General features: G+C 64.6%; 52 protein-coding genes, 1 rRNA gene and 1 pseudogene (1 of these 54 running past the window's edge). 21 read left to right on the top strand and 33 right to left on the bottom strand.

What is annotated here, in order from left to right:
• Together ACFPQ5_RS03765 and ACFPQ5_RS03760 are read right to left on the bottom strand one after the other, a co-directional pair.
• Nucleotides 1-473, bottom strand: partial view of a N,N-dimethylformamidase beta subunit family domain-containing protein gene (locus ACFPQ5_RS03765; protein WP_379751925.1) — the beginning only. Its footprint begins 886 nt before the window's first position; only the first 473 of its 1359 coding nucleotides appear in the window; the start codon lies at nucleotides 471-473; the stop codon falls past the left edge of the window.
• Nucleotides 470-700, bottom strand: a complete 231-nt coding sequence (locus ACFPQ5_RS03760; RefSeq protein ID WP_379751924.1) for a hypothetical protein — start codon at nucleotides 698-700, stop codon at nucleotides 470-472. The genes ACFPQ5_RS03765 and ACFPQ5_RS03760 overlap by 4 nt, the downstream gene beginning before the upstream one ends.
• Nucleotides 701-782: 82 nt before the next feature.
• Between ACFPQ5_RS03760 and nudC the strand changes: the two genes are divergently transcribed.
• Nucleotides 783-1601 (top strand): NAD(+) diphosphatase, encoded by an 819-nt coding sequence (gene nudC / locus ACFPQ5_RS03755; protein WP_379751922.1) that lies wholly within the window; start codon nucleotides 783-785, stop codon nucleotides 1599-1601.
• On the opposite strand, the gene ACFPQ5_RS03750 is transcribed toward nudC, so the two are convergent.
• On the bottom strand, nucleotides 1598-2506 hold the full coding sequence (locus tag ACFPQ5_RS03750) for a hypothetical protein (RefSeq protein WP_379751921.1): 909 nt from the start codon (nucleotides 2504-2506) through the stop codon (nucleotides 1598-1600). The two genes, nudC and ACFPQ5_RS03750, sit on opposite strands and share 4 nt — an antisense overlap.
• A gap of 148 nt (nucleotides 2507-2654) precedes the next feature.
• Between ACFPQ5_RS03750 and folE the strand changes: the two genes are divergently transcribed.
• The 3 genes and pseudogenes from folE (at nucleotide 2655) to ACFPQ5_RS03735 (ending at nucleotide 4419) form a co-directional block, all read left to right on the top strand.
• Nucleotides 2655-3221 carry a GTP cyclohydrolase I FolE gene (gene folE, locus ACFPQ5_RS03745; RefSeq protein ID WP_379751920.1) on the top strand — a complete coding sequence of 189 codons (567 nt, stop codon included), beginning with the start codon at nucleotides 2655-2657 and terminating at the stop codon, nucleotides 3219-3221.
• A gap of 72 nt (nucleotides 3222-3293) precedes the next feature.
• Nucleotides 3294-3569 (top strand): annotated as a pseudogene (locus ACFPQ5_RS03740) (transposase); the annotation flags it as partial.
• 241 nt (nucleotides 3570-3810) lie between these two features.
• Complete coding sequence (locus ACFPQ5_RS03735) at nucleotides 3811-4419, top strand: phosphatase PAP2 family protein (RefSeq protein WP_379751919.1); 609 nt, start codon at nucleotides 3811-3813, stop codon at nucleotides 4417-4419.
• Here the strand turns inward: ACFPQ5_RS03735 and ACFPQ5_RS03730 are convergent.
• Complete coding sequence (locus ACFPQ5_RS03730; RefSeq protein ID WP_379751918.1) at nucleotides 4416-4826, bottom strand: hypothetical protein; 411 nt, start codon at nucleotides 4824-4826, stop codon at nucleotides 4416-4418. The genes ACFPQ5_RS03735 and ACFPQ5_RS03730 overlap by 4 nt on opposite strands.
• A gap of 172 nt (nucleotides 4827-4998) precedes the next feature.
• Here ACFPQ5_RS03730 and ACFPQ5_RS03725 point away from each other — a divergent pair, with 172 nt between their 5' ends.
• From ACFPQ5_RS03725 to ACFPQ5_RS03715, 3 genes are read left to right on the top strand one after another with little or no spacing between them, the layout of a single operon-like run.
• Complete coding sequence (locus tag ACFPQ5_RS03725) at nucleotides 4999-5556, top strand: (2Fe-2S)-binding protein (protein ID WP_379751916.1); 558 nt, start codon at nucleotides 4999-5001, stop codon at nucleotides 5554-5556.
• A 9-nt stretch (nucleotides 5557-5565) separates the two neighbouring features.
• Nucleotides 5566-6552 carry an FAD binding domain-containing protein gene (locus ACFPQ5_RS03720; protein ID WP_379751915.1) on the top strand — a complete coding sequence of 329 codons (987 nt, stop codon included), beginning with the start codon at nucleotides 5566-5568 and terminating at the stop codon, nucleotides 6550-6552.
• A complete protein-coding gene (locus ACFPQ5_RS03715) occupies nucleotides 6549-8759 on the top strand; it encodes a xanthine dehydrogenase family protein molybdopterin-binding subunit (protein ID WP_379751914.1) in 2211 nt (736 codons plus the stop codon). The genes ACFPQ5_RS03720 and ACFPQ5_RS03715 overlap by 4 nt, the downstream gene beginning before the upstream one ends.
• Before the next feature lie 97 nt (nucleotides 8760-8856).
• Here the strand turns inward: ACFPQ5_RS03715 and ACFPQ5_RS03710 are convergent, their stop codons facing one another.
• From ACFPQ5_RS03710 to ACFPQ5_RS03665, 10 genes are all read right to left on the bottom strand, one after another.
• Nucleotides 8857-10287: an efflux transporter outer membrane subunit gene (locus ACFPQ5_RS03710; protein ID WP_379752389.1), complete on the bottom strand. Its 1431-nt coding sequence runs from the start codon at nucleotides 10285-10287 to the stop codon at nucleotides 8857-8859.
• Between the two features lie 2 nt (nucleotides 10288-10289).
• Nucleotides 10290-11174 (bottom strand): efflux RND transporter periplasmic adaptor subunit, encoded by an 885-nt coding sequence (locus ACFPQ5_RS03705; protein ID WP_379751913.1) that lies wholly within the window; start codon nucleotides 11172-11174, stop codon nucleotides 10290-10292.
• A 10-nt stretch (nucleotides 11175-11184) separates the two neighbouring features.
• Nucleotides 11185-11391 (bottom strand): DUF1656 domain-containing protein, encoded by a 207-nt coding sequence (locus ACFPQ5_RS03700; protein WP_379751912.1) that lies wholly within the window; start codon nucleotides 11389-11391, stop codon nucleotides 11185-11187.
• Nucleotides 11388-13424, bottom strand: a complete 2037-nt coding sequence (locus tag ACFPQ5_RS03695; RefSeq protein WP_379751911.1) for an FUSC family protein — start codon at nucleotides 13422-13424, stop codon at nucleotides 11388-11390. Before ACFPQ5_RS03695 ends, ACFPQ5_RS03700 begins: the two co-directional genes overlap by 4 nt.
• Before the next feature lie 5 nt (nucleotides 13425-13429).
• On the bottom strand, nucleotides 13430-13894 hold the full coding sequence (locus tag ACFPQ5_RS03690) for a MarR family winged helix-turn-helix transcriptional regulator (protein ID WP_379751910.1): 465 nt from the start codon (nucleotides 13892-13894) through the stop codon (nucleotides 13430-13432).
• A 128-nt stretch (nucleotides 13895-14022) separates the two neighbouring features.
• Nucleotides 14023-14652, bottom strand: a complete 630-nt coding sequence (locus ACFPQ5_RS03685; protein WP_379751909.1) for an HAD hydrolase-like protein — start codon at nucleotides 14650-14652, stop codon at nucleotides 14023-14025.
• 42 nt (nucleotides 14653-14694) lie between these two features.
• A complete protein-coding gene (locus ACFPQ5_RS03680) occupies nucleotides 14695-16563 on the bottom strand; it encodes an AI-2E family transporter (protein ID WP_379751908.1) in 1869 nt (622 codons plus the stop codon).
• A 96-nt stretch (nucleotides 16564-16659) separates the two neighbouring features.
• Complete coding sequence (locus ACFPQ5_RS03675) at nucleotides 16660-18726, bottom strand: ATP-binding protein (RefSeq protein ID WP_379751907.1); 2067 nt, start codon at nucleotides 18724-18726, stop codon at nucleotides 16660-16662.
• A gap of 78 nt (nucleotides 18727-18804) precedes the next feature.
• Nucleotides 18805-19713: an NAD(P)/FAD-dependent oxidoreductase gene (locus ACFPQ5_RS03670; protein WP_379751906.1), complete on the bottom strand. Its 909-nt coding sequence runs from the start codon at nucleotides 19711-19713 to the stop codon at nucleotides 18805-18807.
• On the bottom strand, nucleotides 19694-20152 hold the full coding sequence (locus ACFPQ5_RS03665; RefSeq protein ID WP_379751905.1) for an Rrf2 family transcriptional regulator: 459 nt from the start codon (nucleotides 20150-20152) through the stop codon (nucleotides 19694-19696). The genes ACFPQ5_RS03670 and ACFPQ5_RS03665 overlap by 20 nt, the downstream gene beginning before the upstream one ends.
• A gap of 120 nt (nucleotides 20153-20272) precedes the next feature.
• On the opposite strand from ACFPQ5_RS03665, the gene ACFPQ5_RS03660 reads away from it, so the two are divergent.
• Both ACFPQ5_RS03660 and ACFPQ5_RS03655 read left to right on the top strand, forming a co-directional pair.
• Nucleotides 20273-21901 (top strand): ATP-binding domain-containing protein, encoded by a 1629-nt coding sequence (locus ACFPQ5_RS03660; protein WP_379751904.1) that lies wholly within the window; start codon nucleotides 20273-20275, stop codon nucleotides 21899-21901.
• A 2-nt stretch (nucleotides 21902-21903) separates the two neighbouring features.
• Complete coding sequence (locus ACFPQ5_RS03655; RefSeq protein WP_379751903.1) at nucleotides 21904-22467, top strand: flavin reductase family protein; 564 nt, start codon at nucleotides 21904-21906, stop codon at nucleotides 22465-22467.
• An 8-nt stretch (nucleotides 22468-22475) separates the two neighbouring features.
• On the opposite strand, the gene ACFPQ5_RS03650 is transcribed toward ACFPQ5_RS03655, so the two are convergent.
• Nucleotides 22476-24164, bottom strand: coding sequence for a diguanylate cyclase (locus ACFPQ5_RS03650; protein WP_379751902.1), 1689 nt, complete (start codon nucleotides 24162-24164; stop codon nucleotides 22476-22478).
• Nucleotides 24165-24368: 204 nt separating this feature from the next.
• Here ACFPQ5_RS03650 and ACFPQ5_RS03645 point away from each other — a divergent pair, with 204 nt between their 5' ends.
• Complete coding sequence (locus ACFPQ5_RS03645) at nucleotides 24369-25505, top strand: acyltransferase family protein (protein ID WP_379751901.1); 1137 nt, start codon at nucleotides 24369-24371, stop codon at nucleotides 25503-25505.
• Nucleotides 25506-25529: 24 nt separating this feature from the next.
• On the opposite strand, the gene ACFPQ5_RS03640 is transcribed toward ACFPQ5_RS03645, so the two are convergent.
• Together ACFPQ5_RS03640 and ACFPQ5_RS03635 are read right to left on the bottom strand one after the other, a co-directional pair.
• Nucleotides 25530-26519 (bottom strand): oxidoreductase, encoded by a 990-nt coding sequence (locus tag ACFPQ5_RS03640; protein ID WP_379751900.1) that lies wholly within the window; start codon nucleotides 26517-26519, stop codon nucleotides 25530-25532.
• 332 nt (nucleotides 26520-26851) lie between these two features.
• The gene (locus tag ACFPQ5_RS03635) at nucleotides 26852-27637 is read right to left on the bottom strand and encodes an HNH endonuclease (RefSeq protein WP_379751899.1); all 786 of its coding nucleotides are present in this window, start codon (nucleotides 27635-27637) and stop codon (nucleotides 26852-26854) included.
• Nucleotides 27638-27797: 160 nt separating this feature from the next.
• Here ACFPQ5_RS03635 and ACFPQ5_RS03630 point away from each other — a divergent pair, with 160 nt between their 5' ends.
• Nucleotides 27798-29066 (top strand): MFS transporter, encoded by a 1269-nt coding sequence (locus tag ACFPQ5_RS03630; RefSeq protein WP_379751898.1) that lies wholly within the window; start codon nucleotides 27798-27800, stop codon nucleotides 29064-29066.
• Nucleotides 29067-29121: 55 nt separating this feature from the next.
• Here the strand turns inward: ACFPQ5_RS03630 and gyrB are convergent, their stop codons facing one another.
• From gyrB to dnaA, 3 genes are all read right to left on the bottom strand, one after another.
• Entirely contained in the window at nucleotides 29122-31623 is a 2502-nt protein-coding gene (gyrB, locus tag ACFPQ5_RS03625) for a DNA topoisomerase (ATP-hydrolyzing) subunit B (RefSeq protein WP_379751897.1), read from the bottom strand.
• An 89-nt stretch (nucleotides 31624-31712) separates the two neighbouring features.
• Nucleotides 31713-32819, bottom strand: coding sequence for a DNA polymerase III subunit beta (gene dnaN / locus ACFPQ5_RS03620; RefSeq protein WP_136220547.1), 1107 nt, complete (start codon nucleotides 32817-32819; stop codon nucleotides 31713-31715).
• Nucleotides 32820-32913: 94 nt separating this feature from the next.
• The gene (gene dnaA, locus ACFPQ5_RS03615; RefSeq protein WP_136220548.1) at nucleotides 32914-34305 is read right to left on the bottom strand and encodes a chromosomal replication initiator protein DnaA; all 1392 of its coding nucleotides are present in this window, start codon (nucleotides 34303-34305) and stop codon (nucleotides 32914-32916) included.
• 345 nt (nucleotides 34306-34650) lie between these two features.
• On the opposite strand from dnaA, the gene rpmH reads away from it, so the two are divergent.
• From rpmH to ACFPQ5_RS03580, 7 genes are all read left to right on the top strand, one after another.
• Nucleotides 34651-34785: a 50S ribosomal protein L34 gene (gene rpmH, locus ACFPQ5_RS03610; protein WP_040378179.1), complete on the top strand. Its 135-nt coding sequence runs from the start codon at nucleotides 34651-34653 to the stop codon at nucleotides 34783-34785.
• Between the two features lie 30 nt (nucleotides 34786-34815).
• A complete protein-coding gene (gene rnpA, locus ACFPQ5_RS03605; RefSeq protein WP_379751896.1) occupies nucleotides 34816-35229 on the top strand; it encodes a ribonuclease P protein component in 414 nt (137 codons plus the stop codon).
• Nucleotides 35226-35486: a membrane protein insertion efficiency factor YidD gene (gene yidD / locus ACFPQ5_RS03600; protein ID WP_379751895.1), complete on the top strand. Its 261-nt coding sequence runs from the start codon at nucleotides 35226-35228 to the stop codon at nucleotides 35484-35486. Before rnpA ends, yidD begins: the two co-directional genes overlap by 4 nt.
• Nucleotides 35487-35497: 11 nt before the next feature.
• Nucleotides 35498-37171 (top strand): membrane protein insertase YidC, encoded by a 1674-nt coding sequence (gene yidC, locus ACFPQ5_RS03595; RefSeq protein ID WP_379751894.1) that lies wholly within the window; start codon nucleotides 35498-35500, stop codon nucleotides 37169-37171.
• 68 nt (nucleotides 37172-37239) lie between these two features.
• Nucleotides 37240-38619, top strand: a complete 1380-nt coding sequence (mnmE, locus tag ACFPQ5_RS03590) for a tRNA uridine-5-carboxymethylaminomethyl(34) synthesis GTPase MnmE (RefSeq protein ID WP_379751893.1) — start codon at nucleotides 37240-37242, stop codon at nucleotides 38617-38619.
• A gap of 183 nt (nucleotides 38620-38802) precedes the next feature.
• Nucleotides 38803-39381: a DUF1439 domain-containing protein gene (locus tag ACFPQ5_RS03585; RefSeq protein WP_379751892.1), complete on the top strand. Its 579-nt coding sequence runs from the start codon at nucleotides 38803-38805 to the stop codon at nucleotides 39379-39381.
• 362 nt (nucleotides 39382-39743) lie between these two features.
• A complete protein-coding gene (locus ACFPQ5_RS03580) occupies nucleotides 39744-39929 on the top strand; it encodes a hypothetical protein (protein WP_379751891.1) in 186 nt (61 codons plus the stop codon).
• Between the two features lie 32 nt (nucleotides 39930-39961).
• Here ACFPQ5_RS03580 and ACFPQ5_RS03575 read toward each other — a convergent pair whose 3' ends face one another.
• Nucleotides 39962-40585 (bottom strand): Hpt domain-containing protein, encoded by a 624-nt coding sequence (locus tag ACFPQ5_RS03575; RefSeq protein WP_379751890.1) that lies wholly within the window; start codon nucleotides 40583-40585, stop codon nucleotides 39962-39964.
• A 3-nt stretch (nucleotides 40586-40588) separates the two neighbouring features.
• Complete coding sequence (locus ACFPQ5_RS03570) at nucleotides 40589-41620, bottom strand: CAP domain-containing protein (protein ID WP_379751889.1); 1032 nt, start codon at nucleotides 41618-41620, stop codon at nucleotides 40589-40591.
• Nucleotides 41621-41755: 135 nt separating this feature from the next.
• Between ACFPQ5_RS03570 and pssA the strand changes: the two genes are divergently transcribed.
• Nucleotides 41756-42547, top strand: coding sequence for a CDP-diacylglycerol--serine O-phosphatidyltransferase (gene pssA / locus ACFPQ5_RS03565; protein WP_379751888.1), 792 nt, complete (start codon nucleotides 41756-41758; stop codon nucleotides 42545-42547).
• On the opposite strand, the gene ACFPQ5_RS03560 is transcribed toward pssA, so the two are convergent.
• The 11 genes from ACFPQ5_RS03560 to ACFPQ5_RS03510 all read right to left on the bottom strand — a co-directional run bounded on the left by ACFPQ5_RS03560 (nucleotide 42544) and on the right by ACFPQ5_RS03510 (nucleotide 52594).
• Nucleotides 42544-42852 carry a metal-sensitive transcriptional regulator gene (locus ACFPQ5_RS03560; protein WP_379751887.1) on the bottom strand — a complete coding sequence of 103 codons (309 nt, stop codon included), beginning with the start codon at nucleotides 42850-42852 and terminating at the stop codon, nucleotides 42544-42546. The genes pssA and ACFPQ5_RS03560 overlap by 4 nt on opposite strands.
• Before the next feature lie 2 nt (nucleotides 42853-42854).
• Nucleotides 42855-43769, bottom strand: a complete 915-nt coding sequence (locus tag ACFPQ5_RS03555) for an aldo/keto reductase (protein ID WP_379751886.1) — start codon at nucleotides 43767-43769, stop codon at nucleotides 42855-42857.
• A 230-nt stretch (nucleotides 43770-43999) separates the two neighbouring features.
• Entirely contained in the window at nucleotides 44000-45145 is a 1146-nt protein-coding gene (locus ACFPQ5_RS03550; protein WP_379751885.1) for a D-alanyl-D-alanine carboxypeptidase family protein, read from the bottom strand.
• 117 nt (nucleotides 45146-45262) lie between these two features.
• Nucleotides 45263-45898 carry an alpha/beta hydrolase gene (locus ACFPQ5_RS03545; RefSeq protein WP_379751884.1) on the bottom strand — a complete coding sequence of 212 codons (636 nt, stop codon included), beginning with the start codon at nucleotides 45896-45898 and terminating at the stop codon, nucleotides 45263-45265.
• 14 nt (nucleotides 45899-45912) lie between these two features.
• Entirely contained in the window at nucleotides 45913-46239 is a 327-nt protein-coding gene (locus ACFPQ5_RS03540; protein WP_379751882.1) for a (2Fe-2S) ferredoxin domain-containing protein, read from the bottom strand.
• A 47-nt stretch (nucleotides 46240-46286) separates the two neighbouring features.
• A complete protein-coding gene (locus ACFPQ5_RS03535; protein WP_379751881.1) occupies nucleotides 46287-47459 on the bottom strand; it encodes a VanZ family protein in 1173 nt (390 codons plus the stop codon).
• Nucleotides 47456-48067: an ABC-type transport auxiliary lipoprotein family protein gene (locus ACFPQ5_RS03530; protein ID WP_379751880.1), complete on the bottom strand. Its 612-nt coding sequence runs from the start codon at nucleotides 48065-48067 to the stop codon at nucleotides 47456-47458. Before ACFPQ5_RS03530 ends, ACFPQ5_RS03535 begins: the two co-directional genes overlap by 4 nt.
• A 14-nt stretch (nucleotides 48068-48081) precedes the next feature.
• Nucleotides 48082-49029 (bottom strand): MlaD family protein, encoded by a 948-nt coding sequence (locus ACFPQ5_RS03525; RefSeq protein ID WP_379751879.1) that lies wholly within the window; start codon nucleotides 49027-49029, stop codon nucleotides 48082-48084.
• Between the two features lies 1 nt (nucleotide 49030).
• The gene (locus ACFPQ5_RS03520) at nucleotides 49031-49915 is read right to left on the bottom strand and encodes an ABC transporter ATP-binding protein (protein WP_379751877.1); all 885 of its coding nucleotides are present in this window, start codon (nucleotides 49913-49915) and stop codon (nucleotides 49031-49033) included.
• Entirely contained in the window at nucleotides 49915-51048 is a 1134-nt protein-coding gene (locus ACFPQ5_RS03515) for an MlaE family ABC transporter permease (RefSeq protein WP_379751876.1), read from the bottom strand. The genes ACFPQ5_RS03520 and ACFPQ5_RS03515 overlap by 1 nt, the downstream gene beginning before the upstream one ends.
• 55 nt (nucleotides 51049-51103) lie before the next feature.
• Nucleotides 51104-52594 (bottom strand): B12-binding domain-containing radical SAM protein, encoded by a 1491-nt coding sequence (locus tag ACFPQ5_RS03510; protein ID WP_379751875.1) that lies wholly within the window; start codon nucleotides 52592-52594, stop codon nucleotides 51104-51106.
• Between the two features lie 146 nt (nucleotides 52595-52740).
• Here ACFPQ5_RS03510 and rrf point away from each other — a divergent pair.
• Together rrf and ACFPQ5_RS03500 are read left to right on the top strand one after the other, a co-directional pair.
• A 5S ribosomal RNA gene (gene rrf / locus ACFPQ5_RS03505) occupies nucleotides 52741-52853 on the top strand.
• A 208-nt stretch (nucleotides 52854-53061) separates the two neighbouring features.
• Nucleotides 53062-55479: a penicillin acylase family protein gene (locus ACFPQ5_RS03500; RefSeq protein ID WP_379751874.1), complete on the top strand. Its 2418-nt coding sequence runs from the start codon at nucleotides 53062-53064 to the stop codon at nucleotides 55477-55479.
• The last annotated feature ends 437 nt before the right edge of the window (nucleotides 55480-55916 follow it).

The raw sequence follows: 55916 nt of genomic DNA, 5'->3' as shown, positions 1-55916 counted from the left end.
ATGCCGCCGCCGGGCCGCTGCAGGGAGACGCGCGCACCCGGCGGATCGAGAGAGCGCGGCGGATTGGCGTAGTAGCAGCCGCCGCCGCTCAAGTTATAGGCGTGCCAGGTGGCCAGCGGCAGTTTATACAGCATGCCGCCGCGGCGCTGGCCGCGCACGACGAACAAGGCGGCGGCACTCTCGAGCGCGAGCGACAGCGGCAGTGTGCGCTTGGCTTCCTCGAAGTGGGCGATGTACACGGCGGAGGGCCAGTGCGCCGGCACCGGGAATTCGTAGGCGGGCCAGCCCCAGTCCTCGCCGGCGCCGCGTTCACGGGCGCGCTCGCCGGGCTGCCAGGGCGAAGTGGATACGGCCTCGAACCCGTCGCGCCAGCGGTAGAAGTGCACGCGAAAGCGCCGGCTGTCGGTGGCCACGTGCAGCACGAGGCGCTCGCCGGGCAGCACGCTGGGCCGCATGGGATAGGCGCGGATCATGCCGGCCGTTCCAGGGCGTGGCGGGTGCGCGTCGTATCGGGTGCATCGTTCATCGTCTTCTCCTGTTTTTGTTCTGGCGCCAGGACGATCCGGTCCATCTTTGAGCAGGATGAGCTGCCCGAAGTTCGGCCGTTTGCACGCGGCTGATGCAGCTTGGAGAAGGCGAAGAAAACGGAAACTTGAAGACGCGGATGCGGTCTGAGGAAGTGTGGCAAGGTCAGCAGCAAGCGCGGCCTGTACTGGATGCGGCGCCAGGCGCAAGGGAGCCAGCCGGAGTATGATGGTTCACTACATTCACCGTGACCGACGATGCTGAAAACGCCCGCTAGCTTCACGCCGCTGATGGCGCCGCAAGACCATCCTGATCCCCTGTCTTTCCTGTTCCACGGCGGGCGCCTGCTGGTGCGCGAGCACGACCTCGCCCTGCCCGACGCCGCTACGCTCGACCGGATCGGGCTCGATCCGGCGAACGTACAGCCGGTCGGCCTGCTGGGCGAGCGCTATTGCCAGGCCGGCTGGCTGGAACACGAGGAACTGCCGCAGGGCTACGCCTGGCGCAGCCTGCGTTCGCTGTTCGCCGACTTCGACGAGGAACTGCTGGGCCTGGCCGGACGGGCGGCACAGATCGCGGAATGGGCGCGCACCCACCGCTTCTGCGGCGCCTGCGCCCATCCGATGGCGCGCGTGGCGCACGAGCGCAGTTTCAAATGCGGCCATTGCGGCCACCTTGCCTACCCGCGCATTTCGCCGGCGATGATGGTCCTGATCCGCAAGGGGGATGCCGTGCTGCTGGCGATGCACGTCGCCTCGCCCGCAAAACGGTTTACGCCGCTGGCCGGCTTCCTGGAAGCTGGGGAGTCGATCGAGGAAGCGATCCACCGCGAGGTGTACGAGGAGGTCGGGCTGCAGGTGACGAACCTGCGCTACTTCGCCAGCCAGTCATGGCCCTTCCCGCATTCGCTGATGATCGCGTTTACGGCCGATTACGCGGGCGGCGAAATCCGCGTCGATCCGACGGAAATCGCCGAAGCGCGCTGGTTCGGCCCGAATGACGAATGGCCGGAGCGCGTGCCGCACATCTCGGTGTCGAGTGTACTGGTGGACGCGCACCGGCCGCCGGGGCCTTAAGCCTGGTTCGGAAGTGCCGGAGCGGTGCGCACCTCGATCGCTGCCGGGATCGCGCCGGAACTGGCCACCTGCACCTGCACGCTGTCGTCGGGGCGTGTCCCCGTGCTGCGCAGCTGCACCGCGCGCTGCAGCAGGTCGAACCAGAAGGGTGCGCCGAACAGGGTGGTGGAAGCCGTCACGATCCAGCCGGCGACCTGCAACGCGAACGCGGTATCGAGCAATGGCGGAAAACTCGACCAGCCGATCGGCAGCGCCCACAGCTGGCGCAGGGTCTCCGCATCGAGCGCGGCGGGAGCGGCCGTGATGTGGGCGGCCAGCTGCGGCTGCTGCCACAGGGTGCGGAACAGGGAGATGCTGTCGATGTTGAACAGGATCGCCAGCAGCAGCGAGATCAGGAAGGAAATCAAGAGCTGGCGCCGTTTATAGCTGCCCGACAGGCGCTGCATCGCATTGTCGAACCAGCCCGCCACCAGCAACTGAAAGCGCTCGAGGTCGCCCCCGGCGCGGGCATATAGTCCCTGCAGCGCGCGCCGCACCTGCGGATCGGAGACGGCGTCGATGTCGGCGCCCAGGCGCGCGAAATTGCCCGGCACGTGCTGGATGCTGTCGATCAGCGCGATCGCGAAATAGCCAGGTTCGATGTAGGATGGCCGCGCGGCCAGTTCGCGCTCGCCGACCGCCTTGCCGTTGCTGTGCGGATTGACCAGCGGATGCGCGTACACCATCTGCGCCAGCGCGGTAAAACGCGGGTCGTTGAGCATGCTTTTGATGCCGGCGAGCAGCGTGTTGGCACGCAGCCGGAAAGCCGCCGCCAGCGCTTCCTGCACGGTGGCCACGATCAATGCCACCGTTCCATAACAAAACGTCAAACCGATTGCCAGTTCCAGTACCGAGCTTCCGAACATAGGCCGCCTCCATCATAGATAAAGAGCTAAACCACGCTAGCGCATCCCTACAACAGATGAGTCTGGTTTGCTCAAGAAAACGGCAGCTCCCGGCCGTCTTCGCCCGTTTTCTATATACTGGCGGCAATCGAATTTTTAGGGTTCTCCCATGTCTTACAAAGAAGAATTTACCGAGAACGACTGGCGCCGCCTGCTGGCCAGCCTCGGTGAAGATCCGGACCGTCCCGGCCTGCATGAAACGCCTGCACGTGTAGCAAAAGCGTGGAAGCACTGGACCTCCGGTTACGACCAGAATCCAGTCGAAGTGCTGAAGGCCTTCGAGGATGGCGCCGAGCAGTACAACGAATTGATCGTGGTGCGCGGCATCCCCGTCTACAGCCACTGCGAACACCACCTGGCGCCCTTCTTCGGCAAGGCGACTGTCGGCTATCTGCCCAACGGCAAGATCGTCGGCCTGTCCAAGCTGACCCGCCTGGTCGACATTTTCAGCAAGCGCCTGCAGGTGCAGGAACGCATGACGATGCAGATCGCGAACGCGCTGATGGAAGTGCTGGAACCGAAGGCCGTCGGCGTCGTCGTGAAATGCCGCCACATGTGCATGGAAAGCCGCGGCATCCGCACCCAGGGCGAAGAGACGATCACGTCCTGCATGCTGGGCGAACTGCAGCCGAATCTCGCATTGCGCACTGAATTCCTGGCACTCGCGCGCGATTAACCAAGGGGCCTTCGGGCCTGCCGGGAACCTGTTCCGAAACTTTCCTCTCAAAGCTAATTTGGGGAGAACGACATGGCCAGGCCCGCATTCCCCAGCGATATTGGGCGCGAGCAGTTCGAGCTGGTACGCGACATGCTCGAGGCGGCGCGCCGCAAGACGCGCCCGCGCAAGCACGATCTCTACGACGTGTACTGCGCGGTGCTGTACTTCCTGCACACGGGCGCCGCCTGGCGCAGCCTGCCGCGCGATTTTCCGCCCTGGCGCACCGTCGACGAATATTTTACCCAGTGGACCATGCTGCGCGACGGCGAACGCACCCTGCTGGAACAGACGCTGGATAAACTGGGACGCGACACGGAGTTGACCCAGTTGCATCGCCTGCTGCAGCCGCGCTGAGGCAGCAGGCCTGTGGCGATGCGTTTGTACGACGCTTCCGCATGAAAGTTCCCTCACCGCCAGCGTAAAGACTGATCTTTATCAGGCCTGCGTTGTCTGCGCCGGCGTCTTGTCACAATCTGTTGCGATTTCGAATCGTGCGCTTCTGGCGGCTGAGCTAAGCTGGGTTCTTGTCTTTTCTTCAAGCCCGGCCATGTTCGACTACCTGAACCAATCCCTGTTCGCCATGTTCAACGCCGCGCCTGGCCTGTCGGGCTGGCGCCTGCATGGGGCCATCTTCGCCGCCGAATGGGTGGTCATGATCGTGCCGCTCGGCCTGGTGCTGATGTGGACCAATGGTGCGCCGGGCCAGCGCGAGGCGGCCGTGCGGGCCCTGCTGACGGCCATGGTGGCGCTGACGATGAGTAAACTCATCGGGCTGGTGTGGTTTCATCCGCGCCCCTTCATGGCCGGCATCGGGCAGAATTTCCTGATGCATGCGCCGGACAGTTCCTTCCCGAGCGACCACGGCACCGGCATGTTCTCGGTGGCCCTGGCTCTGATGCTGAGCCAGCTGCGCGAGGTGCGCCGTTTCGGCATGGCCTTGCTGGTGCTGGGTGTGGCGGTGGCATGGGCCCGGGTCTTCCTCGGCGTGCACTGGCCGCTGGATATGGTGGGTGCCTTCATCGTCGCGGCCTTCGCCGCGATCCTGGTCGATACCCGTATCGGCGAAGGCTTGGCCAGCACGCTGGAAACGCTGATGCAACATGTCTACCGGCGCGTGCTGGCAGCGCCCATTGCCCGCGGCTGGCTGCGGCCTTAAGTCTTCGGCGCTTCCGGCTCCGCCTTCTCGAAAATCAGCTTCTTGTTCTCGTCCAGGTGGAACAGGCCGATCGGCTCCCCGGTCACCTGTTCCGGCGCTTCCATCTCGCTGCAGCCTTCCAGTTCCACGCGCCAGGCTTGCTCGCCCGCGCGCAGCGTGTAGATGTTTTCGCCCGAGCCGAACAGCTCGATTTCCACGTCCGACATCGGCAGCTGGCCCAGCGGGATGCGGCGCTGGCAATCCGGCATGCGCGTGGCGATCAGGTCGAGCGTGACGTCCTTGTTCCAGAAATGTTCCTGAATCGCGCGCACGGTCAGCGCGTGCTGGCTGCCGTCGATGTAATAGGTGGCCGAGTCGTCGACGCAGCCGGCGAGCAGCAGGGGAGTCAGGAAGAGGAGTTGTCGCATGCATGGATTCCAGGTTGCGGCGCTGGGCGCGCCCTGGGCAGTATAGAGCGTGTCTTTCTTGCCATGCAACCACGCAGGCACGGCATCGTTTCCGCATGGCTCCCGAACACCCCGTTTTTGCGAATTCGGCGATGATGAAATTCCTGATCTCTTCCATCGAGACGAGCGCAAAATGCCAGACGACGACCAGACATCCATGGCGCACGCGATGGCGCCCCCCCACGTTCCCGCGCTGCCGCTGACGCTGCGCATCAACGGCAGCGACCACCAGTTGATGGTCGAGCCGCGCGTCAGCCTGCTCGACGCCCTGCGCGAGCGCCTGCACCTGACCGGTACCAAGAAGGGCTGCGACCGCGGCCAGTGCGGCGCCTGTACCGTGCTGGTCGACGGCCAGCGCATCAACTCCTGCCTGACCCTGGCCGTCATGCACGACGGCCGCGAAATCACGACGGTCGAGGGAATCGGCCAGGAAGGCGCACCGCACCCGGTGCAGACGGCCTTCATGGACCACGACGGTTTTCAGTGCGGCTATTGCACACCGGGCCAGATCTGTTCGACGGTCGCCCTGCTGCGCGAACTGGCCGAGGGCCAGGCCAGCAGCGTGACGCAGGGCGAACGGCCGGTAGCCTTCAGCGAGGACGAGATCCGCGAGCGCATGAGCGGCAACCTGTGCCGCTGCGGCGCTTACCAGAACATCGTGGCGGCGATCCGCACCGCTGTGGGCGCATAAGGAGGCGGCGTGCATTCGATTTCCTACGAAAGGGCGCGCGACGTCGCCCATGCCATCGAGCTGGGCAGTACGCCGGGCAGCAAGTTCATCGGCGGCGGCACGAATCTGCTCGATTTATACAAAAGCGGCGTCGAGCGGCCGGTGCGGCTGATCGACGTCAGCCGGATCGCGCTGAACGGGATTGAACGCTTGCCGGATGGGGGCGTGCGCATCGGCGCCATGGCGAGTAACACGCAGGCCGCCAACCATCCGCTGGTGCGCACGCCCTACCGCGTGCTGTCGGAGGCCATCCTGAACGGCGCGTCGGCTCAGCTGCGCAACATGGCGACCGTCGGCGGCAACCTGCTGCAGCGCACGCGCTGCTATTACTTCACCGATCCGGCCTTTAAACAGTGCAACAAGCGCGAGCCGGGCAGCGGCTGCGCCGCCCTCGACGGCTTCAACCGCATCCACGCCATCCTCGGCGCCAGCGACGCCTGCATCGCCACCAATCCCTCCGACATGGCGGTGGCGCTGGTGGCGCTCGACGCCGGCGTGCGCCTGGCCGGTCCCGAGGGCGAGCGCACGCTGCCGGTCGCAGAATTCCACCGCCTGCCGGGCGACGAGCCGCAATTCGACAGCGTGATCCGGCAGGGAGAATTGATCATGGCCATCGACCTGCCGCCGTCTGCCTTCGCCGCGCGCTCGCACTATCTCAAAGTGCGCGACCGCGCGAGCTACGCCTTTGCGCTGGTGTCGGTGGCCGTTGCGCTCGACCTGCAGGATGGCGCCGTGCGCGACCTGCGCCTGGTGCTGGGCGGCGTTGCCCATAAACCCTGGCGCGCGCTGGAGGCGGAAGACGTCTTGCGCGGCCAGGCGCTGGGCGAGGAGGTGATCAAGCGCGCGGCTGCGGCTGCCGTGGCCGGCGCCCAGCCTCGTCAACACAACGCATTCAAGGTCGAGCTGGCGCAGCGTGCCATCGTGCGGGCGCTCCATTCCGCGGGAGGAATCGCATGAAGATCGTCGGCGCACCCATCAACCGGACCGACGGCTGGGCCAAGGTCAGCGGCAGCGCGCGCTATTCGGCCGAGCACCAGGTCGCGGGACTGACCTGCGCCTGGCTCGTCACCAGCACCATCCCAAGTGGACGCATCAAGCGCGTCGACACGCAGGAGGCCGATAAAGTGCCGGGCCTGCTCCTGGTGATCACCCATGAAAACGTGCTGCAGCTGCCGAAGGAAACGAAAGCGGGCAAGCTGTCGCCGCCGATCGGGCGGGTGCTGTCGCTGCTGCAGGATGCCGAGGTCCACTACAACAACCAGCCGGTCGCCGTCGTCGTCGCGGAAACGCTGGAAGCGGCGCGTGAAGCGGCTTCTCTGCTGCGCATCGAGTACGAAACGGCGCCCGCGCGGCTCAACTTCGAGCAGGCCAAGCAGCAGGTGCATCCGCCGGAAAAGGTCTTGACCGAAAAGCCGGATACCCGGCGCGGCGATCTGCAGGCGGGCCTATTGTCCGGCAGCACCAGCATCGACCTCACTTACCGCACGCCGGTCGAGCACCACAACCCGATCGAGCCGCACGCGACGATCGCCGCCTGGGAGGGCGAGCAGCTGACCCTCTACGACTCGACCCAGTACATGAAGGGCGTGCAGAAAACCGTGGCCGCCACGCTCGGCATCGAGCCGGAAAAGCTCACGGTGTTGTGCCCGTATGTCGGCGGCGGCTTCGGCTGCAAGGGTTCGGTGTGGTCGCACGTGGTGCTGGCCGCGATGGCGGCGAAGATGGTGGATCGTCCGGTAAAACTGGTGCTGGATCGTCCCCAGATGTTCGGCCCGGTCGGGCAGCGTCCCGTGACCGAGCAGCGCATGCGCCACGCCGCCATGCACGACGGCCGCCTGACGGCCAGCAGCCACGACACGGTCGCCTATACCTCAATGATCGAGGACTGGATCGAACCCTGCGGCCTCGTCACGCGCATGATGTACGAAGTGCCGAACCAGGAAACCTCGCACCGCCTGGCGCGCATGCACCTGGGTACGCCTACTTTCATGCGCGCGCCCGGCGAGGCCTCCGGCTCGTTTGCGCTGGAATCCTCGATGGACGAGCTGGCGTATGAACTCGGCATCGACCCGCTGCAATTGCGCCTGCAGAATTACACGGAACGCGACCCCGGCAAGGATTTACCGTACTCCAGCAAATCCCTGCGCGAATGCTATGAGCGGGGCGCCGAACGCTTCGGCTGGAGCCGGCGTAATCCGGCGCCGCGTTCGATGCGTGAGGGAGATACACTGGTGGGATGGGGCATGGCGACGGCCACCTATCCGACCAACCGCTCGCAGGGCAAGGCCTCGGCGACGCTGCATCCCGACGGGCGCGCTGTCTTCCGCTCGAGCACGCAAGACCTGGGCACCGGCACCTATACCGTCATGACGCAGATCGCCGCCGATGCGCTGGGCGTGCCGGTCGACCGCGTCGAATTCGAGCTGGGCAATTCGCAGCTGCCGGAGGCGCCGGTGTCGGGCGGCTCGACGACGGTCGCCAGCGTCGGCCCGGCGGTGCAGGCGGCCGGTCACGCCTTGCGGCTCAAGCTGGCCGGCATCGCCATTGCGGACGAAGGCTCGCCGCTGTTCGGTCTGCTCGCCGACGAGATCGATGTGCACGATGGCGAGCTGTTCGTGCGCGCCGAGCCGTCGAAGCGCGAGGCGATGGCGGCCATCGTGGCGCGCCATGGCGGCGAACCGGTCGAGGTCGAGGCCAGCGCCGATCCGGGCGACACCAGCGAGCATTATTCGATGCACGCTTTTGGTGCAGTGTTTGTCGAAGTCCACGTCGACGAATTGCTGGGCGAAGTGCGGGTGCCACGCGTCGTCGGCGTGTATGGCGTGGGTAAATTAATGAACGCGAAGACCGGACACAGTCAGCTGATGGGCGGCATCGTCGGCGGGCTCGGCATGGCCTTGTTCGAGGAAACCGTGTTCGACCTGCGCAACGGGCGCGCCGTCAATGGCAACCTGGCCGAATACCACGTGCCGGTGAACGCCGACATCGGGCATATCGAGGTGGAGGTCGTGGAAGAAGACGATCCCCATGTCAATCCGCTGGGGGCGAAAGGAATCGGCGAGATCGGCATCACCGGCGTGGCCGCGGCGGTGGCCAATGCCGTATATCACGCGACGGGGAAGCGGATTCGAAGCTTGCCGATCACGCTCGACAAGTTGTTGTGATGATCGAACGGTGTAACGCGTGGAGTCAGGACTCCACCCTACGAGTACCTCTGAATGTAGGGTGGAGTCCCGACTCCACGCGTCACGTGCGCCAGATTTATTGAGCAGCCTCTTCCCAACCACCACCCAACGCCAGGAACAGGTTCACCTGATCGCTCGCCAGCTTCGCATTCGATGCCGCCACCGCCGCTTCGTTCGACGCCAGCGTGCGCTCCGCATCGAGCGTGGTCAAAAAGTCGGTACGCCCAAAACGATACAGTTTCGCAGCCTGCGTCGACGCGAGCGCGCTCTGCTCGCGCGCCGCCGTCAAGGCTGCATGGCGGTCGAGTTCACGCGCATAGTTGGTCAGCGCCGTCTCCGTTTCGCGCAGCGCATTCAACACAATCCCATCGAAGCGCGCCAAGGCGGCCTGCGTCCCCGCCTCGGCCTGCGCGATGTGCATGCGCGCCGTGCTGGTGGAGGGCAGCGACCACGAGATCAGCGGCCCCAGGCTATAGCGCCAGGTATTGCTCTCGCCCAGGCCCGACAGGGCGCCCGTGCTGCCGGCCGACAGCCCAAGACTGATCTGCGGATACAGCTCGGCGGTCGCGACACCGATGCGCGCCGTGCTTGCGGCGAGTACCCGTTCGGCCTGGCGGATATCCGGCCGGCGCCGCAGCAGGGCCGCGCCATCGCCGACCGGAATCGCCGCAGCCAGCACCGGCACCCGTTCGCAACTTGCTACCGCCTGCGGGAAACGCGCCGGCGTCTCCCCGGTCAGGACGGCCAGCCGGTACAGGGCCGTGCGGCGCTGCGCTTCCAATGGCGGCAGGGCAGCGCGCAATTGTTCGAGCTGGCCGAGGGCGCGGCTGTTGTCGAGGGCGGTACCGCGTCCGAGTTTCACGCGCTGCGCCGTCGAGCGCACGAACTTGTCTTGCAGTTCCACCGAGCGGCGCGCGATCGCGATCTGCTGCCCGGACGAACAGGCCTCGAGATAGGCGCGCGTCGTCTCGGCGGCCACCGTCACGCGCGCCAGGTCGCTGGCGGCCTGGGCGGCGTCGGCATCGGCGTTCGCCGCCTCGACCGCGCGGGCGATCTTGCCGAACAAATCGAGTTGATAGGAGACGTGCAGGCCGGCGTCATAGCTGGCGCGGTCCGGCAAAGCGTGACCGACGCCGCTGGCGGCGCCCGCGGCGCGCCCGAAGCCGGGGGAGGCGGAGACGTCGGCGCTTGGCCGCCCGAGCTGCTCGGCTTCCTGCACCACGGCCTGGGCGCGCGCCAGGTTGGCGGACGCGACGCGCAGGTCGGTGTTGGCCGTGAACGCTTTTTCCACGAGAGAGTCGAGCGTGCCGTCGCGGTACAGGCGCCACCAGTGCCCCGGCAGCGCTTGCTGGCTGAAGGGTTTTTCGGCGGCGCCGGCAAATGGGGCAGCCGCATCAAGCCGTTTCACGACGGCTTGTTCCGGCACGGTGTAGTTGGGGCCGACGACCGTGCCGCAGGCCGCCAGCAGCAGCGGCAGCGCCGCCAGGGGAAGCAGACGGGTACGCATCATCACGACACCTTTTTAGAGGCCGCCGGCAGCACCTGCACGGTCGCCGTCTGTCCCGCCACCAGGCGCACGTTGTTCGGCACCGGGTCGAGGGCGACGCGCACCGGAATGCGCTGGGCCAGGCGCACCCAGTTAAAAGTCGGATTAATGTTCGGCAGCATATTGGTGCCGGTCGTGCGGTCGCGGTCCGAAATGCCTTCGGCAAAGCTCTCGACGTGGCCGGTCAGTTGCTGCTTCGCGCCCATCAGCGAGACGGCGACCGGATCGCCCAGGTGGATCGCCGCCAGCTTGGTTTCCTCGAAATACCCCTCGACGTAGAACGAGCCGCGGTCAACCAGGGCCATCACTGGGTGGCTGGCGCTGACATAGGCGCCGGCGCGCAGGTCCAGGTTCGTGACCGAACCGCTGACGACCGACACCACGCGGGTGCGTTCCAGGTTCAGGCGCGCCGTGTCACGGTTGACGACGGCTTGCGCCAGTGCCGCACGGGCTTGCTCGACGCGCGATTGTCCCTGCTCGCGCGTTTCCTGCGCCACCAGCTCGTCGAGCTGGACGTTGCGGCGCGCTTCGCGTTCGGCCTGCCTGAGCGCCACCTGCGCCGCCTGCTCGGCGGCCTCGGCCTGGCGCAGGGCCAGTTCGAAGCGGGCGCGGTCGACCTCGAACAGGACGTCGCCCGCCTTTACCTGCTGGTTGTCGTGCACGAAGACCTTGGTCACCTGGCCGGTGACGTCGGGCGCGACCTGCACGACGTAGGCCTTGACGCGGCCGTCGCGGGTCCAGGGTTCGATTTCATAGTGGCGCCACAGCTGCCAGCCCGCGAACAGGGCGCCGGCGGCGGCGAGTACCGTGATGCCGACGCGGGTAAAGCCTTGAGGAGAAAATTTCATATCGTTTACATTAAAACCAGTTGGAACCAATAAAGACGAGGCTGCCCAGTACGATCACGAACAGCGAAAAATCGAACAGCGCCGGGTGCCACACATGGCGATAAAAACCGGTGCGGGCCAGCAGCGCGCTGCACAGGCGGGACACGCCGAAGGCAAGCAGGGCCAGCAATAACAGCGGCGGAAAATAAATGCCGTAGAGGCTGACTTCACCGATCATCGGATTTCCTTTTCGAGCAGGGCGGAAGGTTCGTAAGGGGCCGCTTGCGGGAACAGGTCGCGCCGCATGCCGGCCAGCGAGGCCAGCGCCGTGCCGCGCGCGCCGGACACCTGCGCCGCGCTGACCGAACGCAGCACGTTGTCGAGCGAGGCCAGCAGGCGCGCTTCCGCCACCGGCTCGATGTGCGGACGCGCCTCGAAATGCTGCGACAAATGTTCGAACAAGGCCCACAGCGCGGCCTGGCTGCGGCCGAGTTCGCTACGAACGGCAAGCAGTTGCGTCATGTTCAGGCCGATGCGCAGGTCGACCAGGGCGTCGCTCGCCTGCAGATCCTGTTGCGGACCGGCCAGCGCCAATCGCGGCGTCAGGAGGGCGATGCGGTCGACCATGCGCGCCGAAAATTCCGGCACGGATGGAACATGGCGGCCGTCGCCGATGCGAATCAATTCTCCCCAGCCGGCACGCAGCAGGCGGCGCGCGGTCCAGCCGGCGCCGACGCTGCGGAACACGCCGATCACCAGCACCGCCAGGGCCAGGCCGGCCAATTGCGCCAGCGTGGAATTGATGAAGGAGGCGGCGTCGGCCGTGTTCGTGTCCTGCAGGGCCAGGGTGCCGGCGATGCCGAACATGAAGGGCATCGCCTTGCCGAAGGTGCTGGGACGCGCGATCAGCACGCCCAGCAGCAGGAAGGCCGGGGCGCAGGCCAGCACCAGCATCTCGAAACTGTGGATCGCCGGCAGCACCGCCAGCAGGTAGAACGCCGACAGCGGCACCGAATAAATCGTCCAGACCAGGAAACCTTTAATGAAAGGCACGGGGTCGTCCTGGGTGGCGAAGAAGCAGGACATCACGGCCGCCATCATCGGCATCGCGGCGCCCGAAGGCCAGCCGGTCAGGATCCAGAACGCGCAGCCGGCCAGCGTCGCGATCACGGCGGCAGCGGCCGACACCAGGGCCATGCCGCGGTCCAGGTGCAGGGCCTGCGCTTTCACGGGCGGCAAGTGATAGGCGGTTTCCGGCAGGGCGCCGCTGGCTCCCTGGCCGATGTGGGCGCGCAAGGCTTGCGTGTCGACGCAGACGTCGACCAGCGCGCGCAGGCGGGCGGCCAGGTTCAGTTGCAGCAAATCTCGCCAGTCGGCGTGGCGGCCGGCCGCGGGTGTGAGCTCATCGATGGCCTCGCGCAGGGCCTGGGCCGTGACCGGCGGGATGGCATCCTTGCGGGTGCCGGTCCAGGCCGTGATGTCGGCCAGCACGGCGCGCCAGCGCGCATCCGACACGCCCAGCTCGCGCAGCGCCTGCAGCCGGTCCTCGATCGAGGACAGCAGCGGCACCATGGCCGCCAGGCGTTCCTGCAGCGCGTGGATCGCGTTCGCCGTCCAGCGCAGGTGCGAGGTGTCGAAGGGCAGGTGAACCGCCATCATGCGCAGTTCGGTGATGTCGCCGGCCAGCTTGCGGCGGTCGAGCGAGTTGTTGCCGTTCGCGGCGGGCGCCAGGGCGTCGCCGATCCAGGCCTGGGCATCGCGCAGGGCGTGATCCAGGCGCGCCAGCAGCACCGGCGCAAAACCCTGCGGGAACACCAGCGAGTGCACGACGGTCGCGCAGCTGATGCCCAATAAAATTTCCTCGACCCGGGCGAGGGCAATATCGAAAATGGTGCCCGGTTCGTTGACGGCCGGGAAGGCGATCAGTCCGGCCGTATAGCCCGCCAGCATCAGCACATAGGAACGCGGCGTGCGGTCGAGCAGGGACACGTACAGGCAGCCGCCCACCCACAGCGCCAGCACCAGCGACAGCAGCTCGGGAGAATTCGCGAACAGCGGCACCAGGATCACGGTGGCCAGCGCGCCCAGCAGCGTGCCGGCGAAGCGGAACACGGCTTTCGAGCGGGTGGGGCCGGCAAAGGGCGCTGCGACGATGTACGCCGTCATCAGAGCCCAGAATGGTCGCGGCAGTCCGATGCGCATCGCCAGGTAAAGCGCAAGCATCGCTGCCGCAAAACTTTTAATCGAGAACAGGGCCTCGTTTTTCGACATCCACTTCACGCCTGCCGGTCTCCGCTATCCGGCTTGCCGATGCGCGCCTGGATGCTGGTCAGCACGCGCAGGCAGGCGTCGATGTCTTGCGGCGACACGCCTTCGAACACGCTGCGGCGGAAGGGGATCAGGGCTTCTTCCATCTGCGCAGCGCGGGTGCGGCCTTCTTCGGTCAGCTGCAGGATGCGGGCGCGCCGGTCTTGCGGGTCCTCGTGCCGCTCGATCAGGCCGCTGTCGATCAGCAGGTCGACCACGCGCACCAGCGAGGACGGTTCCAGGCCAAGGGCGTCGGCTAGCACGCCGGGACGCACGCCATCCTGGCCGAGGCGGCCCAGGATCAGCACCGGTAACGCGGTTGCCTGCGACAGGCTGTACCCGGAGGCGACCTTGTCCGCCATCGATTTGTAGGCGCGCGACGCGTGGGTGAGCGTGGCGGTGAGCTGGATCAGGGTCTGGTCGAAGGCGTCCATGGTGTCGGCATTTAATTTGATTATGAAAGTTTAGCATGCGAAGTAAATTCTTGCAGGCAGCGCGCCACGGCGCCAACGGCGCCGACGGCGTCGGACGATGCGGATTCCGGATGTGCGGTGTGTTTTGGTTACAGGTGAGGAATCGCCGCCAGCGAGGCGGGCAAGTCAAACTCATGCTCCGGCGCCACCTTGCGCAGCACCTCGATCGGTGCATAGCCCCAGTGCACAGCCGCAAAGGCAACACCGGCACGGCGGGCGGCATCGGCATCGGTAGCCTGGTCGCCGATGTAGAGCGCAGCCGAGGGCGCCGTCGCCGCGCGTTTGAGCACCTTGCGGATGCGCGCGGTCTTGCCGAAGATCGACATGCCGCATTCGTATTGGCTGATCAGGGAAGACAGGTCCGGCCCCAACACCCGGCGCACATTGTCTTCGGCATTCGAGGAAACAATGGTCAGCTGGATATCGCCGCGTGCCAGTTCGCGCAGGGCATGTTCGACTTGCGGAAACAGGCGCACCTGACCCGCGTTCTCGCGCATCAGGGTTTTAAACGATGCTGCGGCCAGCGGCAATTTCCACGCCGGCATGCCGACGTGGCGCATGATCTCGCGCGTATCGAAATGACGCAGGCGCTCGACGTGTGTATGGTCGATGCGCCGAAAGCCGTGTTCGTCAGCGATCCGGTTGAAGACGCTGAGGAAGAACGGAAACGAGTCGGCTAGGGTGCCGTCGAAGTCGAAAATGGCGAGGCGGTAGCGCATGGCGCTTCCATGATACACAGGCTGAGGTAAGGTAGCGCACCCTCAGGCCTCGGTGCGCTCCGGCACCACGAAGGCCAGGCTTTCCTCGAACGAGCGCAGCACCATGTCGACGTGCTCCTGCACCACCGCCTGGTTCGCCGCCGTCTCGCCGAAGGGCAGGCGGATCGTCACCAGTAAGGCGTTCGGCAGGCCGGCGCGCAGTTCGTCGGCCACGCGCATCCACTGCTCCAGCGTCGCTTCCACCGGGTAGATCAGGAACACGGTCGAAATCAGGTCGGCCTTGTCCGGACCCGGATTGTCCTGGTCGGCGCCGACCACGACGCTGCGCGCATCGACGTCGAGCTCGCGCAGGGCGCGCACCAGCAGTTCCGTCAGCAGGTCGTCGCGCTCGGTGCCGAGACCGGCACACAGCACGATGGAGTGCGAAGGGACGTCCAGCGAACCCTGCCAGCGGCCCAGGCGCGCTTCGCGCATCTGGCGCAGGTGGGCGCCGACATTCGCGTCCAGCAGCGACACGCGGCCCTTGCGGCGCTTGCGCATCGGCTCGCTCGACACCGGGGTCAGCGTGGCGGCGACGTCGGCGATCGTCGTGCGGATGTGCGCGGCCTGCGCCGTCTCGAGGTGGCCGGTGCGCTGCTCGGCTGCCGCCATCGAAATCCCCGGCAGCAGGATCTGGTCGCAATAGCGCGCGAAGCTGTGGCGCTCGAGATAGCTGCGCGCGTCGGAAATGATACTGTGTGTCTCACCCGCGAGCACGCGTTGATAAAAGCGCTGGGCCACGTTCACGTTCGGCACGTCGCCCAGCAGGATCGTGATCGGCTCCAGCGCGCGCACGTGGCGGCCCGCCACTACCAGGCACAAGGTCAATGGCGTCGACAGCAGCAGGCCGACCGGCCCCCACATCGCGCCCCAGAACAGGGCCGAGACGATCACCGCCAGTGGAGACAGCCCGGAGCTTTGCCCGTACACCTTGGGCTCGACCACGTTGGCCACCATCAGCTCGAGCGCCACGAACATCGCCAGACAGGACAGCGCCATCGTCCAGCCTGGATCGATGGCGGCGACAAAGATCGCGATCAGCACGCCCGCCACCATGATGCCGACATAGGGCACGAAGCGCAGCAGGCCGGACAAGGCGCCCCAGAGAAGCGCATGCGGCACCCCGAAGGCCCACAGCAGCACCCCGACCAGCGCCCCGAAGGTCAGATTCACGACGAACTGCGACAGGAAGAAGCGCGACACGCCGCGCGTCGCGTCCGACAGCGCGCGCACCGTACGGCTGATCTCGGCCTGACCGGCCAGCCGGATCACGCGGTCGCGCAGGGATTCGTGTTCGAGCAGGATAAACACCAGCAGCACCAGCACCAGGCCGGTTTCTCCGATCGGTCCCCAGGCCAGCGAGAACAGGCGCGCCAGCGTATCGCGGGTGGTGGCGCGCGGCGCGCGGATCTCGACCGGCAGCGGCTGGTTCGCGCTGGTGGTCAAGGTGCCGCGGCGCACGGTGACGGGCGGCGGCGGCGCTACGGGCGATTGCGGCGCGACGGCGCTGAGTTCCGCTTCCAGGCGCGCGAAGGGGCGCTCGGTCAGCTCGCGCACGCGTTCGATTTTTGACTTGATCGCCGCGCGGTATTCCGGCAGGTCGCGCGTCACCGCCACCAGCTGGAAGGCGAGCACGGTGCCGACGCCGACCACGCAGGCGCCGGCCAGCAGCACCGACACCAGCGTCGCAGGCAGGCGCGGCAGGCCGACGCGGCGCAGCGAGCGGATCAGCGGCGCCAGCACCAGGCTCAAAACGGTGGCCAGCGCCAGCGGCTCGAGCACGTCGCGGCCGAAATACAGCAGGCCCAGGATGCAGGTGGCGGTGACGACCGAACTGGCGGTCAGTTTGCTGAACAGGCTAGATTCGCGCATCGGGGCAGTGCTGTCAAAGGACGATCGGTGGAGGGCGGTGCATGAAAATGCACGGCGCAGTCTAGCACCAATGGCAACCCGGCTGTTCCGCGGCCCTCAGACCTGCGCCAGCGTGGACAGCAGCCGCGCCGCCTCGACCGGTTTCACGAAGTGGCGGTCGAAGCCGGCCTGGCGCGAGGATTCGCGGTCGCTGCCCTGGCCGTAGCCGGTCAGCGCCACGTATAGCGCGCCGGCCAGTGTTGGTTGCGCGCGCAGCTGGCGCGCCAACGCATGGCCGTCGATCAGCGGCATGCCGATGTCGAGGATGAACACCTCGGGCGGATCAGCCAGCGCCGCATCGAGGGCCTCACGCGGATCGTTGATGGCCTGGACCCGGTGCCCGGCCGCATCGAGCAGGGCCGACAGGGTTGCGGCCGCATCGACGTTGTCGTCGACCAGCAGGATGCGCAGCGCGCGCACGGCAGGCGGCGTATCGCTGCCGGCCGGTGCGTCCGGACGCGGCAGCTGCGCCGCCGCCGGCAGTTCGACCGTGAAGGTACTTCCCGTGCCGGGACCGTCGCTGTGCGCCGCTACCTGGCCGCCATGCATGCCGACGATGTTCTTGACCAGGGCCAGCCCCAGTCCGAGACCGCCCTGGGCCCGGTCCGGCGTGCGCTTGCCCTGCACGAACAGGTCGAAGATATGCGGCAGCAGCGCCGGCTCGATGCCGTTGCCGTCGTCGCGCACGGCGATGCGCACTACGCCGTTTTCGACTTCGAGCGCAAGCGTGATGTGGCCGCGCGGCGGCGTGTACTTGGCGGCGTTGGCCAGCAGGTTGGCCGTCACCTGGATCAGGCGCGCGCGGTCGCCCAGCACGCTCGCCGGGGCCGAACCGAGCTGCAGCGCCAGCGTGTGGCGTCCGGATTCGAGCAGCGGATGCACCTGCTCGGCGGCGCTGGTGACGACGCTTTTGACGTCGACCGGCGCCTTCTCCAGCTGCACCATGCCGCGCGTGACGCGCGAGACGTCCAGTAGGTCGTTGACCAGCGTTGTCATGTGATTGACCTGGCGCGAGATGACTTCGCTGTACTGGCGCACCTTGTCCGGATGGTTCGGCGCCAGGCGCAGCACCTGGGCCGCGGCGCTGATCGGCGCCAGGGGATTCCTCAGCTCGTGCGCCAGCATCGCCAGGAATTCGTCCTTGCGGTGGTTCGCTTCCTGCAGCTCTTCCTCGAAGCGCTTGCGATCGGTGACGTCGCGCGTGGTACCGGCAATCGCCTCGACTTCGCCGTCGGGTCCGAGGATCGGCACGAAGATGTAATCGTAGATCCGCCGTCCGAAGGTGCCGTTGAACGGGACGTCGCCGCGGATCGGCGCCTTGGTGGCCTTGACCTGCTCGATCTCGCGGTCGTGCATGGCCGCGTGCCAGGGCTCGTAGCCGAGTTCCCAGCAGGTCTTGCCGATGGCTTCCTCGAAGGTCTTGCCCCACATCTGCAACAGCACGGCGTTGGCATAGGTGAACCGATGTTCGAGGTCGAACACGTAGGCCAGGTCGGGCGAGTTCGAAAGCACGGTTTCATAGAGGCGCCGGCGGCGTTCGGATTCCTCGGCCATGGCGGCCAGCTCGCGCTCGGCGGCGGCGTGGCGCGCCGCGTTTTCCTGCTCGCGCAGGTGGCGTTCGGTGAGCAGGGCCAGCAGGTCGATGAAGTAGCCGATCTCGCCGGCCAGCGCCGCGTCGGGCGCGTTCGGTGCCGGATGAAAGAAGGCCAGGGTGCCGAGCACGCGTCCGCCCGGCGAATGCAGCGGGAAGGACCAGCACGAACGCACGCCGTGTTGCGCCGCCAGGGGCAGGTAGGGTGCCAGCAGCGGTTCGGCCAGCACGTCCTCGACCACGACCACCTGGCCGCTGTGCGCCGCACGGCCGCAGGAGGCTTCGTTGGGACCCACTGGCAGGACCGCCAGCGCGTCGGCAAAGGCGGCCGGCAGGCCGGCCGCTGCGGCCATGCGCAGCTGGCAGGCGGCCGGGTCGAACCGGTAGAAGGCGGCCCAGGCCGCGGCGCCGATCAGGCGGCGCGCCTCCTCGAGCAGGCTTTGCAGGATGACGTCATAGGAGGCCCCACGTACCGCTTCCGACAGGACCTGCTTCAATCCGTCGAAATTCAAGCCAGCTTCACTGGACCTCATCGTATGCGCCATGCGTATTGAAAGAATCCCGATTCTACCCCGTACGCATGGCAGAAGCCGCCACGTTCGGCGCGCGGTTCAGGCAAGCAGCGCGGGAATCAGCGAGCGGTGCGCCGCCACGCCCGCCATGGCGCCGTCGGCCACGGCAAAGGCGACGTTCCCGGCAGGGCGCGCCATGTCGCCGGCGCAGAACACGCCCGGCACGCTGCTCGCCTTCATCGCGTCGGTACGCACGAAAGCGCCCATCGGGCCTTCCTCCATCTCGCAGCCCAGCTGCGCCGCGATCGGGCTGGCCACATGCATCCGCGTGGCCACGAACAGGCCCGCCATCGGCAGCACGCGGCCGTCCTGCAGCACGACCTCGGCTTCGCCCTGGACACGCGCGATGCCGGTGCGCTCGAGGGTGACGCCGCGCGCGGCCAGCGCCGCCAGCTGATCCTGGTCCGGCTCGAAGGCGCCGTTCAGGAAGAAGGTGACCTTGCCCCAGTCCGGCAGCATCAGCGCGTGGTGCATCGACAGCGGGCCGACGGCCAGCACGCCGATGGCGCCGGCATCGAGTTCGTAGCCGTGGCAGTAGGGGCAGTGGAAGACGCTGCGGCCCCAGCGTTCAGGCAGGCCTTCGATCGCCGGCAGTTCGTCGCGCATGCCGGTGGCCAGCACCAGGCGGCGGCCGGCATAGGTGGCGCCTTCAAGCAGCGTCACGGCAAAGCCGTCTCCCTCGGCCTGCGCCTGCGCCGCGGTGCCCTCGGCCCAGCTCACGCTCGGATACTGCAGCAGCTGTTCGCGCGCGGCGGCGGCAATCGCGGCCGCCTCGGCGCCGTCGCGGCTCAGGAAGCCGTGCGAGTGCCGTGCAAAACGGTTGCGGCGCTGGCCGGCGTCGATCACCAGTACGCGCTTTCTCGCCCGTGCCAGCTGGGTTGCGGCCGACAGGCCGGCGTAGCTGCCGCCGATGACGATGACGTCGAATTCAGGTGTGCTGGTGTGCATGGTGTTCTCCCAGGTGTTGTGCGTACTGTGCGTTGAAGCGTTCGGACAGCTCGGCCAGCGAGACCTCGCCCAGGCGCTTGACCAGCAGGGCCTCGGCTTCGTCGAAGGCGCTGGCCAGCGACTGGTTGACGACCTTCTCGACCAGGCAGGCGGGATTGTCGACCCGGTTCCCCATCGCGAACACGGTGGGCGCGCCGACGGCCTCGTAGATGTCGCGCAGGCTCACCTGCCGCAAATCCGCCGTGATCACCCAGCCGCCGCCATGGCCCTTGCCCGAGCCGACATAGCCGCGTTCGCGCAGGCCGGCCAGCGTGCGCCGCACCAGTACGGCATTCGTGTGCAGGAAGCCGGCCAGCTCCTCCGAGGTGAGAGGGCGCTCGCTGTGGGCCATGTGCAGCAGCAGGTGCAGGATCGAAGAAAGTCGGGAATCGCGTCTCATGTAACTTATGATAGTACAAAAAAGTGCGGCATGCACGGCGCCTTCTTTTTCAATAGTGTGTTTGGGTAGCGTGAACAGCCTTACAATCTTGTCATCTTCATCATCTGCGAAGCGTCGATCATGGCCCAAATCCATCCTGCCGGCTGGCGCGAGATGTCCGTCACCGGTGCTGCCACCCGCGAGATCGAAACCCTGTCCCTGCTCGAGCAGCGGCTCAGCGACACCCCTTACAGCATCTACCATGGCGTGCACTGGACGAACGTCGAGCAGGGTTATTCGGTGTACGGCGACGTCGATTTCATCATCGTCGCCCCCAACGGCCGCATGCTGCTGATCGAGCAGGTCGCCGGCTTCCTCAACGAGACGCCGGACGGCCTGGTGAAGAATTTCCAGGGCAAGCCGAGAAAAATACGCGCCCACATCCTGCACACGATCGAAGGCCTGACGCGGCGCTACCAGGGCGAGCTGTCGATCGACTACCTGCTGTACGCCCCCGACTACACGGTGCGCGACCCGAACCTGGCCGGCATCGACCCGCGCCACATCATCGACGCCACCAACAAGGGCAAACTCGCCCGCATCATCCGCGAGGCGCTGCCGATCACGGAGAAGACCGACGAATTCGACAAGGTCACGCGCTACCTCGGCGACACGCTCAGCCTGCGCCCCGACCCCAGCTCGATGATCGGCTCGGCCACGCAGATGGTGACGCGTCTGTCCGGCGGCCTCGCCACCTGGGCGCGCCGCCTCGAATTCGAACCGTATCGTTTGCGCGTGGTCGGCACCGCCGGCAGCGGCAAGACCCAATTGGCGCTGGCCGAGTACCAAGCCGCCCTGGATGCCGGGCTGCGTCCGCTGTACGTCTGCTTCAACCGCCCGCTGGCCGACCACATCGAAAAGCTGGTGCCGCCGGGCGGGCGCGTCTCGACCTTCCACATGCTGTGCGACGCCTACATGCGCGCCCGCGACGTCACACCCGATTACTCCACTCCCGAAGTCTGGGACGACATCGAAAGAGCGCTGGCCGACGTCGCGTTCCCCGAGACCTGGCAATACGACGTCCTGATCGTCGACGAAGGCCAGGATTTCTCGACGGGCTGGCGCGACATCGTGCTCGCCATGCTCAAGCCGGGCGGCCGCGCGATCTGGCTGGAAGACCCCGACCAGAATTTATACGGCAAGCAGATGGTGGCCCTGCCGGGCTGGGTGAAACTCCATTCCGACACCAACTACCGCAGCCCGCGCCAGATCGTGCAGATGCTGAAATCGATGGGCGCCGCGCGCGAACCGGTCGAAGCGGGCAGCCCGTTCAAGGGCGCCGACATCGAAGAGCTGACCTATCCGGAAGGCGACGTCGAAGCGATGCTGGCCCAGACCCGGCGCGCGGTGACGAGCTGCCTGGCCGCGGGCTTTGGCCGCCACGACATCGCCATCTGCTCCTTCCGCGGACGAGAAAAATCCGCGATCCTGAACCTGGACAAGCTGAGCGACGCGCATACGCTGAAATCGTTCACGGGCCACTACGACCTGTTCGGCAATCCCGTGTTCAGGGAAGGCGGATTGCTGGCCGAATCGGTATATCGCTTCAAGGGCCAGTCGGCGCCGGCGCTGATTTTCACCGAGATCGACTTCGAGGACATGACCGAGCTCGTGCTGCGCAAGCTCTTTGTCGGCATGACGCGGGCGCGTCTAAAACTGGTGCTGGTGATGAGCGACCGGGCCTCGCTGCAGCTGCTCGACCGGATGTAGGCGTGCGCCGCCATTACGAGAAGACGGACCTGCCGCTCGAGCAGGTGCGCCGCTACCTCGAGTCGGGGCCGCTGGTGCTGGTGAGTTCGGCGTGGCAGGGCGAGCGCGACATCATGACGATGGGCTGGCACACGGTGATGGAATTCAGACCTTCGCTGGTCGGCTGCGTGATCGCGCGTTCGAACCACACGTTCGAACTCGTGCGCCAAAGCCGCGCCTGCATGCTGAACGTGCCGACCGTGGACCTGATCGATGAGGTGGTCGGCATCGGCACCCATTCCGGCAGCGAGGGTGACAAGTTCGAACGCTTCGGCTTGAGCGCAGAGCAGCAGGAAGGCGTGGAGGCGCCGGCGATTGCCGAATGCGTGGCCAGCTTCGGCTGCCGTCTGCACGACGACAGCCTGGTCGACAAATATAATTTCTTTATCTGGGAAGTCGTGTCCGCACGGGTCGCGCACTCGCCGCGGCATCCGCGCACGCTGCACTACACGGGCGATGGCGAGTTCATGGTCGCCGGCAAAATCGTCAGGCGGCGCACGCCGGGCATCCTCGCCAAGGAACCCTGACCCGGCCCTCAAGCCTGGTCGCCGCTGCCTTCCTGCTGCGCCACCTTCACACAATTGCGTCCGCCGTGTTTGGCCTCGTACAGCGCCAGGTCGGCCGCGTGCACCAGCGCGCGCATGGTGTTCCCGTGTGCCGGATACGAGGCCACGCCGATCGAGGCCGTGGCCGCGATGCGCTGGCCGTCGTGCAGCACGTCGCCGGCGGCGATCGCCAGGCGCAGCGCGTCGGCGCGTCTGGCGGCGTTGCCGGTGTCGCAGTCGGGCAGCAGCACGACCATCTCTTCGCCGCCCATGCGGCAGGCGACGTCGCAGGAACGGATGTTCTCGCGCAGCGTGAGCGCCACCTTGCGCAGGATGGCGTCGCCGGCTTCGTGGCCGTAGGTATCGTTGATGCGCTTGAAGTGGTCGAGGTCGAGCACCAGCACCGAGACCGGTGCGCCGTTGCGCTCGGCCCGCGCCAGTTCCCGTTTCAGGACCTCGTCCATGTAGCGCCGGTTGTAGAGCTGGGTCAGCGGATCGATGATCGACTGCTGGCGCAGAGAGACGCGCAGGCGCACGTTGCTCAGCGCCAGGCCCAGCTGCTCGGCCAGCTGCCCGATCCAGGCGCGCCGGTCCTCGGCGTCATGCGCCAGGCCTTCTCCGGTGACGGTGAGGCAGCCGATCACGTCGCCCTGCGTAACCAGCGGCAGGCACAGGCGGTCGAGCGCGGGATCGGTCACGTGGCGGCAGGCGAGTCCGCCTTCGCCGCCGGCGTAGGCATGCGGACTGCCGCGCCGCAGCGCCCAGCAGTCGAGCGCTTCGATGATGTCGGGTTCGCCCGTGGCATTGCCCCAGCCGGCTTTTCTCTCGAGGATGTCGCGCGAGTTGTTGTACAGGTAGAGGCTGCCCGACAGCTGCGGCAGCAGGCGCGGCAGGTAGCTGGCGATGACGGTGGCCGATTCGTCGGTCGACTCGGCCAGCTCCAGCGAGTGCATCAGCTCGGCGCTGCGGAACAACAGATCGTTCTGCTGCGAGATGCGCTCGGTCGTCAGGCGCGCCTGGCCGGCGGCGGCCTGCGCCTTGCGCTCGGCGGCATCGCGCTGGCGCAGCACGCGGGTGGCCGCGAGCAGCACGGCGCCCAGGAACAGGATGTTGGTGATCGTCGCCACCAGGCTGGCGTTGGCCGCGGAGTTCGAGATCGACAGCAGCCGGTCACTCAGGGCGGCGCGGCGCTGGGCATCGATTTCCACCTCTTTGCCGATCAGCTGGCGCAGGCGGTCCATCTGCGCCTTGCCGGTCCCGGTAGCGATGAAGGCCGCGGCCTTGTCGAAACCGTGCTCGCGGCGCAGCTCGATGGTGAGGGCGACGGTGCGCATTTTGTGCGCGGTACCCTGCTCGATGGCGGTGTTGCGCGTGCGCTCTTCCGGACTGCGCATTTCCTGGCGCAGGTTCTGTTCGATTGCAGGGATGCTGTTGACGGCCGCGTGATACGGCTCAAGGAAGCGTTCGTCGCCGGTGACGACGAAGCCACGCTGCGCCGTCTCGGCATTGAGCAGCATTTCGAGCAGGGTCATCTGCAGGCGTTCGATCTTCGCAGCGCTGCGCAGTTCCGCCAACGCCGTCGTCACCTGGCCGTTGACGATCATGGGCAAGGCCGCCACGGTCGACATGACGAGGATGATCGCGGCGGCGGCAAGCTTGATCTTTGTTTCGAATTTCATTTGTGGAAGCGGCGTGCATCGGACGCCGGTAGGGTAGCACACGTATGGATGAGCGATTTCCTCGTGGCGCGTCCTGAAATGTTTCAAACTGTGTACGGAGTGGTAACACTTCTGCAAGCTCGGCTATGATGGCGCCCGGTCGGCAATATCAGCAGCGTTCGCTTCGGTAAGGTCGGGAAGCAATGTTGTCTGACAGGGATGTGGATGAAAGAAGCAAATCGCGTAGTGCCTCTCGTGGCTGCAGCACAGCCAACACAATTCGGTCTCATCAATCTTTTAAAAGCAGTCGCGGCGCAGCTGATCGTGCTGCACCATCTCGCCTTCTACGGTCCGATGACGGACCACGCACAGCCCTTAGCGCCGGACTTGTTCGACTGGCTGGCCGGCGATGCGCGCATTGCCGTGCAGGTGTTCCTGGTCATCGGCGGCTTCCTGGCCGCGAAATCGCTCTCGCCTCGGGGCGCGCCTGGACTTAGCGACCCGCTGGGGAAGATCGGGCGCCGCTATCTCAAGCTGGCGCCGCCCTTCATCGTGGCGATGCTGCTGGCGGTGGGCGCCTCTGCCCTGGCCAGCACGTGGATGACGCACGATTCGATATCAAGCCCCCCGAGCATGGGGCAACTGGCGGCGCATGCGCTGCTGCTGCACGATGTGCTGAGGTATGAGGCGCTGTCGGCCGGCGTCTGGTATGTCGCGATCGATTTCCAGCTGTATGCGGTGCTGGCCCTGCTGCTGTGGGGCTGCGGCCGCCTGGCAGGGAAGCGCAGGCTGCCCTGGCTGATGCCTGCCGTGATGACGGTGGTGGTAGCCAGCTCGCTGCTGTACTTCAATCTCGATTCCGACTGGGACGTGTGGGCGCCGTATTTCCTCGGCAGTTATGGCCTGGGTGCCCTGGCCTGGTGGGCGAGCGATCCCCTGCGCCGTCCGCGCAGCGTCGCCGTGCTGCTGCTCATGGCGGCAGTGCCGACGCTGCTGGCCTTGACGCTGGACTTCCGCAGCCGCATTGCGGTCGCCCTGGCGCTGGCCTGCGCGCTGGTCCTGTTCGGCCGGGCGCGCACGCCGTCAAATGCGAACGCAGCGTGGAGCCTGGTCGGGAGGATGGGGAAAATCTCGTATGCGGTCTTCCTCGTTCATTTCCCGGTCTGCCTGGTCGTCAACGCCGCGTTCGCGCGCTTCGTGCCGGCCGACGTGCATCTGCAGGCCGCCGGCACCGTGCTCGCCTGGGGATGCAGCCTGCTGGCCGGGGCCGCGTTCTGCCGCTGGGTCGAGCTGCCGATCGGGCGTGCCGTCTCGCTGGTCACGGTGCGCGTCGCCCCGCAGCCGATGGGCTTGAAAGGCTGAGGCGGCGCGCCGGATCAAGCCATCTCAGAGTTCGCTGGTCTTGATATGGGCCAGCGGCTGCAGGATGCCGGCGTCGAGTTCCTGGAACCCGTGCCCGTTCGCGGCCCGTTGCGGCCAGTCGCGGTTGGCGAGGGCCGACTTGCCGAGGGCGACGATGTCCGTCTTGCCGTCGGCGAGGATGGCGTTGGCCGCGTCGGGTGTGCCCAGCTTGCCGTTGGCAATGACCGGCAGCTTGCCGAAGCGCTTGGCATAGCCGGCCAGGGTGTCGCCGTCGCTGTTCGTCTCGCTGAAGGCGGGCGCCTGGGCATCGTGTTCCGTGGTGTGGATGTAGTCGGCGCCGGCGGCGGCCACGCTAGTGAAGATGATCTCGGCGTCCCGCTGTCCGTTCGCCCATTTATGGTGATAGTCGTTCACCTTGCCCTGCGAGATGCGGATGCCGACCAGGAAGCCAGGTCCCACCGCCGCGCGCACCGCCTGCACCACCTCCACCAGCAGGCGCACCCGGTTCTCGGTCGAGCCGCCGTACCAGTCGGTACGCTGGTTGGTGTAGTCGGTCAGGAACTGGTCGAGCAGGTAGCCGTTGGCGCCATGCACCTCGACCCCATCGAACCCGGCCTGTTTCGCACGCAGCGCGGCGGCGGCAAAGGAGTCGATGACGTCGGCGATCTCCTGTTCCGTGATCTCGCGCGGCATCGCGTAGGGACCCTCGCCGCGGTAAAAGCCCAGCTGCTCCCCCTTCGGCTGCACCGCCGACGGGCCGACGCTCTCCTTGGTGCGGTGATTACCCTGGCTCAGTGCGCCGGCATGCATCAGCTGCATCACCACTTTCGCGCCGGCGCCGTGGACCGCCTCGACCACCGGTTTCCATGCCTGCGCCTGGGCGTCGTCACCGATGCCGGGCTGGTGCAGGTAGCCCTGGCTGTGGGCCAGGTCGGGATAAATGCCCTCGGTGATGACGAGTCCGAAGCCGCCCTCGGCGAAGCCCTGGTAATAGCGGATCATGTCGTTGGTCACCTAACCGTCTTCGGTGGCGCTGATGCGCGTCATCGGGGCGACGGCGATGCGGTTCGCGAGTGAGACGGTACCTAGCTGGATAGGGGCGGACCATAGATGCTGTGATGTCATCGTGTTCTCCGTAAGGGTGGGATGGCGTGTTCGATGCATGCAATGCCGCGTCGGCGCATGCGCGAGGCAGGGGGCCGGCATCGGGCGTGTGGGATGTGCATTGGCGAAATGAACCTGGAGCCAATGCTGCATGCAATTATCTATGAGGCAGTGTAAAACCTCAGCGTGCCAGCGTATCGCACGTTTCTTCGAGGCAGGCTGCCGTTGCGCTGTTTCTGTCTCTAGTTCGGGTCGATATGAATCGACTCATAGGTGCCGGCATCAATCGGCTCAGGCACTTCGAGCTTCAGTCGCGGAATCTTCTCGTACAAACGAAGTTTGAATTCGTCGCTGTCTTTCGCGTAATGGCAGCGGCGGTGACAGTTCGGGCACAAGGCGACTGCGTTGGTCGGAGTGTCCGAACCATGGCTGGCGAGCGGCATCACGTGGTGGACCTCCAAATACGGTAGCCCGTCGTTACCGATAAATGGTGCAGGGTGATCGCAGCCTTCGCAGGTTCCTTTGGCTACGTTGAGAACCCATGCCTTGACCGCAGGATCACGCACATAGTTGGCACTCGACTTGAGGACGACTGGCGGATGCTTGGCGCCTGTCGGCATCTTTAGGTAGGCTTGGCTGCGTAGTGTGGAGACCTGGACCGAGAGAGCATGTCCATCAGCTGTCGGCACATAGGCAGTTAGAAAGCCGATATCGTTTTGCCTCAGCAGCTCGACCATTTTCTCCTTCACGGCGCTGCCTATGTTTCGTGCAGGGAGATAGCCGGCAATGTACGGCATCTTGAGTTCGTATAGCGCCGCCGAAATGTTCTGCATGCGGAACTCGACCGATGCCTTTGTCCGTCCTACGAGTGGCCCCTCTCGGAGGGCACGATTGATCTGGGCTTTGTTGTAGCTTGCGCCTTGTAATTCCAAACGAAGCATTCCCAAATACGCGCGCACTGCGCTCGTCAATTCCTCATCGCTCCATGAGGTTTTGCTTTCGGTAGCGATGTCGAGAGGTTGGGTCATGAAGTAGGCTGAGCAGTCGCACCGCAGTCTACTTTTTGTTCAATATCTTTTCAACAAATTATCTCGGCCACTGTAGCGCTTAGTCGTCTAATGCGCGGCCAGTCATGCAATCCTCCTAAAATCTTTCGACCTAGCAACGTTCATTTGGTAGCATCCCGAAATGAACGCCATCCCCCCACGTATCCGCCGCCGCCAAACCCTAGCGCTGATCCTGCTAGTCCTCACTGGCGTCATCAACTACCTCGACCGCGCCACTCTGGCCGTCGCTAACGAATACATTCGCGCCGATCTCGGCCTTTCGCTCGGCCAGATGGGCCTGCTCCTGTCCGCCTTTTCTTGGAGCTATGCGCTATGCCAGCTCCCGGTCGGCGCCCTGGTCGACAAGATCGGCCCACGCTGGCTGCTCGGTGCCGGACTAGTCGTCTGGTCCCTGGCCCAGGCTGCGGGCGGACTGGTTTCGACCTTCGGCTGGTTTGTTCTTGCCCGCATCGTGCTCGGCATCGGCGAGGCGCCGCAGTTTCCGGCAGCGGCTCGAGTCGTCAGCAACTGGTTCCCGCTCAGGGCACGCGGCACGCCGACCGGCGTTTATAACTCGGCCTCCCCGCTCGGCGTCGCCCTCGCGCCCCTGGTCCTGACACCGCTGATCCTGGCAACCAGCTGGCACTGGGCCTTCTTCATGACAGGTGCGCTCGGCCTGGTCGCGGCAGTCATCTGGGTGACGCTGTACCGCGACCCGGTGCGCGCGCAGATGTCGGAAGAAGAGCAGGCCTACCTCGACGAAGGGCAGGGCGCCACGGCCGCGCCGGCGACGAGTTTCGCATCCTGGCGCGCGCTGTTCCGCTACCGCGCCACCTGGGGCATGCTGCTCGGCTTCTTCGGCTCGGTCTATTTGAACTGGGTCTATTTGACCTGGCTGCCCGGCTACCTGCGCACCCAGCGCCATATGGACTTGGCGCAGGCAGGCTTCGCGGCGTCGATTCCCTTCCTCTGCGGTTTTGCCGGCGCCCTGGTGGCCGGCTGGGCATCCGACCGGGTGACACGGCATGCAACGTCGCCGGTGGCCGGCCGCCGCCGGGCGGTGGTGGCGTCGATGCTAGGCATGGTGGCGTTCACGATCCCGGCAGCGCTGGTCGAGAGTAATACGCTGGCCGTGGCCTGCATCTCGATCGTGATCTTCCTTGCGAATGCCTCCTCGGCCTGCTCCTGGTCGCTGGTGACGGCGGTGGCGCCACGCAGCCGCATCGGGTCGCTGGGCGCGATCCAGAACTTCGGCGGTTTCCTGGGCGGCGCGCTGGCGCCCATCCTCACAGGCTACATCGCACAGGCCTGGTCTTTCGTGCCGGCCTTGCTGACCGGCGCCGGCATCGCCTTCTTGAGTGCGATGTCGTATCACTTCCTGGTGGTGGCCCCGATCCCCGAAGAGAACTGAGAACGAAAAAAAAGCCAACCTCGACAGTTGGCTTTTTTAATGCAGCGTTGGCGAATCAGACGTCAATATTCCCCGCCTGCAGTGCATTGCTCTCAATGAAGTTCCGCCGCGGCTCGACCTCGTCGCCCATCAGCGTCGTAAAGATCTGGTCCGCCGCGATCGCGTCCTCGATCTGTACCTTCAGCAGGCGGCGAACAGTCGGGTCCATCGTGGTTTCCCACAGCTGTTCCGGATTCATCTCGCCCAGACCTTTATAGCGCTGCTTCGACACGCCACGTTCGGCTTCTTCACGCAGCCACAGCATCGCTTCGTGGAATTCGCGCACGGCGAATTCCTTCATTTTCTCGCCTTCGCCGCGGCGCATGATGGCGCCTTCGCCCATCAGGCCCTGGAAGGTGGCGGCGGCGTTCGCCAGCACGGCGTAGTCGTTGCTGAGGACGAAGTCGGCGTCGATCGAGGTGACGTAGACGTTACCGTGGCGCATGCGCTCGATGCGCAGGCTGTGTTTTTCCGACAGTTCGTCCGAACGCACGACAACGTGCACGGCCGGGTCGTTGATCGCGGCTTCCAATGCCTTGGCCGATGCCTCAGCGGCTTCCAGCGTCGTCAGGTCCAGCGTCACGCCGCTCATGATGGCGGTCAGCGCGGCGCGGTCGATCACGCGGGTCAGGCGCATCATGATGGCATTCGCCAGGTTGTACTGGCGCACCAGCTCGCCCAGGGCTTCGCCGGTGATCGGCTCGGCGCCTTCGCGCGGGATCAGCGAGGCCGTGTTCAGCGCCACCGTCATCATGTAGCTCGCTTCCTCGACGTCGTCCTTCAGGTAGCGCTCGTCGCGGCCGGCCTTGACCTTGTACAGCGGCGGCTGGGCAATATAGATGTGGCCGCGCTCGACCAGCTGCGGCATCTGGCGGTAGAACAGCGTCAGCAGCAGGGTGCGGATGTGGGCGCCGTCGACGTCCGCATCGGTCATGATGATGATGCGGTGGTAGCGCAGCTTATCCACGTTGAACTCGTCCGGGCCGATCGAGGTGCCGAGCGTCGCGATCAGGGTCGTGATCTGTTCCGACGACAGCATCTTCTCGAAGCGCGCCTTTTCCACGTTCAGCACCTTGCCGCGCAGCGGCAGGATTGCCTGGAACTTGCGGTCGCGGCCCTGCTTGGCGGATCCGCCTGCCGAGTCACCCTCGACGATGTACAGTTCGGCCAGCGCCGGGTCGCGTTCCTGACAGTCGGCCAGTTTCGAGGACAGGCCGAGGCCGTCCATCACGCCCTTGCGGCGGGTCAGGTCGCGTGCCTTGCGGGCCGCTTCGCGCGCACGGGCGGCTTCCACGATCTTGCCGCAGATGATTTTGGCGTCGTTCGGCTTTTCGTTCAGGAAGTCGGTGAGCGTCTTGGCGACGATTTCCTCGACCGGGCCGCGCACTTCCGACGACACCAGTTTATCTTTGGTCTGCGACGAAAACTTCGGCTCCGGCACTTTCACCGACAGCACGCAGGTGAGACCCTCGCGCATATCGTCGCCCGAGATTTCGACTTTGGCCTTTTTGGCGAAATCGTTCTCGTCGATGTACTTGTTGATCACGCGCGTCATCGCCGCACGCAAACCGGTCAGGTGGGTGCCGCCGTCGCGCTGTGGGATGTTGTTGGTGAAGCAGAGCACCTGCTCGTTGTAGGCGTCGTTCCACTGCATCGAGACGTCGACCGAGATATTCGTGCCTTGCTCGGACACGCGGTCACCAGTCGCCTGGAACACGGTCGGGTGCAGCACCGTTTTCGCCTTGTTGATGTACTCGACGAAGCCGCGGGTGCCGCCTTCGAAGGCGAAGACTTCTTCCTTGCCGGTGCGGTGGTCGCTCAGCTTGATGTTGACGCCGTTGTTCAGGAACGAGAGTTCGCGGATACGCTTGCTCAGGATCTCGTAGTGGAATTCGACGGTCGTGAAGATGGCTTCGTCGGCCCAGAAGTGCACTTCGGTGCCGCGTTTATCCGTGTCGCCGATCACTTTCATCGGCGAGACTTCGACGCCGTCGACGATTTCGATCTGGCGGTCGAGCGGGACGCCGCGCTCGAATTCCATTTGATGCACTTTGCCTTTTTGGCGCACGGTCACGCGCAGCAGCTTCGACAGCGCATTCACGCAGGACACGCCGACGCCGTGCAGGCCGCCCGACACCTTATAGGAGTTCTGGTTGAACTTGCCGCCGGCGTGCAGTTCGGTCAGGGCGATCTCGGTGGCCGAGCGCTTCGGCTCGTGCTTGTCGTCCATCTTGACGCCGGTCGGAATGCCGCGGCCGTTGTCGGTGATCGAAATCGAGTTGTCGGCGTGGATCGTGACGTGGATTTCGGAGCAGTAGCCGGCCAGCGCTTCGTCGATCGAGTTATCGAGCACCTCGAATACGAGGTGGTGCAGGCCGGTGCCGTCCGAGGTGTCGCCAATGTACATGCCCGGGCGCTTGCGCACGGCTTCCAGGCCTTCCAGAATTTGAATCGAGGAGGCGCCGTATTCATCCGAAGTTTTCGGTGCTTCCGGCATTTGGTTGGTGTTCTCGGACATGGACTGCTTTCTCAAAAAACTGTGTATTCAAACTGCTCAGTTCGGGGCTGCCGTTGATTAAACAAGAGGCAGCCCCCGATGCGTGCTACTTAAATACGCATCGGCATGACGACATACTTGAAATCGCCATTGTCGGGAATCGAGATCAGGGCCGACGAGTTCGAATCGCCCAGGGCGATGTTCACCTGGTCGCACTTCAGGTTGTTCAGCACGTCGAGCAGGTAGGTAACGTTGAAGCCGATGTCGATCTGGTCGCCGCCGTAGTCGATCTCGAGTTCTTCGACCGCTTCTTCCTGGTCGGCATTGGTCGAGCTGATCTTCATGCTGCCCGGGGTGATGATGCAGCGCACACCCTTGAACTTATCGCTGGTCATGATCGCGGCGCGCTGCAGCGAGCGCAGCAGTTCGTCGCGGCTGATCGTGAAGTCGTTCTTGTAACCCTTCGGGATCACGCGGGTGTAGTCGGGGAATTTACCCTCGACCAGCTTCGACACCAGTTCGATGTCGGCGAAGGTCAGTTTCACCTGCGAGCCGGCGATGTCGAGCTGGACGGTTTCATCGCTTTCTTCCAGCAGGCGCTGCAGTTCGATGATCGTCTTGCGCGGGATGATGACTTCCTGGCGCGCGAATTCCTGCTCCGCCTCCACTTGGCAGAACGCCAGGCGGTGGCCGTCGGTGGCGACTGCGATCACCTTGTTACCGTCCAGCACCAGCAGCAGGCCGTTCAGGTAGTAGCGGATGTCCTGCTGGGCCATCGCGAAGTGCACCATATTAAACAGGTGCTTCAGCGTCTTTTGCGGCAGGGTGACGGTGGCATTGTAGGTATCCGCAACCGAGACGGTCGGGAATTCCTCGGCGGCCAGGGTCTGCAGGGCGAAGCGCGACTTGCCGCTCTGGACGGCCAGGCGCTTGTTCTGCAGGGTCATCGTGACGTCGCCGGATTCCGGCAGTGCGCGCAGGATGTCCAGCAGTTTACGGGCAGCGACCGTGGTGCCGGTGATGTCGTCGCCGCTGCCGATGTTCGCGTGCGTCGTGATCTGCACTTCGGTGTCGGTCGACAGGAAGGAGACGCTTTCGCCGTCCTTGCGGATGAGGATATTGGCCAGAATCGGCATGGTGTGCCGACGCTCGACAATACCGCTCACGATCTGCAGTGGCCGGAGAAGCGTGTCTCGGGTGGTTTTGACCAATTGCATATTTGTCCTCAGAAGGTTTATTTACTGAAATATTACTAACTGCTATTTTGCCTATTGCCGAGGGCAAACGCTACCCCCGGCGTGACGGTTCCGGTCAGCCTTTTAAGGTCTGCTCCAGTACGTGCAATTCATGGTTGCACTCGGCATTTTTCTGGCGGTCGGCGGCGATCTTGCGCACCGCGTGCAGCACGGTCGTGTGGTCGCGGCCGCCGAACAGTTCTCCGATTTCCGGCAGACTCTTCTGCGTCAGCTCTTTCGCCAGGTACATGGCGATCTGGCGCGGACGGGCGATGTTCGCCGGGCGCCGCTTCGAGTACATGTCGGCAACCTTGATGTTGAAGAAGTCGGCCACCGTCTTCTGGATGTTCTCCACGGAAATCTGGCGGTTCTGCACCGACAATAAGTCCTTCAGGGCTTCCTTCACGATGTCGATCGTGATGTCCTTGCCGTGGAAGCGCGAGTAGGCCAGGATCTTGCGCAGCGCGCCTTCCAGCTCGCGCACGTTCGAGCGCAGGTGTTTCGCGACGAAGAAGGCCACGTCGTCGGACAGGACCACGCCTTCCGATTGCGCCTTCTTTAACAGAATCGCGACGCGCATTTCCAGTTCCGGCGGCTCGATCGCGACCGTCAGGCCGGAGTCGAAGCGCGAGATCAGGCGGTCGTCCATGCCGGTGATCTCTTTCGGATAGGTGTCCGAGGTGATGATGATCTGCTTCTTTGCCGCGATCAGCGCCTCGAACGCATAGAAGAACTCTTCCTGCGTGCGGCTCTTGCCGCCGAAGAACTGAATATCGTCGATCAGCAGCATGTCGAGCGAGTGATAGTAATGCTTGAAGTCGTCGAAGCCCTTGCGTTGATAGGCGGTGACGACGTCGCGCACGTACTGCTCGGCGTGGATGTAGCGGATGCGCGCCCCCGGGTTGTCGACCATGACCTGGTTGCCGATCGCGTGGATCAAGTGGGTCTTACCGAGGCCGACGCCGCCGTAGAAGAACAGCGGGTTGTACGAGACGCCCGGGTTGTTGGCAACTTGAATAGCTGCGGCGCGCGCCAGCTGGTTGGCCTTACCGGTGACGAAACTGTCGAAAGTCAGGTCCGGGTTGATGCGGCTTTGCTCGCGCTTGGGCGAGTTGGCAATGTTCAGGTTCGGCTGCGGTTCCACGGACGGGCTCGACGGGCGCAGCTGGCCTTCGTTCGAGGGTGCGGGGGCAGGGCGCACGGCGTCCGGCTTCTTCGCGGCGTTCAGGCGCGGGTCGAGCACGAACTGCACCTCGACCGGGGCTTCCCAGTACTGGCACGCCAATGCGGTAATGCGGTTGGCGAACTGCGTCTTCACCCAGTCGAGCTTGAATCGGTTCGGCGCTGCAATGCGCAGCTTGCCGTCCTCGTAGTCGAGGGCGACGAGCGGTTTGATCCACGCGCTGTATTGTTGCGGCGTCAGCTCGAGCTCCAGTTGCGCGGAGGCGGTCTGCCAGAAGTTTTCCATGTGTGCGGCTTATTGATACGTAACACGCTATTTTACCTGTTTGCGCGCTAGTTATCCACAGGTTGATCGAAGGTTTTGCGGATTCGCTGGGGATAAAAACGAAGTTATCCATACCACAAGCGCCGGTCGAAACAACAGCCGCCTTGACAGAAGGGCTGGAAATCGAGTCTAATTCAGGGTTCCCTGTCCGCCCACCTGTCAGCCAAGCAATTGATGGTTGAGAAAATGCGGACGAGCTGTGGCGTGACGCTGGCTTAAAAAACTGCGAACTGTCATTGGCGCCGATTCCTGACGAAAGACGTCAGACCCGATTTTGCATCCTATTTTGCTTTAAGCGAGACCACCATGAAACGTACTTACCAACCTTCCGTCGTTCGTCGCAAGCGCACGCACGGCTTCCGCGCACGTATGGCTACCCGTGGTGGCCGTCAAGTCCTGAACGCACGCCGCGCCAAGGGCCGCAAGCGTCTGGCTGTCTAAGCCAGCTCGCCTGATCCCCTGCGATCGGCCATGACAGGCGAAGGTTCGCACGACTTCGCGCGCGCTCGGCGCATTTTAAAAACGGATGAGTTTTCATCCGTTTTTCGTTTGCGGCCAACGCAAAAATCCGCGCATTTCGTGTTGTACACGCGACCCAGCCCGCTGCCCCATGCGCGGCTGGGCATCGTCGCGGCCAAGCGCTTCGCGCCGCGCGCCGTCACCCGCAATACCATCAAGCGCGTCACGCGCGAACTGTTCCGCACGAACGAGATCCAGGCCGTCGATTGCATCGTCCGCCTGGCCCGTCCGGTGAACACCAAGGCCGGCCCGGCCACCAACAGTGCTTTGAAACGCCTGCTGCATGCCGAACTGTCGCGCCTGCTGGCCAGTCAACGTCCACGCCGCCCCGCCGCAGGGTCGGCAACGGCAGCGCCGACGCCATGAAGACCCTGCTCATCTGGATCGTGCGAGTCTATAAACTCGTGCTGTCGCCGATGCTCGGGCAGAATTGCCGCTTTTATCCGTCCTGTTCCAGCTATGCCATCGAGGCGCTCCAGACCCATGGTGCGCTGCGCGGCAGCTGGCTGGCCGCGCGCCGTCTCGGCCGTTGCCATCCCTGGAACGCGGGCGGTGTCGATCCGGTGCCCCCAAGCGGGCACAAGAATTCCCACTCAGCCGCTTGCGGTTGCAACCACTCCTGATCAATACCTCAATGGAAATCAATAAACGTACCATTCTGTGGATTGTCTTCGCCGTCTCGCTTGTCGTCCTGTGGAACAACTGGATGGTGTCGAACGGTAAGCAGTCGATGTTCTCGCCCACGCCGCCAGCCAAGGTCGCGCAGGCCCCAGCGAATAATGCCGCCAACACCACGACCGGCGTGCCGGCCGCCGGCGCCCAGCCGGGCGCAGTGCCTGGCACGCCGGGTGCGCCTGCCGCGCCTGCTCCCGTGCGCGCCGAACGCATCACCGTCACGACCGACGTCGTGAAGGCCGAGATCGACACCCTGGGTGGCGTGATCCGCCGCCTCGAGCTGCTGAAGTATCCGGACAGCCTCGACAAGACCAAGAACCAGGTCCTGTTCAACGTCGAGGGCAACAACACCTATCTCGGCCAGACCGGCCTGATCGGCTCGACCACCGCTGGCGTCCTGCCGAACCACAACACGCCATTCGTGGCGCGTCCCGGCCTGCGCACCCTGGATGGCGGCAACGCCGTGCAGGTCGTGCTCGATGCCGAGCAGGGTGGCGTGAAGTTGACCAAGACGCTGACGTTCAAGCGCGGCGACTACGTGATCGACGTGCGCCATGACGTCACCAACCTGACGCAGGCACCGGTTACGCCTTCGCTCTACCTGCAGCTGCAGCACGACGGCAACAAGCCGCCGGGCGGTTCGTGGTTCATGCCGACCTTCGGCAGCCACCCGACCATGTGGACCCCGGAAGAGAAGTACAAGAAGGTCGAGTTCGAAAAGATCGAGAAGGGCACGGCCGAGCACGCGACCAAGGCGAATAACGGCTGGGTGGCGATGGCGCAGCACTTCTTCGTGTCGGCCTTCATCCCGGCCGACAACACGGCGCGCGACATCTACACCAAGAAGCTGGCGACCAACCTGTACGCCATCGGCACCACCCAATCGCTGGGCGCCGTGGCGCCGGGCGCGACGGTTTCGAACACGGCACGCCTGTACTCGGGCCCGCAAGACGAGAAGAAGCTGGAAGTGATCACCCCTGGCCTGGAACTGGTCAAGGACTACGGCATGTTCGCGATCATCTCCAAGCCGCTGTTCTGGGTCATGGACCAGATTCACACGCTGCTGGGCAACTGGGGCTGGACCATCATCGCCTTCACCATCCTGATCAAGCTGGCCTTCTTCCCGCTGTCGGCCGCCGGCTACCGCAGCATGGCGAAGATGCGCGTGGTGACGCCGAAGATGCAGGCGATCCGCGAGCGCTTCAAAAACGACCCGATGAAGATGCAGCAGGCCACCATGGAGCTGTACAAGGCCGAGAAGATCAACCCGCTGGGCGGCTGCCTGCCGATCCTGGTGCAGATGCCGGTGTTCCTGGCCCTCTACTACGTGCTGCAGGCTTCGGTCGAGATGCGCGGCGCGCCATGGGTGGGCTGGATCACCGACCTGACCCAGCCTGACCCGTTCTTCATCCTGCCGATCCTGTACGCGATCTCGATGTTCGTCACGCAGAAGCTGAGCCCGCAGCCGGCCGACCCGATGCAGGCGAAGATGATGCTGTTCATGCCGCTGGCCTTCTCCGTCATGTTCGTGTTCTTCCCGTCGGGCCTGGTCCTGTACTGGGTGGTGAACAATCTGGTGTCGATTGCGCAGCAGTATGTGATTACCAAGAAGTACGGTACGGCGACGAAGTAAGCTGTTCCGTAGCTGACAAAAGCCCGTGGATTCCACGGGCTTTTTTATTTATCCACTACAATTCGCGCATGAAGCTAGATACCTCTCCCATCGCGGCGATCGCCACCGCCCCCGGCCGCGGCGGCATCGGCGTGGTTCGCGCCTCCGGTAAATCGCTCGGTCCCCTGATCGAGTCGCTGTTCCCCGACACCAAACTGGCGCCGCGCCACGCGACCTATATCCCGTTCAAGTCCGACGACGGCAGCGTCATCGACCAGGGCCTGGCCCTGTACTTCAAGGCGCCGCATTCCTACACCGGCGAAGACGTGCTCGAGCTGCAGGGCCACGGCGGCCCGGTCGTGCTGCAGATGCTGCTCGCACGCGTACTGGAAGCGGGCCGCGAACATGGCCTGCGCCTGGCCGAGCCGGGCGAATTCACGCGCCGCGCTTATCTCAACGACAAGCTCGACCTGGCCCAGGCCGAGGCCGTGGCCGACCTGATCGACGCCTCGACCGAGGCGGCGGCGAAATCGGCGTCGCAGTCGCTGTCGGGCGCGTTTTCGCAGGTCGTGCACCGGCTGGTCGAACAGACCATCAACCTGCGCATGCTGGTCGAAGCCACGCTCGACTTCCCGGAAGAGGAAATCGATTTTCTCGAAAAATCGAACGCGCGCGGCCAGCTGGCCAGCATCATCGAGTCGCTGGAGCACGTGTTCCGTCAGGCGGCGCAGGGTGCGTTGCTGCGCGAAGGCTTGAACGTCGTGCTGGTCGGCCAGCCGAACGTCGGCAAGTCTTCCTTGCTGAACGCACTGGCCGGCGCGGAGGTCGCGATCGTCACCCCGATCGCCGGCACCACGCGCGATAAAGTCAGCGAGACGATCCAGATCGAAGGCATCCCGCTGAACATCATCGACACCGCGGGCATCCGCGCGATCGACGAGGGTATCGACGTGGTCGAGCGCATCGGCATCGAGCGCACCTGGGGAGAGGTCGGCAAGGCCGACGTGATCCTGCACCTGCTGGACGCCAACCTGGGTCCGAGCGCAGCCGACGAAACCATCGTCGCCGCCTTCCCGGCCGGGGTGCCGGTAGTGCGCATCTGGAACAAGATCGATTTGTCGGGCCATCGCCCGGTTGTCGAGAACGCACCGGACGCGACCCACATCTATTTGTCGGCCAACGAAAAGACCGGCATCGACCTGCTGCGCGCGGAACTGCTGCGCATCGCGGGCTGGCAGCAGACCGGCGAATCGCTGTATCTCGCGCGCGAACGCCACCTGATCGCCTTGCGTGGTGCGCGCCAGCACCTGGATGTGGCGGCCCAGCATGCGGCGCAGGACGACCAGTCGCTCGATTTGTTTGCCGAGGAGCTGCGGCTGGCGCAGGATCAATTGTCCAGTATTACCGGCGAGTTCACGCCGGATGATTTATTGGGTGTGATCTTCAGCCGCTTCTGTATCGGCAAATAGTAGGGTGGAGTCCCGACTCCACGCGGTGATACGCGCAGGCGAGATCGTCGAGCACGAAATCGGAGCCGGTAACGATCACCGCGTGGAGTCGGGAGCGGTACGCCGTCCGCTCCACCCTACGTCTATATAAACACCGGTCCAGCCAGCCCATGCTACCCTTGAGCCCGAACCCAAGGAGCCGGCATGACCCAACAAGCCCCCCTGCGCGCGCGACGCGCATTTCTCATCGCCTCGACCCTGGCCGCAGCCGCTACCCTGAGCTCCTGCGCCAGCATCCTCGGCCCGCGCGAAGTCGACATCCCGCTGCACAAGCTGCAGGCCAGCCTCGACCGCCGCTTCCCGATGGACAACCGTTTATTGGAATTGTTCGACGTGCGCCTGTCGCGCCCGCAACTGGCGGTGCTGCCGGGCGACCGCGTGGCCTTGACGGTCGATGCCAGCGTGGCCCAGTCCTTCCTGCGCAATCCCCTGGCCGGCTCGCTGGGCTTCTCGGGCCGCCTGTACGTCGACCAGGCGCGCAGCGGCGTCTACCTGGCCGAGCCGCGCCTGGAGCGCTTCGCCATCAGCGGCATCGACGAGTCGGTCAGCCGCCAGCTGTCGCGCGCCGCGAACGTCGTGCTGGAGCGGGCGATCCTCGATATTCCGGTCTACAGTTTCCGCATGGACGAATTGCGCTATGCCGGTGTCCAGTACACGCCGACCCGGATCGCCACCACGGCAGACGGCCTGCGCGTCTCCCTGGAACCGCTACAGCAACGCTGATCAGCACTCCCGCACTGTTACAAAATCTCGCAAGAAAAACCTCCGCGCACGATTGGAGCACGGTCGGAATGCGTTATCAATACTGCTATGATTTCCGCAGCTGACATCGCTTTTTACGGCTGCGCAGCAGCGGCCAAGCGATCTGTTGCAGGCTTGCCGCAGGCACTGCGCTGCCCGTAAAACGACGTTGCAGACGTGCCGTGTTGAGCGCACACTGATTTGCATAACGGCTGTGGCAGCGCTGCCGCGTCGGAATGGCCCGTTGCGATTGCTCATGCTCGGAATGTTCCACTACAGTAATCTTGCTTGACGATTTGACGTGCTGCCGTAGGGGGTGGACCTTGGAAACGATACAAGACAGTATGATGAATGAGGGCGCGGCTTCGGACGCGCTGCCGGCCGCCGCGGTGCAAGCCAGGCCATCGCGCGTAAGCCTGCCGCCGAAGGGTTCATGCTGGTACTGCGACAAACCGGTCGACAGCGTGCGCCGTTTCTGCGGCAAGGACTGCACCGACGCATTCGACGAAGAAGCCGAATACACGCGCTGAGCGCGCGCTTTTTCCACACTTCTTTCGTAGGGCTAGCTGCCGGCAGCCCCGTCCTGCCGGTCGAGCAGCGCCAGAGCGCGTTCGTAATCGAACTCCGCCACCGCCGCGCTCAGTTCTTCAACTCCCCGTTGTCCCAGATGCGCCGCCAGTTCGCTGTGCGCCGCCGCGACCTGCTCGACTGCCGCGCCGTCGCCGATGTCGAGCATGGCGCGCAGGCGGGCCAGGCCGCCGCCTGTCGCAGGCTGTGTGGCCGGCGGCGTTTCCGTTTGCGGCAGTTCCATGCCATCGAGTGCGCGCAGCACCTCGCCCAGTGCGGCATCGACCCGGGCCAGCAGCGCATCGATGCCGCCGGTGTCATCTCGTAACGCCGTTTCCAGCGCCAGCGCCGCCGTGTGCAGGGCAGGCGCTTCGATCATTCCGGCCGCACCCTTGAGCGTATGCGCCAGGCGCCGCGCCTGGGGCGCATTGCCTGCGTCGAGCGCGCTCCGGATGGCGAAGCCGGTCTGGCGGTAATCATGGCGAAAGCGCGCGAGCGCGCGCAGGTAGATGGCGCGGTTGCCCATCAGGCGTTCGACGCCGGCCTCGATGTCGAGGACCGGCGCCGTGTGCGTCGGATCAGGAGGAGAGGAGAGCGGGCCGGGCGCGTGCGGCGTCATCCGTCAGCGGGTGGTAAAAGTCCAGGCGCGGGTAACGGCGGTGTTGCCGACGCTGCCGTTGAAATTGACCTCATAGACCGTGTTGGCCGCCAGCGGCGCCAGCGGAACGATGGCCGCCGACGAGGTGCCGGTGTGGGTGTCGTTGGCATTGGTCAGCAGCCGCACGGCCATGTCGGCGCCGCCACGCGGGCGCACCGTAAAACTGTTCACGCGGATCGTCAGGTCGATGTTCGCGTGCACGCTGATCGGATAGCCGACTTCGTTGCGGTCCGGGACCGGATCGGGCGACTCGGTATCGCTGAAGAAGTTGCGCGGAACGGCGGTCTGGCCGTTGAAAGGCCAGACCGCGACCTGGCCGCTGCCCAGGCCACTGCCATAGCCATTGTTCGCCGTGAAGTTGGCGGTAAAGTAGTTATAGCCTTGCGCCGTGGTCGCCGCGCCGGTGCCGATTTCCTTGAATACCGGCTCGAAGATGACGAAGCGGTGGTACACCGCCGTGATCAGTTCCTCGGCCATATATTGCCCCGAGCCGTTGCTGGTGGCCGAAATCACTTCGCCATAGGCGCGCGAGGCGCGGGTGTTGAACACATAGCCGGCGGCCGTGAGGCGGGCGGCGATATCCACGCCCGTGAAGCCCTGCCTGTTGGACTCTTCGTCGTGGGTGATCGTGTTGTTGATGCGCTGGTAATCCGAGTGATTCTGGGCGGCGCGGTCGACGAAGCTGTTCTGGGTGAGCGTCGTCATGCCGACCTGGCTGCGGCGGAAATTGATCCATTCGCGGCCGTCGAGCGCGATATTGCCGGTGGCAAGGGGCGCGCCCGCGCCGCCGATGGGCGTCGTATCCGGGACGCCTGGTGACGGGATGAGCGGATCGGGCGTCGTCGTCGTCGGGGTGGTCGGCGTGGTCGGCGTGGTCGGGGTTTCGGCCACGGGTGCGGGCGTCGAGCTGTCGCTGCCCCCGCCGCCGCACGCGGCCAGGGCCGCCGCAGCGAGGCAGCCCGCCAGTATCGTCCTCGCGCGAAGGAATTCGCTCATCCGTATGCTCCTGTTTCAATTCAACGCCGAAGACACATTCTAGGCCAAATCGAATATGTACGACGGCAAGCTCCGTGCGCGACCGGGCTCCTGCGCACTGTAGAATAGGGCCATCATCTTTTGCCCGGACCCGAATTGAATCCACCCCGCCCCGCGCGTCTGGCGCGCGCCAAGTTCGCCTTGCCGAGTTTCGTCACCCTGCTGTCGATCGCCTGCGGCTTCGGCAGCATCGTCATCTCGGTCGACAACGCCCAGGTCGGCGCGCCGGGAGACTTCCGCCTGGCGGCCATCCTGCTGGTGCTGGCCGGCGTATTCGACGCCCTCGACGGTTTTGTCGCGCGCGCCACGAACACCCAGTCCGACTTCGGCGTCCAGCTCGATTCGATCGCCGACGTCATGAATTTCGGCTGTGCACCGGGTTTGCTGCTGTACTGCTACGGCTTTGCGCAGATGAGCGCCGCGCATCCGACGATCGTGCGCATGGGCGGCCTCGCCTGCTTCATCTTCGTTGCCTGCGGCGCCCTGCGCCTGGCTCGATTTAACATTTCGGTCGGACGTACCGATCCGCGCTATTTCGTCGGCATGCCGATCACGGCCGGGGCAGCCTGCGTGGCGTCGGTAGTGGTCGCCTGGCCCGAGCCCGTGGTCAACAATACCCAGGCATTCGCGGTGATGGCGCTGATGGTAGCGGTCGGCACGTTGATGGTGTCGACCGTAAGATTTCCTAGCAGCAAGCAACGCCTGAGCAAAGGAATAATAGGCGTGATTCTTGTCGCCGTTCTGCTCCTCGTCATACTGCAGACGCGCTTCTTCGTGCTGTTCTTCCTTTTATATATCTGCGCAACCCTGCTGCTGAACATTGCCTGGCGCAGCGGCTGGCGCGGCGTGGCGCCGCCGATCGTCTACGCGGACGAGGAAGAGGTCTAGGCGAATTTATCGAGTAGCGCCGCTAGCCGGGCGGCCACGGCGCGCGCCTCGTCGACGTCGGCGGCGCCCTCGCTGTGGGTCACGACTGTCGCCGTGAGCAATTGCACGAACGAGCGGTCGAGCGCCTTGCGCGCCGCCGCCATCTGCTGGGCCACCGCCTCGCAATCGGCCGGCTCGGCCGCCAGCGCGATCAGTTTCTGGACGCCGCGCAACTGGCCTTCGATGCGCGCCAGGCGGTTCAACAAATCCTTCTTTTGCTGCGCCGTCAGCGCGCTGCCTGCGACAATCTTGAGCGGCTCGGCCATGCTTACGCCACCTCGTGCCCGCGCGCCGCGCGCAGGATCGCGAACCAGTCGCTGCGCGCGAGCGTGAAGCCGGTGGCGCTGACGGCCGCGGCGATGGAGGCGATCTTGCCGCTGCCGGTGAGCGGCATCGGCCGGCTCGGCAGGGCCATGATCCAGGCGAACACGACGCTGGCGAAAGACTGGTTCAGGCGATCCGCCACGTCCTGGATCACGGCGCGCAGGTTTGCCGTCTGCGCGTCCTGCGCGCTGAACAGGCGCCCGCCGCCCAGCGGCGACCAGATCATCGGCGCGATGCCGAGGTCTTGCAAGCCGTCGAAAGTCTCGTCGAACATCGGCGCCGCGTACAGGGGAGAGAATTCGACCTGGTTCGTCGCCAGCGGCACGCGCCGGTTCAGCGACTCGAACTGGTGGCGCGTGAAATTCGATACGCCCACGTGGCGCACCTTGCCCGCCTTTTGCAAGCGCGTAAAAGCTTCGGCGACCTCGTCGAAATTCATCAAAGGGTCCGGGCGGTGGATCAGCAGCAGGTCGAGGTAATCCGTGTTCAGCTGGCGCAGCGATTCTTCGCAGGAGGCGACGATGTGTTCAAGACTGGTGTCGTAATGCTGGATCGTGTGCGCGGGGCGGGCTGGGGACACCAGCTTGATGCCGCACTTGCTGACGAGCTCCATGCGCTCGCGCAGCGAGGGTTGCGCACGCAACGCTTCGCCGAACAGGCCCTCGACGCCGTAGTTGCCGTAGATGTCGGCGTGGTCGAAGCTGGTTACGCCCAGGGCCAGGCACTCTTCGACGAAGGCGATCCTCTGCTGCACGGACATGTCCCACTCGTTCATTCGCCACATGCCGGCGATCACGCGCGACAGTTCGAGGCCGTCTTTGCGGGTCAGGATGCGGGGGCAGGCGAGGGTAGAGGTCATCGTAGGGCTTTCTTGCTTGAAAAGTAACATCGTATTATATGCGTAGGGTGGGCATGCCCACGCGTGAAGCTGGCATCGTGTTGGCGGGGTCTTTCCTCAAACGAAGCCAACATGACGCGAAGTTTACGCGTGGGCATGCCCACCCTACGATTTGCACCAATATGGTGCAAAAACAAAAATGCCCGCCGGGCATCAGCCAGGCGGGCATTGTCGATCAGTCAGCCGAGGCTTTACTTGATCATCAAACGCATCGAATCCCAGGCGCGCCCAAAAATACTGGCTTCCTGCACTTCTTCCAGCGCCACGACCGGCAGCACCAGCAGCGGCTTGTTATCGACCATCATCTTGAGCGTACCGACGCGGCCATTGCGCGGCAGCGGGGCGACCAGCGGGTCCTTGCGCTCCAGCACAGGCTTCAGTTTGCCGGCCACGCCTTTCGGTACCGTCACCAGCACGTCATTCGTAAAGCCGATCTTGACGGTGCCCTGCGAACCTTTCCACACTTCCGGCGTGGCGATCGCCTGGCCCTTCGAATACAGTTTCACCGTATCGAAGTTCTGGAAGCCCCAGTTCAGGAGCTTCTGGCTTTCCTGGGTACGCACGGCATCCGAGCTGGCGCCGGAGACGACGGAGATCAGGCGGCGCTGGCCGCTGTTGCCGTTCGGGCGGCGGGCCGAGGCGATCATGCTGTAGCCCGAAGATTCGGTGTGGCCGGTCTTCATGCCGTCGACCGTCGGGTCCAGCCACAGCAGGCGGTTGCGGTTCTGCTGGGTGATCTTGTTATAGGTGAACTGCTTGATCGAGTCGATTTTATAAAACTCGGGGAAGTCGCGGATCACGTTGGTGGCGAGCGTCGCCAGGTCTTGCGCGGTCGAGTAGTTGTCCGGGCTCGGCAGGCCGTGCGGGTTGGCGAACTTCGAATTCTTCATGCCCATGCGCTGGGCTTCGCGGTTCATCAGGACGGCGAAGGTGCCTTCGTCGCCGGCGACGGCTTCGGCCAGGGCGACGGCGGCGTCGTTACCCGACTGGATCATCAGGCCGTGCAGCAGGTCGTTCACGCTGACCGGGGTGGCCGGATCGATGAACATCTTCGAGCTGCTCGAATCGACTTTCCAGGCGCGGGTCGAGACGTTGACCATCGTGTTCAGGGACAGTTTCTTGTCGCGGATCGCCTGGAAGGTGACGTAGGCGGTCATGACCTTGGTGAGCGAAGCCGGCTCGATACGCAGATTCGGATCCTGGGCCGCAATGACCTGGCCGCTGGTGGCGTCGAGCAGCAGCCACGATTTCGCCGCGATCGACGGGGCAGGCACGGTTTGCGCGCTCGCCGACATCATCAGCAGGCTGGCGGCCACGGCCGCAATCAGTTTTTTCATGGGAGCTAAAGTGAGTCAGTAGGGGTGGTGCGGATGCCGCCGGAACAAATGTGTCAAAAGACTATTGCCCAACGGCATGGATTCAAAGAAGTGGTCAATTATAGGCCAGTGACGCGCTCAATTGTCACGGCGCCACATTTGTACGACAAGATTTTTGATCGGATTGAGGCGCTTGTGGAAGAAGTGGTCCGCACCCGGTATCACAATGACAGGAATTTCCTGCGGCCGCGCCCAGTCGAACACCATCTGCAGGGTGATGGTGTCGTCCAGCTCGCCGTGGATCAGGATGGTGTCTTCCGGCACGTGCGGCAGCGGCCATTTGCCGGCTGCGGTGCCGACCAGCACCATGCGCTCGATCGCATCCGGCCGGCCTTCGTTTTCCAGGCGCGCCCGCAGCTGGGCCTGGACAAAGGTGCCGAAGGAAAAGCCGGACAGCGCCACCGGTAGCCCCGGGTATTGCGATTGCATGTGCTCCATCATGAAGGCCATGTCGTCGACCTCGCCGTGGCCGCGGTCATGTTCTCCTTCCGACTGGCCGACGCCGCGGAAATTGAAGCGCGCCGTGGCATAGCCGAGCGTCACGAAGGTGCGCGCCAGCGTCTGCGCCACCTTGTTTTCCATGGTGCCGCCGTACAGCGGATGAGGATGTGCCACCAGGGCGATGCCGCGCGGATCGCCTTCCGGCAGATCGAGCATGCATTCCATCTTGCCGGCCGGGCCGTCCAGCATGAAGCGTTTCGAAAACTTGTTCATATTGCAGGTAACAATCAGATTTTGAGGCGCTCGACGACCTGGCCGCCGAGGATATGCGTATCGATGATGTCGTCGATGTCATCCGTATCGACATAGGTGTACCAGGTGCCTTGCGGGTAAACGACGAGCACCGGACCTTCCTCGCAACGCTCCATGCAGCCGGCCTTGTTGATGCGTACCTTCCCCGGCTCGCTCAGCCCCAGCTTCTTGATGCGCTTTTTCGCGTGCTTCTGCGCGATCTCGGCGCCGGCCTTGCCGCAGCTCTGGCGGCAGTTTTCGCCGTCGCGCTCGTTCATGCAAAAGAACACATGGTGTTCGTAAAACGGTTTGTTGTCGCTCATGTCGTTCTCGCTATTCGTGACGTGATTAGGCGCAATGATACGCGCTCTTAATGTCGATTGAGTTTGTGTGAGGGTAGCAAGAGGAACCACAAGGCGAAAAACGGCCACAGCAGCGACAGGAACTGCGCCGCTCCATTGAAGTTCAAGAATTTTCCCTGCACCCAGCCCTGCAGCGTCAGCGTGAAATACGGATTAGCCGGAATCGTGTTCACCACAATCAGGCTCAGCACCAGGGTCACCACGGCGAGGCGGCGCTGCGCCAGCTGCGGCGCAAAAGCCAGGCCCGCCAGCATGATCAGGCCGATCAAAAAGCCGCCCTCGGCCCCGGGCGTCACCCAGACATAGGCGTTATCTGGCCGGAACAGCAGCGAGCTGGACAAGGTCTTCATGAGCAGCGCGGCACCCAGCATCAGGAGCATCAGGGTATAGCGCGGGGCGCCCCGGCGCAGCAGGCACAGCAGGGTCAAGGCGGCGCCGGTCATGCCGCAGGCGGTGATGATCGTCTCCGACAGCCAGTACTGCTCGACGCTCATCGCCGGTCCCGGGCGCAGCATGGCGATCAGGTCGATATCTTCCTCGAACCAGTCCGACAGCCAACCCGAGATGATGGGCAGCACCTGGCCGTGTCCGAACAAAAAACTTTGCGGATAGATTTGGGCCAGCGGCCACAGGGCCAGCAGCACCAGGCCCTGGCTCGCATGCGGCGCGAACCAGCGTTTTCTTATGCGGTACAGCCGCCCCTGGTCGAGCAGGCCGCGCGCCAGCAACGGACCGATGCAGGCGCCGATGAAGGCGCCGGCCGAATTGGTCAGCAGGTCGAGGTTCGAGGGCACGCGGCTGGGCAGGAAATTCTGTACCGCCTCCATCGTGCCGGAGACCAGGAAGCCGAGGATCGCCGCCAGCAGCGCCGCCCACACGCCGCGTACCAGCGGATACAGCGCCAATACCAGCAGCACGCCGAGCGGGACATAGCCAACCACGTTCACCATCACGTCGAAGCCGGTCCAGTAGCGCTGCTTGACCAGGTTCATGAAGGACAATAGCGGCAAGCCGTTGCTGCGCCAGCCCGTGAAGGGGAACCAGCTGGCGTAGACGATCAGGAATAGATAAGCCAGCAGCGAGGCGCGCGCGATGGGCGAACCGCGGCGCGGCGCCTCGTGATTGCCTGCAGCGCCGTGTCCATTCGCATGCCCATTCGCGTGCGCTTCCGGTTCGGTCATCGCGGTCGGTTGTCGAAGCCGGCAAGCCAGGCAAGGATGTCGGCGGCGGCGCCATCGGTGCTGGCGGCCAGGGCGTGGGCGCCGCCGGCGGCGTCGGCGCTCGGGGCAGGCGTCGCGCGCATCACCGTCTTCTGGTCGAACAATGCGTGGCCATTGAACAGCGAAGCGCGCAGGATCAGGCGGCCTTCGCTGGCCGTGGTGCTGGCGAACGCGTGCGAAAACTCGTCGACCTCGAGGCGCAGGATCGGGATGTTGGTGCTCGAATCCGTGGCCGACAGCACTTTGACGCCGGCCTGGGCCAGGCGCGACTTGATGCGCTGCGTGACCAGCAGCAGGGGATTGGCGCTCCAGCGGCTGTTGGCATAGGTGCGCGCCTGCAGCGGGTCGTTGTAGTTCAGGCGGTAGACCATGCGCTCGTTCTCGAAGGTCGGCGAGCCGGTCGCGTCCATCACGATGATCGCGGCCAATGGTGCCCGCGCCACTTGCGTCGTCGGCGCGCCGAGCGGACCGAAATCGAACTGGGTGTTGGCGCCGGTGTTTTTATTGGAAGCGCAGCCGGCAACGAGAGCGGCGAGGACGGCGGCACCTAAGAGGCGGGACAGTTTCATATTTAAAATGATCCTCATTTGGTCGGGGCGACGAAGCCCGGTTCGCCGGGGCCGGGCTGGATGTTCGGGTTGCCGAACAGAATGCTCTGCGGACGGTCCGAGAGCGAATCGGCAGTACGGCGCACCGAACGCAGCGCCGTGCGCGCTTCGTCCGTCATGCGGGTCAGGTGCGGCAGGGTTTCCGCTTCCAGGTCGCTGGTCACGCCCTGCAGCGAGCCGATCGCGCCGTTCAGGCGGTTGATCGGGCCGTCCGGCGCCTGCAGGCTCGTTGCCAGCTGGTCGTAGTTGCGCACCGCGGTGGTGGCGCTGGCGGCAAAGCTGTCGAAGGACGTCAGGCTGCGGTCGAGTTTTTCCACCAGGGCCGGCATCCGGTCGATGGTCGGATCCAGTTTTTCCGGGATCTTGCCGTAGGCTTCAGCCGCCTTGCTGATGTTGTCGAAGGCGCCGATGATGGTCTTCTGGTTCTCGTCGCTCATCAGGTTATTGATGCGCGCCGTGATCTGCTCGGTGCGGTCGAGGATGGCGATGCCGCGCTTTTCCAGCTGGTCGAGCAGGCCCGGCCGCAGTGGAATGCGGCCCACGTGGTCCGGATCGGTCTTCAGCAGGGGCGAGCCGGTGCGGTCGTCGTCGAGCTGGATGAAGGCGATGCCGGTCACGCCCTGGTAGCCGAGCGAAGCGAAGGTGGTGGTGGTGACGGGCGAACCTTCCTCGACCGACAGCTTGATGAGGATCTGGCCGGTCACCTTCGGATCGAACACGATCTCGTCGACGCGGCCCACTTCCAGGCCGCGGTAACGCACCGTCGCCTGCGGGTTCAGGCCGGGAATCGACTGGGTGGTGACGATTTCATAGGGCGACAGTTCCGTCTTGTCGCGGTTCAGCCAGAGGCCGACCAGCACGGTGGCCACCAGCAGGGCGATCGTGAAGATGCCCGTCATCAATGCATACGATCGGTTTTCCATGTCACTCCTTGTGTTCTTCCGCGGCGGCATCGCGCTCTTCGTCGCGCTCATCGAGCACCTCGAGTGCCCGCTGGCCGCGTCCGCCGAGGAAGAATTGTTTGATGAACGGATGGTCGACCCGCACCACGTCGCGCGACGGTCCCACCGCCAGCACGTGTTTTTCGGCCAGGACCGCGATGCGCGACGAGAGCGCGAACAGCGTGTCGAGGTCGTGGGTGACCATCACCACAGTCAGTTTCAGTTCCCGGTGCAGGGCCTGGATCAGCGTCACGAACGCGTCCGACGCATCCGGGTCGAGGCCCGCGGTCGGCTCGTCCAGGAACAGCAGTCTCGGTTCCAGCGCCAGCGCGCGCGCCAGGGCCGCGCGCTTGGTCATCCCGCCCGACAAATCGGCCGGCATCTTGTTCGCGTGTTCCGCGCCCAGGCCCACCATATCCATTTTCAGCAGCACCGCGTCGCGGATCACGTCTTCGGGCAGGGCGCGCAGTTCGCGCATCGGCTGGGCGATGTTGTCGAACACGGTCAGTGCCGAATACAGCGCGCCCTGCTGGAACAGCATGCCCCAGTGGTTGCGCATGCGCTGCAGCTGTTCCGGCCCGGCCTCGCTGATGTCCTCGTCGAACACGCGTACGCAGCCGCGCGATGGCCGTTCCAGCCCCAGCATCTGTCGCAACAGAACGGTCTTGCCGGTCCCGGAACCGCCGACGATCGACAGGATTTCGCCTGCATAGATTTTCAGGTTCAGGTCCTGGTGCACGACGGTCTTGCCGAACTTGGTCCACAGGTTGCGGATGTCGACCACCGGCGGCCCGACGTCTTCTTCCGGCTTGCGGTTCAGTTGCTGCGGCAGGCGATCCTGCGGCGGGCGTTTGATTTCGTCGGCCATCAGAACCCCACGCCGCTGAAGATGATCGCGAACACGGCGTCGGCCAGGATCACGACCGTAATCGCGGTGACCACCGAGGTCGTGGTGCCGCGTCCCAGGCTTTCCGTATTCGGCTTGATGCGCAGGCCGAAGTGGCAGGACACCAGTGCGATCAGCATGCCGAAGGTCATGCCTTTTAATAAGCCGATGATGTAGTTAATCAGCGGCACAGCATCCGGCAGCTTTTGCAGGAAATAGCGGAAGGACAGGCCCAGTTCGATCTTGGCCGACGCCATGCCGCCGATCAGGGCCATCGCATCGGTCCAGACCACCAGTAACGGCATCGAGATGGCGAGGGCGACGACTTTCGGCATGATCAGGCGGTAGCCGTGCGAGATGCCCATCACCAGCATGGCGTCGAGTTCTTCCGTCACTTTCATCACGCCCAGCTGGGCCGTGATCGAGGAACCGGAGCGGCCCGCGACCAGGATCGCCGCCAGCAGCGGACCCAGTTCGCGCACGATGCTCATGCCGAGGATGTTGACCAGGTAGATGTCGCCGCCGAACTGGCTCAATTGCTGGGCCGACAGGTAAGAAAGCACGACGCCGATCAGGAAACCGACCAGGGCCGTGATGCCGAGCGCCTGGAAGCCCGAGTGATAGATATTCGCCGAGATCTCGCGCCACGGCCCCGTGGCCGGACGGCGGATGAAACGGCCCAGGTCCTGTACCAGGCGGCCGATCAGTTCAATAAAACCGTGCAGGTGCTCGAAAAAGCTGAGCAGGCCGGCGCCGAGCACGATGATCCAGTTCAGCGGGCTGACCCTGGTGCGCGGCAGGGTGTGACTGCCGGCCTTTTCGATGCGGGCGAACAGTTCTTCCTGGCGCGGGTCGAGTTTCAGCTGGGACGGCCGCTTCTTGCCCCAGGCATTCCAGAACAGCTGGGCGCCGATATGGTCGATGCTGTCCACCTGGGACAGGTCCCATGCGAGGCTGGGTTTCTTCTTCAGGTCCGTGAAGCTGCGGTTGATGCGCTTGAGCAGGCCCTTCTGGCTCAGCGCATGCACCTGCCAGACCCCGCTTGCCATGACAGATTGCGCCGCGCCGCCGGCGGAATGTTCAATGGATAATGTTGGCGTATTTTCAATCTGCATTATTGCAGTGTAAAAGGATTTCGCCGTCTCTGCCATTTGGCGGGGTCTAGCGTGCTCAGGCAGCGAGGTGGCGGACCTGCCTTGCCGGGGCGACTGTCGCCGTGTTGGCCGCCTTTTTCGCTGCCCCGTCGACATTGCCGGCGTAATCGCTTGCCACCAGGGCCAGTGCCTCATCGCGCGCCATGCCGGTCACCTGCAGCCATTCGGCCACCAGTTTCGCCAGCCGGTCGAGGGCGATGCGGTGAGTGGCGTCGGTCTTGGTGTAGATCCAGTCCGAGAAAGCCATGAAGTTTTCAAAAGGGCGCACGCCGAGCAGGACGCGCGTCGTATTCGCGAAGCGCCCGGAGTTGGCGACCAGGTCCCAGTAGCGCGCAAAGCGCACCAGGCGCTGCATGGTCGGGAAGTCGATCAGGCTGGTGGCCAGCACCGTGTAGGGCGGATACGGGTCGTACACCATTTTATAAGGCTCGGTATGCCGGATGATCGGCGTGCCGCGCAGGCGTTTTAATATGCCGAACTGGATTTCGTGCGCGCCCAGGCCCACCAGCTGGTCGAAGCCGCGCGCGAAGCTGGCGATGTCTTCGCCCGGCAGGCCGGCGATCAGGTCGACGTGCAGGTGCGCCTGCGAGTGTTCGCACAGCCAGCGGATATTGTCCGCCGCCTTGGCATTGTCCTGGCGCCGGCTGACCAGGGCTTGCACCTCGGGATTGAAACTCTGGATGCCGATCTCGAACTGCAGGGCGCCGGCCGGGAAGCGCGCGATCATCTCTTTCAAGGCTTCCGGCAGGTGGTCGGGCACCAGCTCGAAGTGGGCGTAGACCGGGTCGTTCGGCGCCGCGTCGATCTTGTCGAGGAAGAACTGCATGATCTTCATGCTGGTCTTCACGTTCAGATTGAAAGTGCGGTCGACGAATTTGAATAGGCGGGCGCCGCGCGCGTACAGATCCTCCATTTGCGCGAGAAACGCGTCCAGCGGGAACGGCCAGGCGGTTTTATCGAGCGAGGACAGGCAGAATTCGCACTTGAACGGGCAGCCGCGCGAGGCTTCTACATATAAAGTGCGGTGCGCGATGTCCTCGTCGCTATATAAAGAATAGGGCAGGGCGATCTCGGCCATGGGCGGCTGGACCCCGGCATGCACCTTCATCAGCGGCTGCGGACCGTCGAGAATCTGCGCGCACAGCTGCGGGAAGGTAACGTCGCCCCAGCCGGTGACGACGTAGTCGGCCAGCTTGACGATCTGCTGCTCGTTCGTCTCGAAGGAGACTTCCGGTCCGCCCAGCACGATCGTCACCTCGGGCGCCACGCGTTTCAGCATGGCGACGACGCGCGTCGTTTCCTCCACGTTCCAGATGTACACGCCGAAGCCGATGATGCGCGGGTGCCCGGCCAGCAGGCGTTCCACGACTTCGGTGGTCTTGGCGCCGATGACGAATTCCTGGATCCGCGTCTGCGGGCCGAGGGGGCCCATGTTCGCCAGCAGGTAGCGCAGGCCCAGCGATGCGTGGGCATAGCGGGCGTTCAGGGTGGACAGCAGGATGGTCATGGCGGCAAGCGTTTCGGGCAAAGGGGCCATTTTACGCGCTGGCGCCGCAATCCGTGCTGGCGTTCCTGGAACTTGCCTGTTAGAATATGCGCCGGAATTCAGGGAGTTGTTGCCCCGTTGTGGAACAACCATCCCAGCAAGTTATGCCTGATGACCATAGCAAGTCGGTCCCACCCCTTCCCATCCCGAACAGGACCGTGAAACGACTTTGCGCCGATGATAGTGCTGCAACCAGTGTGAAAGTAGGTTATCGTCAGGCTAGTTATTTAGAGAAGCCCACCAGTGTGATGCTGGTGGGCTTTTTCTTTTCCTCCGTCGTTTTTGTTGCGACCCATCAATTCCGATAGGCTTGCAACGCATGTGCTGTCGCTACACTGTATTCCCCCGGGTCATGCCTGCGCCAGGCCCGGCAATCACAGTCCGCCTTTTCATTCGCCACGCGGCTATTGTCCGCAGAAAGCGTCCACATGAAACGTCAGCACGTGCAATCGAAGTACCCTCTTATCGCCGCTGCGCTCCTCCTGGCCCTGGCCGGCTGCAGCAGCGACGACGGCAAGCCAGATGAGACCGCCGCCACACCGCCGCCGCCAGTTGCCACCGCTTCCCGCATCAGCGTCGAGGTCGGCCGCACCGGCTACGGTGTGCCGCATGTAAACGGCAAGGATTTCCGCAGCCTCGGCTACGGCCTGGCCTATGCCTATGCCCAGGACAATGTCTGCATGTTCGCCGACACGGTCGTGACGGTGCGCGGCGAGCGTTCGCAATTCTTCGGCGGCGAGGCGCGCGCGCCGCGGCGCTCCGAGACGGGCGACGAATACGGCGCCGCCAGCGGTTTCATGGACCTCAAAAACGAGGACAGCGATTTCTTCTTCAAGGGCTATCTCGACATCGAGCAGCTGCGCGCCGGCTATGCCGCCGGCGCACCCGAGCCGCGCGAGCTGGTCGAGGGCTATGTCGAAGGCTACAACCGCTACGTCAAAGCCTTCGCCGGGCTGTATCCGGCCGCCTGCAACAACGCCCAGTGGGTGCGTCCGATTACGGTCGACGACATGTACCTCATCATGGCCGAAAAGGCCCTGCACGCGACGGGTCAGGTGTTTGCCAGGGAATTCGTGGCCGCTGGACGCAACCCCGGGGCAGGGCTGGCGCAAACGAAAGCCCGCAAGTTCGATCCGGGTTTCCTGCTGGCGCGCCTCGACCAGCTCAATCGGCAAGGCTTCGGCAGCAATGCGCTGGCCGTCGGCAAGGAGCTGTCGGCAAACGGGCGCGGCCTTCTGCTCGGCAATCCGCACTATCCCTGGACCTCGGCCGACCGTTTTTACCAGGCCCATCTCACCGTGCCCGAGAAATACGACGCCATGGGCGTGATCATCGGCGGCATTCCCGCCATCGTGATCGGTTTTAATCGCGACATCGCCTGGAGCCACACGGTCACGACCGCGATCCACTTCACCACCTTCCGCCTCGCGCTCGATCCTGCCGACACCAGCGGCACGACCTATCTATATGACGGCACGCCCGTCAAAATGACGTCGAAGACGGTGTCGGTCGACCTGCTGCAGCCGGACGGGGCGATCATCAAGCGTAATAAAACCTTCTGGTTCAGCCAGCAGGGCGCGGTCATCGTCAAGCCGGAGGCGGGCATGAGCTGGACGGCGAACGCCGCCTACGTGCTGGCCGACCCGAACCGCAACAACACCCGCATGCTCGAGCAGTGGCTCGGTATCGGCCGGGCCAACAATGTGCAGGCCATCAAAGCCTCGCTCGACAAGACGATCGGCCTGCCCTGGGTGAACACGGTGGCGGCCGACCGCGACGGCAACGTGCTGTTCGCGGATGCCAGCGTGGTGCCGCACATGGGTGCCCAGAAATTCGGCAATGGCTGCCTGCTGCTGCAGGCGGCCCTGCTGTTCGACGGCTCGCGCAGCAGTTGCGGCTGGGGGAGCGATCCGAATGCGCCGGCTGGGATTTATTCTCCGGTGAATGGTCCGTGGGCGATCCGCACCGATTACGTCGGCAATTCGAACGACAGCTTCTGGCTGAACAATCCCAAGGCCCTGCTGCCCGGGCCGGCGCCCTTCGGCTTTTCTCCGCTGTACGGCCGCGTCGGCGTCGAGCAGACCCTGCGCACGCGGATCGGTTTCAAGCAGGTCGAGGAACTGGCACAGACGAAAAAGCTGGCGCTGGCCGACGTCCAGACCCTGGCCTTCGCCAATCGCCTGTATGCGGCCGAGCTCGTGTTGCCGGAATTGCTGCCGGCCTGCACCGCCAGCGGCGACGCCGTCCTGCAGCAAGCCTGCACCGCGCTGTCCGCATGGGACCGTCGCGTGAACGTCGACAGCCGCGGTGCCGTGCTGTTCCGCGAGTTCTGGAACAGTGCTGCCGCCATTCCGAACAAGTGGGCCGTGCCCTTCAACCCGGCCGATCCCGTGAATACGCCGAACGGGGTGGCGCAGGCGGCCATGCCGGCCATGCTGGCGGCGCTGAAGACGGCAGCCCTGCGCTTGCAGTCGCTTGGCATCGCTTTCGACGCCAGGCTGGGCGACTACCAGACCGAGACCCGCAACAGCGTGCGCATTCCGCTGCATGGCGGCATCGGCAACATCGACGGCTCCTATAACTCGCTGACCATGCGCGGGGCGCTGACGGCCACCGGCTATAACGGCGTGCACTGGGGCGAGAGCTATATCCAGACGGTGAGCTTCGACGACCAGGGGCCGGTGGCCCAGGCGATGCTGACATATGGCCAGTCGATCGATCCCAAGTCGCCTCATTATGCGGACCAGGTAAACGTGTACTCGCGCAAGGAGTGGCCGGTGCTGCCCTTCAGTCAGGAGAAGATCAAGGCCGACCCAAGCTACCAGCCGACCACGCTGACAGAGTGAGCCACACCCGGCCGCGAAAAGCCCTTGCGGACCGCGGCCGGGGTTCGCTATAATGCGCCTCCTGTTGAAAACGACAACGAAATCAAGTAGTTGTGTTGACAACAGGAGCCGCAGAGTTCTGCGGTGTAGCAAAAAAGAGGTTGACGAGAATCACGAAATGCTTCATACTCTTTTTCCTCTGCTGCTGACGAACAAAACGATTCGCAGAACGCAGCAAGGCAGTACCGCCCTCGGCGGGAGCCAAAGTTCTTTAACAATTAACAGTCGATAAGTGTGGGCGTTTGATGAAGGTGCCAGCTGACTTGTTCAGCTGATTACTTAAATTATCAAATGTTCGCACAAAAGAAATACGTTGCTCAGCAATGGGTAACGGTCAGTATTTTGAGTGAGCGACACCTGAGAAATCAGGTTGCCAGAAATGGCGAAAACAGAGATTG

Source organism: Massilia suwonensis, assembly GCF_042655665.1.
In the GTDB taxonomy this organism is placed as follows: domain Bacteria; phylum Pseudomonadota; class Gammaproteobacteria; order Burkholderiales; family Burkholderiaceae_D; genus Telluria; species Telluria suwonensis.
This window is presented reverse-complemented; position numbering and strand designations above follow the sequence as displayed.

Coding starts and splice junctions, on each gene's coding strand:
- ACFPQ5_RS03525 (WP_379751879.1), bottom strand. CDS start 49,029: ATGGAAAACCGATCGTATGCATTGATGACGGGCATCTTCACGATCGCC.
- yidD (WP_379751895.1), top strand. CDS start 35,226: ATGAAGACCCTGCTCATCTGGATCGTGCGAGTCTATAAACTCGTGCTG.
- ACFPQ5_RS03715 (WP_379751914.1), top strand. CDS start 6,549: ATGAAGATCGTCGGCGCACCCATCAACCGGACCGACGGCTGGGCCAAG.
- ACFPQ5_RS03515 (WP_379751876.1), bottom strand. CDS start 51,048: ATGCAGATTGAAAATACGCCAACATTATCCATTGAACATTCCGCCGGC.
- ACFPQ5_RS03520 (WP_379751877.1), bottom strand. CDS start 49,915: ATGGCCGACGAAATCAAACGCCCGCCGCAGGATCGCCTGCCGCAGCAA.
- ACFPQ5_RS03675 (WP_379751907.1), bottom strand. CDS start 18,726: ATGAGGTCCAGTGAAGCTGGCTTGAATTTCGACGGATTGAAGCAGGTC.
- rnpA (WP_379751896.1), top strand. CDS start 34,816: ATGACAGGCGAAGGTTCGCACGACTTCGCGCGCGCTCGGCGCATTTTA.
- ACFPQ5_RS03660 (WP_379751904.1), top strand. CDS start 20,273: ATGGCCCAAATCCATCCTGCCGGCTGGCGCGAGATGTCCGTCACCGGT.
- dnaN (WP_136220547.1), bottom strand. CDS start 32,819: ATGCAATTGGTCAAAACCACCCGAGACACGCTTCTCCGGCCACTGCAG.
- ACFPQ5_RS03665 (WP_379751905.1), bottom strand. CDS start 20,152: ATGAGACGCGATTCCCGACTTTCTTCGATCCTGCACCTGCTGCTGCAC.
- ACFPQ5_RS03570 (WP_379751889.1), bottom strand. CDS start 41,620: ATGAGCGAATTCCTTCGCGCGAGGACGATACTGGCGGGCTGCCTCGCT.
- ACFPQ5_RS03635 (WP_379751899.1), bottom strand. CDS start 27,637: ATGACCCAACCTCTCGACATCGCTACCGAAAGCAAAACCTCATGGAGC.
- ACFPQ5_RS03560 (WP_379751887.1), bottom strand. CDS start 42,852: ATGGCCGAGCCGCTCAAGATTGTCGCAGGCAGCGCGCTGACGGCGCAG.
- ACFPQ5_RS03705 (WP_379751913.1), bottom strand. CDS start 11,174: ATGAAATTTTCTCCTCAAGGCTTTACCCGCGTCGGCATCACGGTACTC.
- ACFPQ5_RS03550 (WP_379751885.1), bottom strand. CDS start 45,145: ATGAAAAAACTGATTGCGGCCGTGGCCGCCAGCCTGCTGATGATGTCG.
- gyrB (WP_379751897.1), bottom strand. CDS start 31,623: ATGTCCGAGAACACCAACCAAATGCCGGAAGCACCGAAAACTTCGGAT.
- ACFPQ5_RS03510 (WP_379751875.1), bottom strand. CDS start 52,594: ATGACCATCCTGCTGTCCACCCTGAACGCCCGCTATGCCCACGCATCG.
- ACFPQ5_RS03730 (WP_379751918.1), bottom strand. CDS start 4,826: ATGCGACAACTCCTCTTCCTGACTCCCCTGCTGCTCGCCGGCTGCGTC.
- ACFPQ5_RS03710 (WP_379752389.1), bottom strand. CDS start 10,287: ATGCGTACCCGTCTGCTTCCCCTGGCGGCGCTGCCGCTGCTGCTGGCG.
- ACFPQ5_RS03575 (WP_379751890.1), bottom strand. CDS start 40,585: ATGACGCCGCACGCGCCCGGCCCGCTCTCCTCTCCTCCTGATCCGACG.
- ACFPQ5_RS03530 (WP_379751880.1), bottom strand. CDS start 48,067: ATGAAACTGTCCCGCCTCTTAGGTGCCGCCGTCCTCGCCGCTCTCGTT.
- yidC (WP_379751894.1), top strand. CDS start 35,498: ATGGAAATCAATAAACGTACCATTCTGTGGATTGTCTTCGCCGTCTCG.
- ACFPQ5_RS03700 (WP_379751912.1), bottom strand. CDS start 11,391: ATGATCGGTGAAGTCAGCCTCTACGGCATTTATTTTCCGCCGCTGTTA.
- ACFPQ5_RS03695 (WP_379751911.1), bottom strand. CDS start 13,424: ATGTCGAAAAACGAGGCCCTGTTCTCGATTAAAAGTTTTGCGGCAGCG.
- ACFPQ5_RS03540 (WP_379751882.1), bottom strand. CDS start 46,239: ATGAGCGACAACAAACCGTTTTACGAACACCATGTGTTCTTTTGCATG.
- dnaA (WP_136220548.1), bottom strand. CDS start 34,305: ATGGAAAACTTCTGGCAGACCGCCTCCGCGCAACTGGAGCTCGAGCTG.
- ACFPQ5_RS03650 (WP_379751902.1), bottom strand. CDS start 24,164: ATGAAATTCGAAACAAAGATCAAGCTTGCCGCCGCCGCGATCATCCTC.
- ACFPQ5_RS03690 (WP_379751910.1), bottom strand. CDS start 13,894: ATGGACGCCTTCGACCAGACCCTGATCCAGCTCACCGCCACGCTCACC.
- ACFPQ5_RS03555 (WP_379751886.1), bottom strand. CDS start 43,769: ATGACCTCTACCCTCGCCTGCCCCCGCATCCTGACCCGCAAAGACGGC.
- ACFPQ5_RS03645 (WP_379751901.1), top strand. CDS start 24,369: ATGAAAGAAGCAAATCGCGTAGTGCCTCTCGTGGCTGCAGCACAGCCA.
- ACFPQ5_RS03535 (WP_379751881.1), bottom strand. CDS start 47,459: ATGACCGAACCGGAAGCGCACGCGAATGGGCATGCGAATGGACACGGC.
- ACFPQ5_RS03680 (WP_379751908.1), bottom strand. CDS start 16,563: ATGCGCGAATCTAGCCTGTTCAGCAAACTGACCGCCAGTTCGGTCGTC.
- nudC (WP_379751922.1), top strand. CDS start 783: ATGCTGAAAACGCCCGCTAGCTTCACGCCGCTGATGGCGCCGCAAGAC.
- ACFPQ5_RS03500 (WP_379751874.1), top strand. CDS start 53,062: ATGAAACGTCAGCACGTGCAATCGAAGTACCCTCTTATCGCCGCTGCG.
- rpmH (WP_040378179.1), top strand. CDS start 34,651: ATGAAACGTACTTACCAACCTTCCGTCGTTCGTCGCAAGCGCACGCAC.
- ACFPQ5_RS03630 (WP_379751898.1), top strand. CDS start 27,798: ATGAACGCCATCCCCCCACGTATCCGCCGCCGCCAAACCCTAGCGCTG.
- mnmE (WP_379751893.1), top strand. CDS start 37,240: ATGAAGCTAGATACCTCTCCCATCGCGGCGATCGCCACCGCCCCCGGC.
- ACFPQ5_RS03685 (WP_379751909.1), bottom strand. CDS start 14,652: ATGCGCTACCGCCTCGCCATTTTCGACTTCGACGGCACCCTAGCCGAC.
- ACFPQ5_RS03725 (WP_379751916.1), top strand. CDS start 4,999: ATGCCAGACGACGACCAGACATCCATGGCGCACGCGATGGCGCCCCCC.
- ACFPQ5_RS03545 (WP_379751884.1), bottom strand. CDS start 45,898: ATGAACAAGTTTTCGAAACGCTTCATGCTGGACGGCCCGGCCGGCAAG.
- ACFPQ5_RS03585 (WP_379751892.1), top strand. CDS start 38,803: ATGACCCAACAAGCCCCCCTGCGCGCGCGACGCGCATTTCTCATCGCC.
- ACFPQ5_RS03735 (WP_379751919.1), top strand. CDS start 3,811: ATGTTCGACTACCTGAACCAATCCCTGTTCGCCATGTTCAACGCCGCG.
- ACFPQ5_RS03750 (WP_379751921.1), bottom strand. CDS start 2,506: ATGTTCGGAAGCTCGGTACTGGAACTGGCAATCGGTTTGACGTTTTGT.
- folE (WP_379751920.1), top strand. CDS start 2,655: ATGTCTTACAAAGAAGAATTTACCGAGAACGACTGGCGCCGCCTGCTG.
- ACFPQ5_RS03670 (WP_379751906.1), bottom strand. CDS start 19,713: ATGCACACCAGCACACCTGAATTCGACGTCATCGTCATCGGCGGCAGC.
- ACFPQ5_RS03580 (WP_379751891.1), top strand. CDS start 39,744: ATGATGAATGAGGGCGCGGCTTCGGACGCGCTGCCGGCCGCCGCGGTG.